The sequence below is a fragment of the Paraburkholderia heleia NBRC 101817 genome (assembly GCF_000739775.1).
Taxonomy (GTDB): domain Bacteria; phylum Pseudomonadota; class Gammaproteobacteria; order Burkholderiales; family Burkholderiaceae; genus Paraburkholderia; species Paraburkholderia heleia.
Window position 1 is genome coordinate 56,388 of the sequence record NZ_BBJH01000002.1, and the last position, 55,646, is coordinate 112,033.

Below are 55,646 nucleotides of genomic sequence, written 5' to 3' on the forward strand. Positions count from 1 at the left end.
GCCCCTCCTCGCCGACTCGCAACTCGACCCGCTCTTTCAGGCAAGCGCCGATTGCGTCGAGCAGGCGATTCTCGACGCCTTGTGGCGTGCAGGCACCGTGCAGGGGCGCGATGGCCACGTGCGTCTCGCGCTGCGCGACGCGGTGCCCGATCTCGCCCATCTGCTTTCAGGCGGAGCACACGCGTGAAGGTCCTCGTTTCGGTCGACATCGAAGGCATCGGCGGCGTCTTCAATGTTCAGCAAACGCGCTCAGGAAACGCCGAGTACGAGCAGGCGCGCCGCTGGATGACGCTCGAAGCAAACGCGGCCGTGACAGGCGCCTTCGCGGGCGGCGCGAGCGAAGTGTGGGTCAACGACTCGCATGGTGGCTTCAACAACCTGCTGCTCGACGAGATTGACGCGCGCGCACGCGTGATACTCGGCAAGCCGCGCACGCTGGGCATGATGGCGGGGCTCGAGCACCGGCCCGCGCTCGTCTTCATGATCGGCTATCACGCCATGGCGCAAAGCCGCGGCATGCTTGCCCACACCATCAACAGCTTTGCGTTCGCGCGCGTGCTTGTGGACGGCGTGGCAATGGGCGAGGCGGGACTCTATGGCGCGCTCGCGCAGGAATACGGCGCACGAGTGGCGCTCCTGAGCGGCGACGATGTGTTCGAAGGCGAAACGCGGCCCGCTTTTCCCGATGCGAAGTTCGTGGTGGTGAAGCGCGCCGGCGGTCACGCGAGCGGCGACCTGCTGACGCCCGCCGCAAGCCGCGAACGGGTACGCGACGCGGCGCGCGAAGCGGTCGGGCAGGTCGCACGCGATGGCGCGTGGTGGGACCGCGCGTGTGCCGCCCCGCGTGTGCGCACGTGCGAACTGCACACGCAGACCCCTGCGCTGGCTGATCTCTTTGCGCAGTGGCCGGATGTCGAGCGCGTGGCCGGCTGCGTGATCCGGTTTGCGGCGCCAACCGCCGAGTCCCTCGTGCGCACGCTCAATAGCTTGTCGGCGATGTCGGCGGTGCTGCGATGATGAGATGGCCGTTGCCCCCTGCATTGTGCAACTAACTGTCAGTCGCACCACACGCCGCGCAACGGATTGGCGGCTTTCCCGCCAATCCGCGAAAAAGCGTGCCGCTCATCCCGTGAGATCTTCCTCCAGGCGATCGAATACCCGCTGCGTCGCGCCGCGTGCGTGCAGTGCGAACAGCAGGAGGGAACGGCCCGTCACCTGGTAGATATCGCCCGCTTCGAATTCGGGCAGTTCGTCGCGCACGGGCATGTTGGTATCGATGAGGCAGCTCCACTGATCGTTGCCCGGCACGGAAGGCAGCGTGAATTCCACCACGTCGTGATAGGCGTTGAGCACGATGAGCATGGTCGCATCCGAGGCGAGGCGCATGATGCCGCTCGTTTGCGAGCGTCCGTCGATCAGCATGCCGAAGCAACGCATGGCCGGATCGTTCCATTGCTCCTGGGCGAGGGGCACGCCGGAGGGCGAGAGCCATTCGACGTCGGTGACGTCGAGCGTGGCGTTGTGCTCGCCGATCAGAAACCGGTTGCGCCGCAGCACCGGCAGCGCATGGCGCAGCGCGGTGAGCTTGCGCACGAAGTCGGCGAGCGCGCGGCCCGTGTCGTCAATGCCCTCCCAGTCTACCCAGCTCACCTCGTTGTCCTGGCAATACGCATTGTTGTTGCCGCGCTGCGTGCGGCCGAACTCGTCGCCCGCGAGCAGCATCGGCGTGCCCTGCGAGAGCAGCAGCGTGGCGAGGAAGTTGCGCTTCTGGCGCTCGCGCCGCGCCCGGATCTCGGGGTCGTCGGTCGGGCCTTCCGCGCCGCAGTTCCACGAGAGATTGTCGCCGTGACCGTCGCGGTTCTCTTCGCCGTTGGCTTCGTTGTGACGCTCGTTGTACGAAACGAGATCGTTCAGCGTGAAGCCGTCGTGCGCGGTGACGAAGTTCACGCTCGACCATGGCCGCCGCCCGCGCCGGTTGAAGCTGTCACCCGAGGCGCACAGGCGCGTGGCGAGCTCGGGTGCCTTGCCCTCGTCGCCTTTCCACCAGGCGCGCGCGGTGTCGCGAAAGCGGTCGTTCCATTCCATCCAGCCGGGCGGGAATCCGCCCACCTGGTAGCCGCCCGGTCCGCAATCCCAGGGCTCGGCAATGAGCTTCACGCTCGCGAGTATCGGGTCCTGGCGGCAGCTGTCGAGAAAGCCGCCGCCTTCGTCGAAGCCGTAGGGCTCGCGTCCGAGGATCGTCGCGAGGTCGAAGCGAAAACCATCGACGCCCATTTCCAGCACCCAGTAGCGCAGGCTGTCCGTGACCATCTGCAGCACGCGCGGGTGAGAGAGATTGAGCGTATTGCCCGTGCCGGTGTCGTTGATGTAATAGCGCTTGTCTTCGGGTAGCCGGTAGTACGAAGCATTGTCGATTCCGCGAAACGAGAGCGTCGGGCCCAGTTCGCTGCCTTCGGCCGTGTGGTTGTAAACCACGTCGAGTATGACTTCGAGACCCGCCTGGTGCAGGCGGTCTACCATGTTCTTGAACTCGTCGATCGAGCCGTGCGCGCCCACCGAGTAGCGCGGGTCCGGCGCGAAGAAGCCGATGGTGTTGTAGCCCCAGTAGTTCGTGAGGCCGCGTTCGAGCAGGTGCGAGTCGTTGAGGAACGTGTGGATCGGCAGTAGCTCCACGGATGTCACGCCAAGTCCGCGGATATATTCGAGCACCGGCGTTTGCGCGAGCCCGGCGAAGGTGCCGCGCTCGTCGGGGGGCACGTCGGGATGGCGGATCGTGAAGCCGCGCACGTGTGTTTCGTAGATGATCGTGCGCTCGCGCGGCACCCGCTCGCGCATCGGGTGGTGCCAGGTAAAGCCCTGATCGACCACGCGGCAGCGCGGCACATAACGCGCGCTGTCTCGCGAGTCGAACGAAAGATCGCCGTCGGGACTGCCGATCGTGTAGCCGAACACGGCGGGATGCCAGCGCAGCGCGCCCACGTGCGCCTTCGCGTAGGGATCGAGCAGCAGCTTGTGCGGATTGAAGCGATGGCCCGCCTGCGGCTCGTACGGTCCATGCACGCGGTACCCATAGATCGCACCCGGCTCGAGGTCGGGCAGATAGACGTGCCAGACCTCGTCGGTGTACTCGGGCAACGCGATGCGCTCGAGTTCGCGCAGGCCGTTCTTGTCGAACAGACACAACTCGACCTTCGTAGCGTTCGCTGAGAAGAGCGCGAAGTTCACGCCGCGGCCGTTCCAGGTGGCGCCGAGCGGGAACGGCTGTCCTTCTACGATGCGGGTAGCGGTTTTCTTCTTCATGGGCTGTGGTCGGTTGGGGACGCGATGGGGCGCGTCTCCAACGGCGTTGCGCGCCAGGGCGGGGGCTTGAATCAAGCAAGGTTTGGGCCTGAAAGGCCCGGCGCAGGGGAAGGACGAGGGGAGAGGGGCCGGATGCGCGGGGCACCGCGGTGGTGCGCGCTGCGGGCGTGTAGCTTTGGCGCAGCGCGTGCACGGATTTACCGATTTACTTCATGACTTCGCGTGCGCCGTCTATTTCACGGTTTGCACGACTTCGAAGCCTTCGAACTCAGGATGGCTCAAGTAGACTGGACGGTTTGCACCGCCCGCATTGCCCGCGTTTCGATGCGCCGCGCGAAATGCGTCGGAGCGCGTCCAGTCTTCGAAGTGCGCGTGGCTCGCCCAGATCGTGTGGCTCGCATAGAGCACGTGGTCTTCGCGCTGCGGGCCTTTGAGCAGATGAAACTCGATGAAGCCGGGCACTTGCCTCAAGTGTGTGTCGCGCGTGGCCCAGACTTCCTCGAATGCGGCCTCGGAGCCCGGCGCGACCTTGAAGCGGTTCATGGCGATATACATGCAGCGTTCCTCTTCGCGTACGGAAAATCGATATGCGGGGCGGCGGGTGACTGCGCCCGCCGCCGCTTCGAATTCCGATTATAAGAGGCCGTGAAAATGCTCGCGCCATGCCAGGCCCTCGGCATCAGTCCGCGCGGAACACCTGCACGGTGGTCTGGAACGGGAGGGCGCTGACGCGTTCCGGCGCGCGTTCTGGCATGACCCGCCGTTCACGCAGTCGCAGCCGCCGGCCGCAGCGCCGCGCTCGGCGGCTGTCCGGTCTGCTGCCGCGAGCGGCCCGAACTCAGATAGTCGGCGATCGAATCCTGCGTGATCTCGCCCACGTAGGCGCCCTCGGCGTCGAGCACCGGCATCCACGAGGCACGGAACTGATACATCTTCGAGAGCACGATGCGCAGGTTGTCATCGACGGAAACCGTCGCGGGGAAGGGCGTGATGCGATCGCCGCACACGCCTTCGGCCCCGCGCGCGGCGCGGCGCGCCACGAAGCCGAGCGCATGCTGTGCGTCGTCGAGCACGGTGAGGTAGCGCGAATCGCTTTCGTCCATCGCGGCGAACGCGTGCGAGAGCGGCGTTTCGGCGCGCGCGGTCTCGGGCTGCGTGGCGGCGTCGCCGGCCTTCACGAGCAAGAGGCGCTTGAGCGTACTGTCCTGGCCCACGAACTGCGCGACGAAGTCGTCATGCGGGCGCGCGAGCAGCGTATCGGGATGGTCGTACTGCACGAGCCTGCCGCGCCGGAACACCGCGATGCGGTCGCCCAGCTTGATCGCCTCGTCGATATCGTGGCTCACCATGATGACGGTCTTCTTCAGTTGCCGCTGCATCTGGAAGAACTCGTTCTGGATCGTCTCGCGATTGATCGGATCGACCGCGCCGAACGGCTCGTCCATGAGCAGCACGGGCGGGTCGGCGGCCAGCGCGCGAATCACGCCGATACGCTGCTGCTGACCGCCCGAAAGCTCGCGCGGATAGCGCTTCAAATACAGCTTCGGGTCGAGCGCGACCATCGACATCAGTTCCGCCGCGCGCTCGGCGCAGCGCTTCTTGTCCCAGCCGAGCAGGCGCGGCACGACCGTGATGTTCTCCTCGATGGTCATGTTCGGAAAGAGACCGATCTGCTGGATCACATAGCCGATGTGGCGGCGCAGATCCACTTCGTTCAGGCCCGTGGTGTCCTCGCCGTTGATGAGCACGCGGCCCGAAGTCGGCTCGATCAGCCGGTTGATCATCTTGAGCGTGGTGGTCTTGCCGCAGCCCGACGGGCCAAGGAAAACGCAGATCTCGCCTTCGGCCACCGAAAGGCTCACCGAGTCGACGGCGCGCACGGTCTGGCCGCCTTTCTGCGTGAAAGTCTTCGTGAGTTGGTCGAGTTCGATCATGTCTTCTGTACTCCTTTCGGTGTCAATGCGCGCTGCAGTATCTGCAACAACAGGTCGGCGACGATCGCGAGCGCGCTCACGAGCACGGCGCCCACGAGCAGTTTCATCATGCTGCTCTGGCCGATGGCGCGAATGATCAGCGTCCCGAGGCCGCCCGCGCCGATCACGGCGGCAATCGTCATCACGCCGATGTTCATCACGACCGCCGTGCGCACGCCCGCGAGAATCACAGGCACAGCGAGCGGTAGCTCGACAAGACGCAGTCGCTGCCACGACGTCATGCCAATACCGGTGCCGGCTTCCTTGATGCCCGCGTCCACGTTGCGCAGCGCGAGGTGGGTGTTGCGCATGATGGGCAGCAGCGAGTAGAGAAACACCGCCGTGATGGCGGGCACGGCGCCGATGCCCTGGCCGAAGCGCGAAAACACCGGAATCATCAGGCCGAACAGCGCGATGGAGGGCAGCGTGAGGATGATGGTCGCCAGTCCCAGCAGCGGCGCCGCGAGCCAGTCGTGGCGGCTGATGAGCACGCCGAGCGGCACGCCCGCAACGATCGCGCAGCCCACGGCGATGCCCACGAGATAGAGATGCTGGAGCGTGAGCTGCAGCAGTTCGGGCCAGCTCGAAGCGAGGTAGTCGAATACGTTCATGGGGCCTCCATCAAGGGAGCGCATGCGTGCGCAGGAACTCCGCCGCCACTTGCCGGGCGGGCTTGCCGTCGAGATCGACGGCCTTGTTCATGTCTTGCATCACGTCGTTGTTGAGGGCGGCGGAAAGCGCGTTGAGCTGCGCGGCCAGTTTGGGATTGCGCTCCAGCACTGCCTTGCGCACCACGGGCGTGGCGTTGTAGGGCGGGAAGAAGTGCTTGTCGTCTTCGAGCGGCACGATGCCGAAGCCTTTCACGCGGCCATCGGTCGTGTAGACGAGGCCGATCTTCAACTGATCGTTATGCAGCGCCGTGTAGACGAGGCCGGGGTCCATCTGCTTCATTTGCGAGCGGTGAAAGCGCATGTCGTAGGTGGCGAGCAGGGGCTTGAGGCCATCCGGACGATTCGCGAACTCGGCATCCATGCCGAACAGGTAGCGCTCCGCGTCGGGGTCCGTCTTCAACCTTTGCGCAAGCTGCGAGACGGTGGTGATGCCGGTTTGCCCGGCGAATTTGCCTGGCAGGCCTAATGCATACGTGTCGTTGAGCGGCGAGGCATTGAGCCAGACGAGGCCGCGCGGCGCATCGAGCGCCTTCACGCGCTCGTACATCGCCTCAGGCGAAAGCTTTTCCGTCAGCTTGTCGTAGACGAGTGCCGCCGTGCCCGTGTAGTCCCAGACGAGGTCGAACTGGCCGTTCTCCAGGGCGCTGCGCATGAGCGTGCTGCCGAGTCCGGAACGCACCTCCACGGTATAGCCGCGCGAACGCAGATATTGCGCGGTGACTTCGGCGAGCACGTATTGCTCGGTGAAGTTCTTCGCGCCCAGTACGAGCTTGGGCTGCGCGAGTGCGGGCATGGCGGCAGCAACGAGCAACGTGCCGATCAGGCAGGCCTTAACGAAGCGGCGCAGGCACTTCAAGGGTGACGCGAGCATCATGCCAGCCCTCCTTGACGCGCGAGCCACTGATGGCTGCCGGCGGCGACCATGCCGTCCAGCACGAGCGCGAGCGCTGCCGTGAACGCAGCGCCGAGCAGCAGCAAGGGCTGATCGTTCAGATAGATACCGGGGAAAATGAGCGAGCCGAGGCTGTCCGCGCCGATCAGATATGCGAGCGGCGCCGTGCCCACGTTGATGGCGAGCGCGGTACGCACGCCGCCCACGATGATGGGCAGCGCATTGGGCAATTCCACGCGCGTGAGCGACTGCCAGCCCGTCATGCCGATGCCGCGCGCGGCTTCGTGCAGCGCACCCGGCACGTTCTTCACGCCCTCATACGTATTGCGCGTGATGGGCAGCAGCGACGCGAGAAAGAGCGCGACGATCGCGGGAACGTCGCCGATGCCGAACACGCCGAGCGCAATGGCGAGCACCGCGAGCGAGGGAACCGTGTTGCCCACGTTGAAGATCTGCATAAAGCGTTCGGCCTGGCGCGCGAAGCGCGGCCGGCTCAGCACCACGCCGGCGGGCACGCCGACCGCGATGGCGAGCGCCATCGAATAGCCGACGAGCAGCAGGTGCCGCCCGGTGTAGTAGGCGAGGTCGTCTGCGTGGCTTTGCCACGTATTGGCGCCGATGGCGCGTGAGAGTGCCCACGCGATGACGGCAAGGGCGATCAGGCTGCCCGCGAGCAGGGCAGAGCGTCGAGTCATGAAGGTACGCCTCCTTGTTCTTGTGCCGCGCGGCGCAACGCTGCGCAGCGGGGGAGCCCATGAGAATGCTCAAGGCGCCGCGAAGGAAGTTCGTGATCCCGGCATGGCCGCGATTGGAACCGATGAAAACTACGGACAAGAATGCGGACGAAAACCAGCCCGCCCGCGCACGCTGGCTAGGTGGCCGCAGTGGTATGAACGCGCTTCCCGCGTTCTTCTGGTAGTCATGTTCAGCTCAACGGCACCGAGCAGATCGATGCGCGCTGGAGCAGGAAACCGCCTGGTGACGGCATGGATGCGGCGGCTTTGAACCGCTGCGCGAGGACCGGAGGCCCGTTTGAACGGCGCTTGCGACACAGCGGCCCTTGGCGTGGACCTTGTATCTCAATGCGCACGAGAACGACTTCGTTGTGATTGAAACGGGATCAGTATAGATCATTCGATTAGGTGCGTCTACCTTGGGGAGCGATCACGACTTGACGTATAACAGGCTGCGTAGCATTCGATATGTCATTTCCGGAAATTAATCAGTTATGCAGATTAAAATGTTCCGGTAGTATTTCCCGTTTTTTAAAAGTGACAGAAAACGATGTACAGGTACGCGTTTTCTGCCGCAGAATATTCCGCGCGTTGAGCTTTCTTAAGATTCGTTTAAGAAAGGCCATTTATTTTGAAGCGCTTCGCATCATCGATGTTCGCCGGTCCAACGATGCGGCCATCGATCTCACTTCCGATTTCTCCTGGAGAAGCGCGGCGCCCGTTCGCGTTTCTCTGCTCAGCAATCCGTCATTCGATTCATGGCTTTTCGTGCAATTGCGGCCTCCCCGGGCCTCGCGGGGAAACTCATCGTTGTGTCAGCAATCGGCTTGACGAGCGCCGCGTGGCTCGCCCATCGTCACGCGGATGTTGCCGCCGACGATCCGCTTGCCGACGCGGCAACGGCGACGCTCGCGGCGCCGGCGCGAGATGCGGCGTCGCAGGCAGCGGCCAGCGCGGCGGCGCCCGCGAGCGAAAGTGTGCCGGCGTTTCGAGTGGAGACCGCGGTGGTCGAGCACAGCTTTTCCGAAGCGGCCCAGCGTCTCGGGCTGGATGCGGCGACGACAGCGAGGCTGACGCGCGCCTTCTCGGGCCGGCTCGATTTTCGGCGCGATCTGCAACGCGGCAGCGAGATCCGCTTCGTGTTCCGCAATGCCGCAAACGGCGCGGGTGGTGCGGATGGTGCGGATGGTGCGGATGCCGCGAGCGAAGCAAAAGAGGCAAACGACGCGAGCGCTGCGAATGCCGCCGCACCACAGAACTCAACATCTTCGGACGACACACCTGTAGCGATCCGCATCTCGAACGGCAACGTCTCGCACGATCTCTTTCTCTACCGGAACCTCGCCGGCAAGGCGTTCTACTATTCCTCCGACGGCCATGCCGCCGCGCCGTCGTTCTTGCGCTACCCCGTGAAGTTCACGCGCGTGTCGTCGCACTTCTCGCTGCGACGGCTCGATCCGGTCACGCATCGCGTGCAGCCGCACGAAGGGGTCGATCTCGCGGCGCCCGTCGGTACGCCCGTTCAGGCCACCGCGCGCGGCACCGTGACGTTCGCCGGCTGGCAGACGGGCTACGGCAAGGTCGTGAAGCTCGACAACTTCGGCCCGTACTCCACGACCTTCGCCCATCTGTCGCGCATTGCGAAGCATTTGAAGGTCGGGCAGACGGTGAGCAAAGGGCAGGTGATCGGATATGTGGGCGCGACGGGCTGGGCGACGGGTCCGCATCTGCACTATGAGGTGCATGTGGATCAGATCGCACAGGACCCGCTTACCGTCGACTTGCCACATCGCGATCCGTTGCAGGGCGAGGACAAGCAGCGCTTCGCGCAGCAGGTCGCGCTCATCGACCCGCTGCTTTAGGCGCAACGCGCGAAAGGCTGCCGCAAGGAAGCCAGCAACGGCATGTGCGGCGACGCCGCCCCGAATTGCCGATTTTCGATAACACGTCGATTATTGACTCAATAGCATGGTTCCACTCAACCGTGGCGGCCAGGGCCGGCCGCCCGGGCCACCCAGAGGGAGAAAACCATGCAAAGCGAGTCGAACGCACGTCCCGCTGCAGTTGGCAACGCAGGCGGCGCAGGCGCGCCGGCGCTCAATCAGACGCTCGGCACGTGGCAGTTGTGGGGCATCGCAGTCGGCCTCGTGATATCTGGCGAGTACTTCGGCTGGAGCTACGGCTGGGCCAGCGCCGGCACGCTCGGTTTCGTCGTCACGGCGCTGTTCGTCGCGGCGATGTACACCACGTTCATCTTCAGCTTTACCGAACTCACCACCTCCATTCCGCATGCGGGCGGGCCTTTCGCCTATGCCCGCCGCGCGTTCGGCCCGACCGGCGGGTATCTGGCGGGTGCGGCCACGCTCGTGGAATTCGTGTTCGCGCCGCCCGCCATCGCGCTCGCCATCGGCGCGTACCTGCACGTGCAGTTCCCCGGGCTCGAACCCAAACACGCGGCCATGGGCGCGTATCTCGTGTTCATGGCGCTCAATATCGTGGGCGTGCAGATTGCCGCGACCTTCGAGCTGATCGTCACGCTGCTCGCCATCTTCGAGTTGCTCGTGTTCATGGGCGTGGTGTCGCCGGGTTTCGCGTGGACGAACTTCATGAAAGGCGGCTGGTCCGGTAGCAATCACTTTTCGATGGGATCGTTTCATGGCATGTTCGCCGCGATTCCGTTCGCCATCTGGTTCTTCCTCGCGATCGAAGGCGTCGCCATGGCCGCCGAAGAAGCGAAGAACCCGCGCCGCTCGATTCCCATCGCCTACGTGGCCGGCATTCTCACGCTGGTGGCACTCGCCGTGGGCGTGATGGTGTTCGCGGGCGGCGCGGGCGACTGGACCGCGCTCGCCAACATCAACGACCCGCTGCCGCAAGCCATGAAGTTCATCGTGGGCGAGCACAGCGGCTGGATGCACATGCTAGTCTGGCTCGGCCTCTTTGGTCTCGTGGCCTCGTTTCACGGCATCATCCTCGGCTATTCACGGCAGATCTTCGCGCTGGCCCGCGAAGGCTATCTACCCGCGTGGCTCGCGAAAATCCATCCGCGCTTCAAGACGCCGTATCGCGCGATTCTCGCGGGCGGTGCGGTGGGCATCGCCGCGATCTATAGCGACGAGCTGATCCAGTTCGGCGGCCAGACGCTCACGGCCAACATCGTCACGATGTCGGTGTTCGGCGCGATCGTGATGTACATTGTCAGCATGGCGGCGCTCTTCAGGCTGCGCCGCGTCCAGCCGGCCATGGACCGGCCGTTCCGCGCGCCGCTGTACCCGTTTTTCCCGGCGTTCGCGCTCGTGGCCGCGCTCGTTTGCCTTGGCACGATGGTGTATTTCAACGCGCTCGTCGCGGGGGTGTTCGTGGTGTTTCTCGGGCTCGGGTACGCGTATTTCCTCGCCACGCGCACGCAGCGCGAGGGTGTGCCCGCCGAGGGGCTGATCGGGGAGTGAGCCCCCAGATTTGCAGGAGTCCAACGCATGAACTATACGGAGACGATCGGCGCGCGCACCTACCGCTTCGCGGACCTCAAGACGCTGCTCGCCAAAGCCAGCCCGCTGCGTTCCGGCGACCAGCTCGCGGGCGTGGCGGCGGCGAGCGAAGAGGAACGCGTGGCCGCGAAAATGGCGCTCGCCGCGGTGCCGCTCAAGGCGTTTCTCGCGCAGGCGCTCGTGCCTTATGAAGACGACGAGGTCACGCGCCTGATCGTCGACGATCACGACGCGGCCGCGTTCGCGGCCGTTGCGCACCTCACCGTGGGCGATTTTCGCGACTGGCTCCTTTCCGGCGCGGCAACGACCGAAGCGCTTGAACGCCTGGCGCCCGGCCTCACGCCCGAGATGGTCGCGGCGGTGTCGAAACTCATGCGCAATCAGGACCTGATCGCCGTGGCGAAAAAGCGCCCCGTGGTTACGCGCTTTCGCAACACCGTGGGGCTGCCGGGCCGCATGTCGGTGCGCCTGCAGCCGAACCATCCCACCGACGACGTGAAGGGCATCGCCGCCTCGATGCTCGACGGCCTGATGTACGGTTGCGGCGACGCGATGATCGGCATCAATCCCGCAACGGACAGCCTGGCGGCCATCGTGAAGCTGCTCGCGATGATCGATGGGTTCCGCGAGCGCTACCGCGTGCCCACGCAGTCCTGCGTACTCACTCACGTCACCAACACGATCGCGGCAATCGAAAAGGGCGCCCCCGTCGATCTCGTGTTCCAGTCGATCGCGGGCACGCAGAAGGCGAACGCGAGCTTCGGCATTTCGCTGGCGCTGTTGCAGGAGGCGCGCGAGGCGGCGCTCTCGCTCAAACGCGGCACGGTCGGCAACAATCTCATGTACTTCGAGACGGGGCAGGGCAGCGCGCTCTCGGCGAACGCGCACTACGGCGTGGACCAGCAAACCTGCGAGGTGCGCGCCTATGCGGTCGCGCGCAGGTTCGAGCCGTTTCTCGTCAATACGGTGGTCGGTTTCATCGGCCCAGAGTATTTGTACGATGGAAAGCAGATTATCCGCGCGGGTCTCGAAGATCACTTCTGCGGCAAGCTGCTGGGCGTGCCCATGGGTTGCGACATCTGCTATACGAACCATGCCGAAGCCGACCAGGACGACATGGACACGCTGCTCACGCTGCTGGGGGCGGCCGGCATCAACTTCATCATGGGCATTCCGGGGGCTGACGACGTGATGCTCAATTACCAGAGCACCTCGTTTCACGACGCGCTCTACGTGCGCGACCTGCTCGGCCTGCGCCGCGCACCGGAGTTCGAGGAGTGGCTGGAGGCGATGGAGATCGTCGACGCGAAAGGCGCGCTCCTGCCAGGCTCCGCGCGCGGGCCGCTGCTCGCGGGCGCGCACGAATGGATGGGGATCGGCGCATGAGCGACGCCGTCGAAAAGAACCCCTGGGGCGGTCTCAAGGCGTTCACGAACGCGCGCATCGCGCTCGGGCGCGCGGGCAACGGCTTGCCCACGGCGCCGCTGCTCGCGTTCAATCTCTCGCATGCGCAGGCGCGCGACGCCGTGCATCACCCGCTCGACGCCGAAGCGTTGCGGCGCACGCTCGAAGCCGAAGGGTTCGCCACGCTCGGCGTGGAAAGCGCGGCGCCGGACCGGCAGCACTATTTGCGCCGGCCGGACCTGGGGCGGCGCTTGTCGGAGGCGAGCCGGGCAGCGTTGGCCGAAGCGGCGGCTTCGGCCGCCGCCGCGCGTGAGGCGCCGCCCGAAGTCGTGTTCGTGATCGGCGACGGCCTTTCGGCGATCGCCGCCGCGAAACAGGCGGCACCGCTGCTCCTCGCGGTGCGCGCGCGCCTCGCGGACTGGCGCATCGGCCCGGTGGTGATCGCGCGCCAGGCACGCGTGGCGCTCGGCGACGAGATCGGCGAGCTGCTGGGCGCGAAACTCGTGGCGATGCTGATCGGCGAGCGGCCCGGGCTCAGTTCCCCGGACAGCCTCGGCGTCTATCTCACCTACGCGCCGAAGGTCGGCTGCCACGACGCGCAGCGCAACTGCATCTCGAACGTGCGTCCCGAAGGACTGCCGTATGAAGCGGCCGCGCACAAGCTCCATTACCTCCTCACGCACGCGCGGCGGCTCGGGCTGACCGGCGTAGGGCTGAAGGACGATAGCGACGCCACGCTGCCTGGGGTTGGGGCCGCAGGGCAGATCACGTCCGGATGAGACAGGGCCCGCGCGCGCGAGCGGGGACGTCCTCCGCTGCACCCGGTGAAGCCGGCGGCGCACCGCGATGGTGCTGCGGCGTGTGCAGGGAATGAGCACCTGCCTCGCCGACGTTGCGTCGCCGTGGAGCAGTGCGGCGCCCGGCATGGCCATTCTGCACACCGTTCTCGCTGGCGCGACTCTTGCGTCAAGCGACGATCGATCGAAGCCAGTGCGTGCTGGGAGGCAACCATGAACGAAACGGCTGAGCGAACCGAAGCGACGGCCGGGCAAGCGCGATGCAACGCGCCTCGCGCGCGCACCGTGGTCAGCGTGGCGCACGACGCCGACGAACAGGCGCGCAACCTCGTGGGTTGGCGGCAGACATACGACCAGCTCGCGGCGGGCCGCTTCGTCGGCACGCTCACGGAGCTGCCGCTCGACACCATGAAGGTATTTCGCGAGACCACGAGCCACACGCTGCGCCAGGCGTGCGAGGTGCGCGGCGACGCCTGGTGGTTCGGCATACCGGTCGCGCGCGAAGGCGAGGCGCGCATCGACGCGCAGCCCTTCGGTCCGCAGGCGTTTGCGCTGCGCCCCGGCAACGTCGAATTCGAGCTGCTCACGCCGGCGCAATTTTCGATCTACGGCGTGGTCGTGCGCGGCGATGTGCTGCGTCACTATGCAGCGGCGGTCGAGCACACGGCGCTCGACGAACGTCTCGCGGGCTCGCCTGTGGTGAAGGCCGGCGCGGCGCGCATCGAGCGCCTTTGCGCGCGGCTCGCGCGCTGTCTCGACGATGGCGGCGAGGCGCATGAGCGCGCGCCGGACGCGCCGCTTTCGGACCTCGAGCGCCATGCATTGCAGGCGCAAGTGCTTGCCGCGCTATTCGACGCCTGCGCGGGCAGCGGGGACGCGGTTGCCGAGCCCGCATCGCGGCGCCGCTGGATCGTTGCGCAGGCGCGCGACTACGTGCTCGCGCATCGCGCGCGGCCGGTGGGCGTGCCTGAGCTTTGCGAGCAGCTGCACGTGAGCCGGCGCACGCTCCAGTACTGCTTTCAGGACGTGCTTGGCATGGCGCCCGCAACCTACCTGCGCGTGCTGCGCCTGAACGGCGCCCGGCGCGACCTGTGTGCCCGCGCGGCCGGTTCGGTGCAGGACGTGGCCGCCGCCTGGGGTTTCTGGCATCTGAGCCAGTTCGCCACCGACTACCGGCGCATGTTCGGCATGCGGCCTTCCGAGGCGTTGCGCGCGGTGGCGACGCCTTGAATCCCCGCATGAGATTGCCTCTGCGGGTTTAGCGGCTTGCCAGTTGCTTGTGATAGAACGTGGTGCCGCAAAATGCGCCGTCCGGCATCAGCGCGTAATTCGGCACGCCGCCCACACGCTCCCATCCCGCGCGCGCATAGAGCCGTTCGGCCGCGCCGCCCGTCACAGTGTCGAGCACGAGCACCGATTTTCCGGCTTGCCTGGCCGCCTCGTCGATCGCGAGCATGAGGCGCAGCCCGACACCTTGCCCGCGCGCGGCGCGATGCACCAGCACCTTGGCGACATCGGCGCGATGCGGCTGGTTTTCCGGTTGCGCCGTCACGAGTTGCGCCGTGCCCACAATACGCTGCTGCGCGTCTTCGGCCGCGAGCAGAATGCGGCCGCCGCGCGCCACGTCTTGCGCCACGCTGCGCCAGAACGCCAGCGCCGTTTCGCGCGCAATCGGCAGCATGAAACTCACCGAGGCGCCGCCCTCCACGCAGTCGATGAGTACGTCCGCAAGCGCGGGCGCGCAGGCTTGAGCCTGTTCGGCGGTGAGGCGGCGTACCTTGATTGAGTCACTCATCTGAATGTGAACCCCATCAGTTAGTGATCCTGCACAACGCGACGACATAGCGCGCCGGCTCGTTGGTGGGATTGCGATAGACGATAGGGCAGTCCAGGCGCATCGCGAGGCAGTCGCCGGTTTCGAGCCGCCACACGCGCTCGCCCACCGTCATCTCCATCTCCCCTTCCATCACCCAAACCTGCTGATGAATTTCCGCGTCGCGCAGGCTCGTGTCGTAGGCCACGCGTTGACCGGGCGGAAAGTGCACCTCCACGAGCTGGATGGGCGACCATGCTGGCGGCGAGAGATTGCGCCGGACATAGCCCGACCCGGGATCGGTCCAGACCGCCTGGTCGCGGGCGGCGGCGTGCGGGGAAGGGGGCTGCCGCGCATCGCCGCCCGGTGCTTCGAAGATCGACGCGAGCGGCACGCCAAGCGCCGTGGCGAGCTTGTCGAGCACGATGGCCGTGGGGCTGCTTTGCCCACGTTCGATGAGCGAGATGTTCGAGCGGCTCACCGAACTGCGCTCGGCCAGCGCTTCGAGCGACCAGCCTTTGGCGTCGCGCAGTTCGCGCAGGCGGCGGGCGATATTGGTATGGATATCCATGCCATCCAGTTTAATGGATATTTTTGTCCGGTAAACTGGATTTTTTAATTCCGCGTATAAAAGTTTATGCGCATCAAGTTTGTCGCAGGCGTGCGACAGAGGATGCCGCCCTGTTATATCGGTTAGCCGGATGCAAACGTTTGCGTGATCAAAACCTTGATTTCTCTCAAATGATGGCCTCCTGCCCGCTGTTAGCTTCGCGCTATCTCAAAAGACATCGCAGTGCGGTTCGGGGCGCAACATGCAACACCACACGCTGGACCTGGAAATCGGGCAGCTACTTTCAGGGCCGCCGCTTGCATGCGGGCCCGACGTGCCGATTCGCGAAGCGGCGCGCATGATGAGCGAACGGCGCTATAGCGCCATCGTCATTACCGAAATGGGGCGGCCCGTCGGCATCTGGACCGAGCACGACGCGCTCGCGCTGGGCGAAGACGCCGCGGCGCTCGCGCTGCCCATCCGCCATGCAATGAGTCAACCGGTGCACGCGCTGCCTGCGAGCACGCGTCTGCGCGACGCCGCCCTGCGCTTCAAGCGCGAGGGCATTCGCCATTGTCTCGTGGTCGATCAGTCGGGCCGCTCGCTCGGCATCGTCACGCAAACCGACCTGGTCATGAATCAGGGCCTCGAGTGCTTCCTGCGGCTGAAGACGGTCGGCTCGGTCCACGCGGCGATGCCGCTCGTGGTCGACGCGCGCACGTCCATGCACGAGGCCATGCAGCGCATGCGTGCGCGGCGTCTGAGCGCGCTCGTCGTGAGCTATCCTGAAGGCGACTTCGGCATCGTGACCGAGCGCGACGTGGTGCGCCTCGCTGCCGACGGCGTGCTCGACGGCACGGTCGGCGCGCGCGCGAGCCGGCCGCTGCGCTCGCTCGCGCATTCGCAAAGCCTCTATGCCGCGCGCCAGTATCTCGTCGAGCACCGTATGCGCCATGTGGGTGTGATCGGCGAAGACGGGAGTCTCGCGGGCTTGCTCGACCTCTCGCATATCCTGCACGACATCGAAGACGGCTTCGTGCGCGAGTTGCAGATGGCGCTGCGCGAGCGCGACGATGCGCTGCTCGCCTCGCGAGCGAACCTGCGTCTTGCCGACCAGGTGGTGGAGTCGACGCTCGACGGCGTGATGATCACCGATCTCGACGGTACGATCGAGCGCGTGAACCCGGCTTTTACGCGGCTCACGGGCTATACGGAGCACGAGGCGCTCGGGCGCAAGGCGAGCCTGCTCAACTCGGGCCGCCAGGGGCCGGCGTTCTATAGCGCGCTCTGGCGCAGCCTGCGGCAAAACGGCCACTGGAAAGGCGAAATCTGGAACCGCCGCAAGGACGGCGCGCTTTACCTGGAATACCTGACGATTTCCAGCATCTGCGACCCGAGCGGCCGCTGCACGCATTACGCCGCGATCTTCGCGGACATCACGCAGCGCCGCGAGACCGAGGAGCGCCTGAGCTATCTCGCCACGCACGACGCCCTGACCGGCCTGCCCAATCGCACGCTCTTCACCGAGCGCCTCACGCTCTCGCTCGCGCGCGCACGCCGTTCGGGCAAGCGCGTCGCCGTGATGTTTCTCGACCTCGATCGCTTCAAGCTCATCAACGACACGATGGGGCACGGCGTGGGCGACGAGGCGCTAACCGTGATCGCCACGCGCCTGCGCGAAGCGGTGCGCGAGACCGATACGGTGGCGCGCCTCGGTGGCGACGAGTTCACCCTGCTGATCGAGGATATCGAAGACATTCGCCACGTCGGGCAGATCGCCCAGGGGCTGCTCGCGCGCGTGGGCGCCGCGATGCATATCGGCGAGCAGTTGCTGTTCGTCACGCCGAGCATCGGCATCAGCATGTTTCCGGACGACGCGCGCGATCCGCGGCAACTGCTCATGCAGGCCGACCGCGCGATGTACGAGGCCAAGGACGCGGGCAAGAACAACTTCCGCTTCTTCGCTGCGCCGATGACGTCTTCGGCCATGGAGCGCATCGTGCTCGAAAGCGAATTGCACCATGCGCTGGAGGCGGGCGAACTCGTGCTCCATTACCAGCCCGAATTCGATGTGGCGAGCGGAGCGCTCGTCAATATCGAGGCGCTCGTGCGCTGGCAGCACCCGCGCCGCGGCCTCGTACCGCCTGACCAGTTCATCCCGATTGCCGAGGAATCCTCATTGATCGTGCCGCTCGGCGCGTGGGTGCTGCGCGAGGCCTGCCGGCAGGCGCGCGAGTGGCTGGACGAGGGCTTCGACTTCGGCCGCATCAGCGTGAATCTTTCGGCGCGGCAATGCCTGCACGACGGCTTTCTGCATCAGCTCACGAACGTGCTCAGCGAAACGGGCCTGCCCGCCGCGCGCCTGCAGCTCGAACTCGTGGAGAGCATGGCGATGATGTCGGGCCGGGGCGGCATCGAAGCGTTGCTGCAGGAACTCGCGGCGCGTGGCATCAGCCTCGCGATCGATGACTTCGGCACGGGCTATTCGTCGTTCAAGTATCTGCAGTCCTTACCGGTCGACACGCTCAAGGTGGACCGTTCATTTCTCGCGGACATGGCCGGGCCGGGACCGGGAATGTCGCCGCGCGTGAAGAAAAGCGCCGCGCGGGACCGCTCGATCGTGCGCGCGATCGTCGCGATGGCGCGCTCGCTCGGCGTCACCGTGGTGGCCGAGGGCGTCGAGACGCCGCGGCAACTCGAGTTTCTGCGCGAGATCGGCTGCGACCGCGCGCAAGGTTTCCTGCTTGCACGCCCCGCGCCCGCCGAGTCGATGCCGCGCGCGCTCGAGGCGTGCGTGGCCGGCTGAAGACCGCCTTTTCTTTCCCTTTTTGCCGCAGTACCTGGAGAATCCCTTGAGCACCAGTGACGAGATGCTGTTGAACTCGATGACCGCGCTAGTGAGCGCGCATGGCAAGGCCATCTCGCGCTTCGGCGCGAGTGTGGTGGTGATGTCGAAGTTCGTCGAGGCGGTGCTGCCGCAACTGTCCGCGGCGCAGATCGAACGCACGATCCTCGCGTTTCATGCACAGCTCGGCGAAGCGATGGCCGTGGCCGACGGCGTGCTGTTGCCGGGCGAATACCGCGCCACGCTGATCGAGCAGGCGAACATGCTGCTGTCCCGGCTGGGCAGCGATGCCGTCCCCACCACATCGAGGCCCTGAAGCGGAAATAAGGCAATGCGTAATCTGACGATTCGAAAAGGGCTGCTGCTCGTGCTCTGCACGTTCGCGGCGATGCTGGTGGTGGGGGCGGTGGTCGGTGTCCTGATGATCGGCCGCGCCGACGACTCGGCGCGTTTCATCCACGAAGTCGCGCGCCAGGACGGGCTCGCGCTCGCCTTGCGCGAGGACGCAGCGCTTGCGCAAACGGCGCTTGCGCGCGCGTATCAAGCTGCGAAGGAAAAAGGCGCAGCCGATGCGCAACAGCGCGCGCAGCAGGAAGCACGCGAACTCATCGATCAGGCCGCGAAGCACGGCACCGCGCTGCGCGCGAGCGCGCCGTTCGACCTCGATGCGGCCCGGCAGCGCGACGCCTTGCTCAGTGCGTGGAGCACGCTCGCCCAGGCGCTGCAGCGCGCGGCCACGGCGCTCGAATCCGGCGACACGGCGACCTATGCCACACTCGCTGCCGGGGATGTCGCCAATGCGGACATGCAGTTTTCGGCGAGCGTGGCCGCACTGCGCGCGAACGCCGATGCCGCCACGCGCGCCACGCTCGACCAGTCCGGGCGCGAGCACAACTGGGTGATGGCGATGGTGGTGGTGGGCCTGGTGGGCGCGCTGGCGCTCGTCGTTGCGACCCATATGGCGCTGCGCCGCCTCGTCACGGCGCCGCTCAAAGAAGCGGTGGAAGTGCTGAACCAGATCGCCGCGAACGATCTCTCGGTTCACATAGAAGGCGGCGGGCGCAACGAAATCGGCCAGTTGCTCGCCGCGATGCGGCGCATGCAGGGCGGCCTGAGCCACACCGTGCGCAGCGTGCGATCGAGCTGCGATGCGATCAACACGGGTGCACGCGAAATCGCGGCGGGCAACCTCGATCTGTCGAGCCGCACGGAACAGCAGTCTGCGTCGCTCGAGCAGACGGCGTCGAGCATGGAGCAGCTCACGTCGAGCGTGCGTCAGAACGCGCAGCATGCGAACGCCGCGAGCGCGCTTGCCACGGGGGCGGCCGATGTCGCGCAGCGCGGCGGACGCGTGGTCGAGCAGGTGATCGAAACGATGGAGGCGATCAGCCGCAGCTCGGGCAAGATCGCGGACATCACGGGCATCATCGACGGCATTGCGTTTCAGACCAATATTCTCGCGCTCAACGCCTCGGTCGAGGCCGCGCGCGCGGGTGAGCAGGGCCGCGGCTTCGCCGTCGTCGCGGGCGAGGTGCGCATGCTCGCGCAGCGCAGCGCCGCTGCGGCGCGCGAGATCAAGTCGCTGATCGACGCCTCGGTGCACGACGTGGGCAACGGCCGCTCGCTCGTCGGCGAGGCGGGCGCGACGATGGCCGAGATCGTCGCTTCAGTGGACAAGGTGTCGGGCCTCATGAAGGAGATTGCCTCGGCCACCGTGGAGCAGAGCGCCGGCATCGAGCAGGTCGAGACGGCGGTGAGCCAGATGGATCAGGTCACGCAGCAGAACGCGGCGCTCGTGGAACAGGCGGCGGCTGCCGCCGAATCGCTCGAGCAGCAGGCGAGCCAGATGGCCGAAGCCGTGGCGACGTTCCGCGTGTGCGAGTCGGCGGATGCGCCGCCGTGGGCGCCGCTGGCGGTTGCGCGCGAGGCAGGCGCGCTGCCTGCGGCGGCATGAGGGGCTAACGCCAGGCCTGCGTGAATTCGCCGATGACGCGTGCGAGATGCGCCTGCATCGCCGCACGCGCGGCGGCTGCGTCGCGCGCCATGATGGCCGAAAAAATGCGCTGATGGTCTTCCTGCGAAGCCGCGCGCAACGCGGGCGTATGGAAGTGCTCCTCGATCTTTCTCCACAACGGGTCGGCGCGCGAGTTGTCCCACATCGCGCTCACCACGTGCCGCAGCATATCGTTGCCGGTTGCGCCCGCGATCGCCAGATGGAACTCGCGGTCCGCGGCCTCGTTCGCGGCCTTGTCGTCCATGTTTTCGCGCATCGCGCGCAACGCGGCAAAGAGGCGGTCGAGGTCCGAGTCCTTGCGCTCGGTCGCGGCGAGCGCCGCGATGCCGCTTTCGATCACTTCCCGCGCGCGCAGCGTCTCGATCGGGCCCGGCCCGCGCGGCAGTTCGAATGCAATGGCGCGCGCGTCCTGCGCGTCGGCCACATAGATGCCCGAGCCCACGCGCACCTCGACCACGCCCTGCACTTCGAGCGCGATGATCGCCTCTCTCACCTGCGTGCGGCTCACGCCGAAACGCTCGGCGAGCGTGCGCTCGGAGGGCAGGCGGGCGCGAGGCGCACCCGGCGCGCGCCCAACGTCGCCTGCCGCGATCAGGTCGTAGATCTGTTTCGCGAGGCCGACATAAGAGCGGTCGGCCGCGTCCGCATCGGCGGCGCGACCGGTTGGCGTGGGCGAAAGATCGGTCATCCAGAACTCTCGAAAGCGTCGCAGCCGCCAGGCGGCGGCTGAAGTTCGCGAGAATGGTACACCAGTTGCCGCGCCGCCAAGCCGTGAGGCGGTGCGGATTTGCGCGCGATTTCCGCCAAATCGGGCCCTGCGTCGGGGCCAGTGGTAAACCACTATCGCGCGTGGATTGGTATGCCAGTACTGTCAGACGGGGAGGCGTTCGCACGTGCCCGTTGTTTTGCTTCGAGGCGGGACGCCTTTGAAGAAGTCATTGCGCCGGCCCGGTGCGTCCGGTCCAGTCCCGCTGCAGCACATCCAGCAAGATTCCCCGCTTTACGCACACCGTCTCGGCCATTCCCGACGAACCCGGTGCGCCGGCAATCAGTAAGTTCTATCCGACAAAAAGGAGACAACATGCTTTCAGGAATCCACGTGCTTCGAGCGGCGGCGACCGCGGCAATGGCGCTGTGCGCTAGCGCGGCTTTCGCGCAGGCATCGATCGTTTCCGGCCCGTCCAGCGACCCGACGTGCATGGTCCCCTGGAAGACCGACACCAAATTCATCAAGTATCCGAAGAAGAGCGGACCGTACCGCATCGCGCTCGTGAACGGCTATATCGCGAACACCTGGCGCATCCAGATGATCAAGACGGCCAAGGCCTATACGGCCCAACCGGCCGTCGCCGCCAAGCTCAAGGAATTCAAGGTCGTCTCGACGGGCGAGGACGTGCCGGCGCAGATCTCGGCCGTCAACAACTTCATCGACGCCGGCTACGACGCGATCATCGTGGACGCGCAGAATCCCGCCTCGTTCGGACCCGCGATCCGCCGCGCGAAGAAGGCCGGCGTCGTGCTGGTGGCGTTCGACAATACGCTCGACAGCGAGGACGCGATCAACGTGGACGTCGACCAGTACGGGCTCGGCGTGCTGTGGGCCAAGTGGCTCGCGAGCCATCTGCCGAGCGGCGGCAAGGTGCTCGAAGTGCGCGGCGTGGCGGGTACCTCGGTCGACACCGACCGGCACAACGGCTTCACGAAGACCCTCGACGAGACCGGCAAGAAGTGGAACGTCGTGCAGGTCTATGGCAAGTGGGACGACGCGGTCGCGCAGAAGGCCACCGCCGACGCGATTGCCGTGCAGGGCCACTTCGACGGCATTTCGGCGCAAGGCGGCGACACGGGCGTCGTGCGCGCGATGATCGATGCGAAACATCCGTTCGTGCCGTTCGGCGGCGAGACGGAAAACGGCTTTCGCAAGTTCTGTGCGCAGTATGGCGCCCAGGGCCTGAAGTGCACGTCGGCGGGCAGCGGTCCTGCGCAGGTGGCGGTGGCGATCAAGACGGCGCTCGCGGCGCTGGACGGCCAGACGATTCCCGTGGCGATCAAGCTGCCGCTCGACGTTACCGACGATTCGAAGCTGAAGGCGGGCACCAACTATTTCCCGAACGAGTCCGACAACTTCTTCGTCGGCAATTCGTTTCCGACTTGCGGCATCAACTTCTCCGCGCAGGAAATCATGAAGCAGAGCCAGGGCAACCAGTGACCGCGTGATTGCCTGTGACCCGACGGGAGGCGAAGCATGCAGCAGGATGCAGGGCAGCCGTTCTTTCAGATGTCTGGCGTGTCGAAAAGCTATGGCGGCGCGGTGGCGCTGGATCATGCGGACCTCGCCGTGCGCAGCGGCCGCATTCACGCGATCCTCGGCGAGAACGGCGCAGGCAAGTCGACGCTGCTGAAGGTGATGTCCGGGGTGGTGCAGCCGGATGAGGGCGTGATGCACTTCGACGGCCGTGAGGTCTCGTTCGCCTCGCCCGCCGAGGCGAACGCGGCCGGCATTGTCTGCGTGTATCAGGAGCTTTCGCTGATCCCCGACCTGAGCGTGGCCGACAACATCTTCGCTTCGAACCCGCCGCGCCGCTTCGGCATGATCGACCGCCGGGCCCAGCGCCGCCAGGCCGAGGAAGCGCTGGCCCGCGCGGGCGCGGCCGACATCGATCCGCTCGCGAAAGTGCGCGACCTGCCGCTGTCGCGCCAGCAGATGGTCGAGCTGGCCAAGGGGCTCGCGCACGAACCGCGCATCCTGATCCTCGACGAGGCGACGTCGGCGTTGACTGCCGCCGACGTGGCGCGCGTGATCGACGTGCTCAAGCGTCTGCGTGAGGAGGGGCTGGCGCTGCTCTTCATTTCGCATCGCATGCACGAGGTGAAGGCGCTCGCCGACGAATGCACGGTGTATCGCAATGGCCGTCACGTGATGAGCTTCGAGGCGGGCACGCGCTCGGATAATGAGGTCGTCGAAATGATGATCGGCCGGACGTACCAGCATGTTTTCCCCGAGAAGCCCGTGGAAAAGGCCGGGCGCAAGCCGGTGCTTGCCTGTCACGATCTCGCGTGGAGCGACACGCTGCGGGGCATCAGCTTCTCGCTCAAGCCCGGTGAAATTCTCGGGCTGGGCGGACTCGACGGGCAGGGGCAACGCGAACTGCTGCTCGCGCTGTTCGGCGTGTTGCGCGGCTGTGCGGGCAGGATCGAGATCGACGGCAAGGCGGTGTCGATCGGCAGCCCGGTTGCCGCACGCGCGAAAGGAATCGGCATGGCGCTGATACCGGAGGACCGCAAGACCGAAGGCCTGATGCTGCCGATGTCGGTGCGCGAGAACCTCTCGTTTGCCGCGCTCGATTGCATGTCGACTGCCGGCGTGATCGATCGCAATCGCCAGCAGTCGTTCGTCGACCGGATGATGGAACTCCTCGCGATCAAGTCGCACGGCGTGGATGCGCCCGTGGGCTCGCTGTCGGGCGGCAACCAGCAGAAGGTGGTCATCGCGAAGTGGCTGATCCGCAAGCCCAGAATCTTGTTGCTCAGCGACCCGACGCGCGGCATCGACGTGGGCACGAAACAGGAGCTTTATCAGTTGCTCAGGCGTCTCGCCGACGAAGGCGCGGCGATCCTGTTCTATTCGACCGACTACGACGAGCTGATCGGCTGCTGCGATCGCGTGCTCGTGCTGTACGAAGGCAGGATCAAGAAGGAACTCGTCGGCCCGGCGATCACCGAGCAGAACCTGATCGCCAGCGCACTGGACCTGCCGGTTGGACAAAGCGGACAGGTCGCGCAGGGTTCGCCTTCCACGGGAGTCGCGCCATGAGCGGGCTGCGTTACTGGTATGCGGAAAATCGCGGGACGGCGTTCGCGTTCGGCCTGTTCGTGCTGATGTTCGCGATTTACCTCTTCAACTACCCGTCGAGTCTATCGGCGAACGTGTTTCAGACAGCCGCGAACAAGGCGGTGTTGCTCGCGCTGGTGTCGATGGGGCAAGCGCTCGTCGTGCTCACGGCCGGCATCGATCTCTCGATCGGCATGATGCTCGTGCTGACGAACTGCATCGGCTCGTGGATCGTCACGGGCGACGCGCTGCACAGCGCGCTCGGCATCGTCGGTGTGCTCGCGGCAGGCGCGTTGTGCGGCGCGCTCAATGGCGTAATCATCATTTTCGGCCGTCTGCAGCCGATCGTGACGACGATCGCAACGGGCGCCGTGTTCTACGGCATTGCGCTGCTGCTGCGCCCCGTTCCCGGCGGCACGATCAACGACGATCTTGCCGACGCCCTGACCGGCAAGGTCGCGGGCATCGTGCCGGCGAGCCTGCTGATTCTGATCGCGGCCGTGGTGATCGTCTGGATTCCTTTCAAACGCTCGGCGGTGGGGCGTGCGGCGTATGCGACCGGCTCGTCCGAGCCCGCGGCGTTCCTCTCCGGCATGCCGATCCGCCGCGCGAAGTTCGCGAGCTACACGCTGGCGGGCCTGCTCGCCGCGATAGGCGGCCTCTTTCTGACCTTCTTTACCGACACCGGCGAAGCGAGCCTCGGCAGCGCGAACTCGTACACGCTCTTTTCGATTGCGGCTGTGGTGATCGGCGGCGTGTCGCTGCTCGGCGGCAAGGGCAGCGCGATCGGCGCGATCTTCGGCGCGTTTGCGTTCCGTTCCATCGGCGACCTGCTGTTCGTGTTCAACGTCGACGCGCTCTGGCAGCCGCTATTCCAGGGCGTGATTCTCCTCCTTGCCGTCGCGATCGGCGCGTGCGGGCTGTTCAGGGTGCGCAACCGTCTGGAGTGGTTCCAATGAGCGGCGTTTCTGCAGGCACCCGGGCCACCTTTGTGTCGAGGCTCACGCGCAGGATCGACAAGCCGATTCTGATCTCGTTCGGGTGCATCGTTGCGCTGCTGCTCGTCGGCGGGATGTTTTCGCGCAATTTCACATCGCCCGAGTACATCCTGCTGCAACTGAAGGTCGGCGCGTTTCTCGGCATTATCGCGACCGGGCTGATGATGGTGATCCTGCTCGGCCACATCGACCTGTCGCTGCCGTGGACGATCACGGTCGGCGCCATGATGGCGTGCGCCGTGGCGGGGCACGGCGAACTCGGGCAGATTCTCGCGATTCCGGTCGGCATCGGCTGCGGCGTGCTGATCGGCATCGTCAACGGCATTCTCGTCGCACTCCTGCGCATTCCTTCGATGATCGCGACGCTCGCGACCAACGCGGTCGCGCAAGGCATCATGATCGTCTATACGGGCGGCTCGTCGCCGCAGGATTCCGCGCCGCACGTCATGCGCTGGCTTGCCGCGGGCTGGCTCGTGCCGGGCGTGCCGAATGCCGTGGCGCTGTGGGTGGTGGTCGGGGCCGCGACGATGTTCCTGCTCTCGCGCACGACCTTCGGGCGCACGCTGTACGCGATCGGCAACACCGAGCGCGCGGCGTATCTTTCCGGCATCGACACGCGGCTCGTGACCGTGGCCGCGTTCGCCGTGTGCAGCGCTTTCGCCGCGTTCGGCGGCGTGCTGCTCGCGGGGTATGCGTCGAAGGCGGCGCAGTCGATGGGCGACGCTTACCTGCTGCCCGCGATCGCCGCGGTGGTGCTGGGCGGCACGTCCATTCTGGGCGGCCGCGGCTCGTACCTCGGCACCGTTGCCGGCGCGATTCTCATCACGCTGCTGCAGTCCATTCTCTCGGTCGCGCAGATGCCGGAGGCGGGGCGCCAGATCATCTACGGCGTGGTGATCGCCGCGATGCTGCTGCTGTACGGGCGCAGCAAGCGGGAAGTGTAGGGCGCGGGGGCGAGCCCCCGCTTCACACTCAATCCATCCGATCGAACCGGAACGTCACTGCGCGATGCGATAGCGCGGCGCCGGCGTGTTGCTGGACAGCTGCGCGGACATCGCGCGGCGAGCCGTCTCGAACGCGTTCCATTGCTCCACGTCGTGCAGCGAAGGAATCGTCACGATTTCGCCGCGCTCGAAGCCGGTGAGGGCGGCGCTCACCATGTCCGCGGCGGACATCACGATCGCGCTGTCGAGATGTTCGAGCGGCAGGCCGCCCGTCTCCCAGAATTCCGTCGCCGTGGCGCCGGGCAGTACCGCCTGCACCTGGATGCCCTTGTCGGCGAGTTCGTGATGCAGCGACTGGCTGAACGCGAGCACGAAGGCCTTGGTGCCCCCATACACGCCGTTGAGGATCTCGGGCGCGATGCTCACGATGGAGGCGATGTTGATGATCGCGCCGTGGCCGCGTGCGACGAAACCGGGCACGGCCGCATACGTGAGCCGCGTGAGCGCAGTGACGTTCAGCTCGATCATGCGCGTCATGTAGTCGACATTGCTCTCCACGAGCGGCGTGTGCGTGCCGATGCCCGCGTTGTTGACGAGCAGCGTGAGGCTGGCGTCGTCGCGCACGCGCGCTTCGACGGCGGCGAGATCGTTGCGGTCGTTGAGATCGGCGGCGAGCACTTCCACGTCGCGCCGGGTGTCGCTCGTGATGCGCCCGGCGAGCGCGGCAAGCCGCTCGCGATTGCGCGCGACGAGCACGAGGTCGTAGCCCCGGCGCGCGAGTTCCGCCGCGTATACGGCGCCGATACCCGACGATGCGCCGGTGACGAGGGCGGTGCCGCGATGAGTGTGCTGGTTCATGATCAAGCTCCTTTGCGTAGCGGCGCGCGTGGTTAGGTAACGTGCAGGTGGCGCTGCTGTGAGTGCATTCTGGCCGCGATTGACCGTGTCGCAAATGACGTATAAGGTCGTGTTTCAGGACATGCAGCGACAGGAGCAGGACATGCACCGCATCGGCTATCTGCTGAGCGACGGGTTCCAGGTGATGGCGCTCGCGACCCAAAGCGTTTTCGAATACGCGAATACGGTGGCGGGCTCGCCGTTCTACGCGATCGGGAACTATTCGGTGGAGGGCGGCGCGATTCGTTCGTCGCTCGGCATGAGCGTGGACACGCAGCGCGCACCCGCGCCCGCGCGCAGCCGCGTGGACACCTGGGTCGTGGCGGGCGTGAACGACCCGCTTGCGGTGTCGGCAGCGCCCGCGCTGCTGGCGTTCCTGCGCCGCGCGAGCGGCCGCGCGCGCCGGGTGGCGGGCATCTGCACGGGCGGCTTCGTGCTGGCCGAGGCGGGTCTGCTCGACGGCCGCCGCGCCACGATGCACTGGTACTACGCGCGCGATCTACAGCAGCGCTTTCCCGACGTTCGCGTGGAAGACGACCGCATCTATATCGTCGACGGGCCGGTCTGGACTTCGGCGGGCATGACGGCGGGGCTCGATCTCGCGCTCGCCATGGTCGAGCGCGACCTCGGCGCGGAAGTGGCGCGCTCGGTTGCGCACAAGCTCGTCATGCATCAGCGGCGCTCGGGCGGCCAGTCGCAGCATTCCGAAATGCTCGCGCTCGCGCCGAAATCGGACCGCATCCAGAACGCCCTCGACTATGCGCGCCGCAACCTGAGCCGCGCGCTCACGGTCGAACAACTCGCTGAGGCTGTGCACCTGAGCCCGCGCCAGTTCAGCCGTGTGTTCACGGCGGAAACGGGGCAGTCGCCCGCGCGCGCCGTGGAGGCCCTGCGCCTGGAGGCGGCGCGGCTCATGATCGAGCAGAGCACGCACCCGCTCGATGTCATCGCACGTGAGACCGGCTTTCGTGACCGGCGGCATATGCGCGAGGCGTTCGTGCGCGGCTTTGGCGTGCCGCCGCAGGCGGTGCGGCGCGAAGTGCGCGAGGGAGCATAGGCGCAGCGGCGCGGCTACGTATCGGCTTTTGCAGTGCGTTTTGCCCTGGCCGTGACAGCGCTGAAGTGCGCGCGATATTGCTGCGGCGTGGTGCCCAGCTTGCGCTTGAAGGCAACGCGCAAATGGTCGGCGTCACGCATGCCACATCGAAAGGCTACGGTTTTCAACGGCGCCGTGCTGTTTTCCAGCATTACGCGCGCCGCGTCGATGCGTGCGCTTTCGACGAATTCGGCGGGCGTCACGTGGGTGTCGCGCACGAAGATTCGGGCGAAGTTGCGCTTGCTCATCTTCGCAATGCCGGCGAGCACCTCCACGCCCAGATCTTCATTCAGATGCCCGAGCACGTGCTGTTGCACCTGGGCAATGGGCGACGTCGCCTCCGCGTAGGGCGTGAGATACGGGCTGAACTGCGACTGGCCGCCCGCGCGCTGCACGAACACCACGAGCCGTCGCGCCACTTTCAGCGCGATTTCGGGACCGTGATCCTGAGCCAGCAGGTACAACGAGAGGTCAATTCCCGCCGTCACGCCCGCCGAGGTATAGAGACTGCCGTCCTGTATGAAGATGCGGTCGAATTCGACCTTCGCCGTTGGGCACATCGCGGCGAGCGCGGCCGCGTCGTTCCAGTGCGTCGTTACGGTGCGTCCGTCGAGCAAGCCCGCGCGGCCCAGCGTAAGCGCACCGTTGCAGATGGAACCGAAGCGCCGGGCGCGCGCGCTGGCTTCGCGCAGCCATGCATGCGCCGCGTCGGCAAGCGGCTGCTCCACGAGCGAGGGGCCGCCCGCGACGAGCAGCAAATCGTAACAGCCGCCTGCCTCGCCGAAGTAGCGGTCCGCGCCGATGCGCACGCCGCTCGAGCAGCGCACGGTGTCGCGTTCCGTTGCGATCAGTTCGAGCTGGTATTGCGCCTCGGGCGGCAGCAGGCGATTGGCCTCCGAGAAGACGTCGGTGGGCCCGAACACGTCGAGTGCCTGGACGCCGGGGAAGACGAGAAGCGCAACGGTCAGCATCGTGTTGAAGGAAGAACGAAGTCAGGGATTGGAGGCGCGCTGGCGTCGCGCGAGAATATGCGCGCCCGCGCTGCGCGGCAGCAGCAGGCTGTCGGCCACGCCCAGCGCCGCTAGCGCCGTGATGAACCAGAACGCGAGATGGAAGTCGGCCGCGCCCGCCGTCCCCGCATGGGTGCCGCGCAGCGCCTCGGCAACCGAAAGCGCCAGCGCGCCCACGGCGATCCCCATGCCGGCGTTCATCTGCTGCAGGACGGAGAAGAGTGTCGTCGCGTCGCGCATCTGCGCCTGGGGCACGTCTGCGAAACCGATTGTGTTCAGCGCGGTGAACTGCATCGAGCGCACGAGGCCGCTGAAAAATAGCAAGGCGGCCACGACGACGCGCGGTGTATCCGCTCCGAGCAGCGTGAAGCCCGCGAAGCCGAGCGCAACCAGCGCGCCGTTGCCGATCAGCACGGCGCGAAAGCCGAAGCGGTTCATGACCCACGTGGTGCCCGGCTTCATGCACAGATTGCCGGCGAACAGCCATAGCAGCAGCGCGCCGGATGCTACGGCGCTCCACCCGAAGGCCACCTGGAACATGAGCGGCAGCAGAAACGGCGCGGTGCCGATGGCCGTGCGAAAAAGCGAACCGCCGAACACGGTCACGCGAAACGTGTTGATCTTCACAGGCGCGAGATCGAACAGCGGATGCGCCACGCGCCGCAAATGCACGACGGCCGCCGCCAATAGCGCGATGCCCGCCACGCACGTTCCGATCGACACGGGCGCGGTGACGTCGGAGCGGCTCGCCATCTCGATGCCGCTCATGACGAACGCAAAGCCGAGGCCGCTCAGCACGAAGCCGAAGGTATCGAAGCGGCGCGGTTGCGTGTGCTCGTCGCGCAGGAGCAGCAGGGCGGCCGCGAGCGCAGCCACCCCGAGCGGCAGGTTGAGCAGGAAGATCCAGTGCCAGCTCCAATGCGTGCTGATCCAGCCGCCGAGCGGCGGCCCGAGAATCGGCGCGACCAGCGCGGGCCAGGTGAGGATCGCAATGGCGCGCACGATCTCGTGCTTCGGCGTGTCGCGCAGCACGACGAGCCGGCCCACCGGCACCATCATCGCGCCGCCCAGCCCCTGCAGTACGCGCGCGGCGGTGAAGGCGAACAGGCCCGTACTCGACGCGCACAGCAGCGAGGCCGCGCTGAACACGGCGATGGCCGTGGCGAACACGCGCCGCGCGCCGAAGCGCTCGGCGAACCAGCCGCTCACGGGGATGAACATCGTCAGCGCGACGAGATAGGCGGAGACGCCGATCGAGAGATACGCGGGCGCCGTGTGAAAGTCGCGCGCGATGATGGGCAGCGAGGTCGTGATGACCGTGGCGTCGAGGTTCTCCATGAAGAACGTTGCGGCCACAAGGAATGCGACGGCGGTGCGGCGATCGAGGGCGTGCGGCATCAGGCGTGTTCCAGGAATTTCCGGGCGTGATTCTTCGTCGGCCGCCGGATTCGGCGCGGAGTGTCCCTCATTCTACTGAAGTTGGCCCATCTTCCGCTGGCACGTTCCCTGCATGATCTGGCATGGACCATGCGAGATTCATCGCGAAGGGAGGTCAATACGATGAGCAACCAGTCCGACGAGTCCGTTCATCCCGACGACGCACCGGAACCGCGCGGCACGGATCTGCCCAAGCCAGTTGGGGACGCTGTGCCTGCCCCCACCGAGCCGGGTCTCGATCAGCCGTTGCCACCAAAGACTTTGCCAACGGAGGAGGCGTGCGAGGACCCAGGCGAGGCAGAGCGGGCGCCGCACAACGATATTTCCAGGCCGCTGGGCGACGCGGTGCCCACGCCGGTCGAACCGGGCCTCGACCAGCCGCTGTCGCCTAAAAAGCATTAGGTGTGTTCACGTTCATAACGAGCCCTGGAATGAAATTTTTAGTTTGGGGAAACGTAACTTGCCGGCCGCATTGCGGTTTCGCTATGCCTTGAGCGCATTGCGCGACTCCGGCGCGAGCAGCGGCAACTCGCGGATTCTCACGCCGGTCGCGTCGGCAATCGCGTTGGCGAGCGCCGCCGCGGCCGGTCCTTGCGCCGCTTCGCCCACGCCGAGGAACGGCAGGCCGGGGCGGTCGATCAGCAGAACCTCCACGCGCCTCGGGACCGACGCGAAGCGCATGATCGGGTAAGTGCTCCAGTCGAAGCTCGTAATACGTTCACGGTCAAAATGCGTTTGTTCATAGAGCGTCCAGCTGGTCGACTGCAATATGCCGCCTTCGACCTGGTTGCGCACGCCATCCGGATTCACGATCTGGCCGCAGTCGATGGCCGCAACGACGCGCTCGATACGCACCTCGCCGGTATCGCGCATGACGGTCACGTCCATGGCAATGGCAAGGTAGGCCATCAGGTTCTTGTATTGGGCGAAGGCAAAGCCGGATCCGGGAGCGCGTACGTCGGGGTGCGTCGCGCGCGCGGCATGCGCACGCCAGCCGAATCGACCGGCCACGGCCTGGATGACGGCTTGCGCGCGCGGATCGTCGAGATGCTTGAGACGGAACGCGACAGGGTCCGCTTGCGCGGCACCCGCAAGCTCGTCGATAAAGCTTTCGATGGCGAACACGTTCATATGCGCGCCGAGCGAGCGCATCGCCGAAACGCGTATCGGCATGGCGGGAAGGAAATGATGCTGGACGTGCAGCCTCGGCACGCGGTAAAGCGGAATGCTGTTGCGGTCGCCGCCGCCTTCCGGCATGGGAATCGGCTTGGGCGGCGCGGGCATGAAGGGTGGTGCGAGCAGCTGCGCAGGCAAGAGCCGGCCCGCGTTCTCGATGCGGTTGTTATGGGTATTGCTCCATAGTTCGTATTGCCAGGCGACGATCGAGCCGCCGGCATCGAGCGACGCGCGCGCATCCACGGTCATCGCGGGACCGAACGGCTCCCACATGTGTTCCTGCTCGCGCATGAACTGCACGCGCACCGGGTGGCCGGGCAGCTCGTGTGCGATGAGCGCGGCGTCACCGGCGGCGTCGTCCGCACCATTGTGTCCGTAGCAGCCCGAACCTTCTACGTGCACGCAGCGCACCTTCTCGCGCGGCATGCCGAGCATTTCGGCAATGCCCGCGCGCAGCGGATAGACGCCTTGCGTGTGCGTCCAGACCGTCATGACGCCGTTGTCGAGTTGCGCGAGCGCGCACGAAGGCCCAATCGATCCGTGCGTCAAATAGGGCTTCGAATAGCGGGCTTGCAACGTCGCCGCCGGCTGTCCGGCGGGCGCACCCTGGTCCGCCACTACGATTTCCTGTGCGGGCAGGTTCATGAGAAACGCGTGAATGCTGGCCGGATCGGGCAGCGGAGGGCCCGGCTGCCACTGCGCCGCAAGCGCGAGTTCTCGCATGGCGACGATGGCGCGCCATTCGTCGTCGGCGACCACGGCCAGGTAATCGCCGTTGCGCACGACCTTGACGACGCCAGGCAGCGCCGTCACGCGCGCGGTATCGACGCTAACGAGCCGCGCGCCATAGGAGGGCGGCCTCACGACGCGCGCATGCAGCATGCCGGCGAACCGCAGGTCCTGCACATAGCTCGCGCCGCCCGTTACCTTGCCCGGAATGTCCACGCGCGGCAGCGTGCGCCCGATCACGGCGTAATGCGCGGGCGGCTTTTTCGCGGCGTTGGGCTGCGCGTCCTGATGCAGGTTGGCGTGCTGCACCGCTTCGCCATAGGTCACGCGCCTGCCGTCGGCGGCGAGGATCGCGCCGTCGCGCGTGGAGAGCGCCGCAGCATCGACGCCCAACTGCGCCGCCGCGCTTTCGACGAGCAGCGTGCGCACCTGGGCTGCCGCGTTGAGGATGGCCGTGCCGCTGTCCGCCATCGTGTGGCTGCCTGCCGTGTAGCCTTCGTTTGGCGTGGCGGCCGTATCGGCCGTGATCAGTTCGACTGCATGGGGCGCGAGGTCGAGTTCTTCGGCGGCGAGTTGCAGGAGCGCCGTGCGAATGCCGGTGCCCAGTTCCACCTTGCCCGTGAACACGCTCACGTGGCCGTCGGGTCCGACCTTGATCCACGCGTCGAGCGATGGCGTGGTCTTGAGGCTGCCCGACAGCTTCGGGGCGCTCGCGTGGAAGGTGCCCGCTTCGGTGGCGGTTTGCGCGAGTGCGGCCATGCCGGGCACGATGGCGAAGCTCACCATCAGCGAGCCGCCCACGAGGAAGCGGCGGCGCGCGGCATCGTCGGGGCCACAAGGGTCGAACGAAGGAGAGGGGCGGGTGCGGCTCATGACTGCGTGCCCGCCGCCACTTGCCGGATTGCCGCGAGGATGCGCATATGCGTGCCGCAGCGGCACAAATTCGGCTGCATGTAGCGGCGAATTTCGTCGTCGGTAGCGCGCGGCGTGCGCTCCAGAAGTGTTTGCGCACGCATGATCATGCCCGCGATGCAGTACCCGCATTGTGCGGCCTGCTGATCGATAAAGGCCTGCTGCAGCGGCCCCGGATGATCCGCGCTGCCGAGTCCTTCGACGGTGCGCACCGGCCGCTCGCCCACGGCCGCGACCGGCAGCAGGCACGAGAACACCGGTTCGCCGCCCACGCTCACCGTGCATGCGCCGCATTGGCCGAGCCCGCAGCCGAACTTCGCGCCATTGAGCCGCAACTGGTTGCGCAGCACATAGAGCAGCGGCGTGGACGGATCGGCATCGACGGTATGGCTGACGCCGTTGACGTTGAGCGTAATCATCGTGATGGGCTTTCCTTGCGAAGACGCGCCACCGCCTTCGCGTCGAGCGAGGACCATGGGCCGAGCGCGCTGAAGCGCGCACGCGTGTAGTTGGCAAGCTCCGCGATCTGCGTGTCCGTGAAGGTGCCGGCGAAGGGAGGCATGAACGACCCAGCCTCGCTCTCGTGCCAGGCGATGCCGTCGAGCATGATGCGCACCATGTTGCGCGGGCTTTCGGCGTTGACGGCGGTCGAGAGCGACAGTGACGGACGATGGCCGTCGATCGACATCGCCGCGCCTTCGCCATGGCACGACGCACACGCCGCGGCAAACAGCGTAGCGCCGTTGGCGGGCGCGGTCGAGACATGGACGCCGGTGGCGGCGGGCGGTGCGGCGGCATTCGGGGTGGACTGCAGTGTCAGCAGGTACGCGGCGATGGCCTCGACATCTTCGGCAGACGCGTCGCCGAGCGAGCGTGTCACGGCGCGCATCGGGCCGGCCGCCGCGCCGTGCTCGCTGGCGTAGCCGGTGCGCAGATAGGCCGTTAGCTGTGCTTGCGTCCAGGGCCTTGGGCGTGCCGTGAGGTCGTTCAGCGCAGGCGCGTCCCAGCCCTCGAGGGTGCCGCCCTGCAACGCACGGTCGCGGCGCTCGGCGCCGAGACGATTGAGCGGCGTGTGGCACGCGCCGCAATGACCGAGGCTCTCGACGAGATAGCGGCCGCGCGCGACCTCTGGTGCCTGTGCGTCCTTCGACGCGTGAGACGTAGCAGAAGCAGCAGACTCAGGCGGCAGATAGAGCCGGTTCCACACTGCCATGAGCGGGCGCAATCCCAATGGAAAAATCAGCGTATTGTGCGGCGTAGGCGCGTCGACGCTCGCGCGGCTCATCAGCCACGCATAGAGCGCGGCGATATCGGCGTCGCTCATTTGCGCGAAGTGCGGATACGGAAATGCGGGATAGAGCAGATGCCCGTCGCGCGAAACACCGCGCCGCATCGCGCGCGTGAACGCCTCGAGCGACCAGCCGCCGATGCCACTGCCCTCGTCCGGGGTGATATTGGTCGAGTAGATCACGCCAAAGGGCGTTTGCAGCGGCAGACCGCCCGCGAGCGGTTGGCCGGGCGCCGCGGTATGGCACGTCATGCAGTTGCCGATGGCCGCGAGCTTCGCGCCGCGCGCGATGGCCTCGGCGTCGCCCGCAGGCGGCGAGGGCGCGGCAACGGGTGCAAGTCCTCGCTCCCAGGCACGCGCAACGCGGCCGCCATAGGCAACTGCGAGAGCAAGAAGGACAACGGTCACTCCGGTAATCCGTACCCGCCTGCCTTTCATCGAGCCTCCAGAGCCGTGAGGACCATCGCTCAACATGGCGATCGGCATGCGCCGTTCGATCGCGAGCAAATGACGTGCCTGGTCCGCGGGTTCTTCACTGTATTACGATGCTGGACCCCGAATGGCCAAAGCGGTGATTTTCTTCTGATTCCCGCGCGCTGATATTCCCGGTGAATAGAACGGAGGTCAGGCTTTTCCCTGGCCTCTATTTCATTTCCGGCGGCCAGATATTCGAATGACCGCCAATGCCGCTTTCGACTTCACAACCGAACCTTACGTGCGTGTGTCGTTCGCACGGATCAAACCCGCGCTGCGTCGAACTCCACATATCGATGTGCCCGCGCAGCAAACCGCAATGGCGAACTGAAGCTCGCGCTCCGGGGTCCTCGCGGCATTGCAGTGCAGGAAATGGCGCGGCGCAGCACGGTGAACCCATTTCCCTGATCTGATCAATTCTGAGTTTCATTCCAGCTATGAAAGAGTGAATCGAAACTTACTGAGCGCGCGGGTTCCATTCGTCGAGAAGTTTCTACAGCCATACATTCATACGCTGTACTAAATGGAAACGATCAATTTCTTTTGCTGTGCATGGTTACCGTTCCTTGCGCATCCTTACGTCCATATCGAAGCCTGCCGTTCGGCCGCTTCAAGGACATGGATGACGCGAGCCGCAGTGCGATGAGGATTCGTCGAGCCGCTCCCGCAGATTCCAGGAGGTATTCGCGTGTTGATCCACCTGTTCTGCTGCTCAAAGGAGCCGACTGATGAATAAACCCTTACTGGCCTTTCTACTTGTGGCGACGGTGGCCGTTGCCGGTTGCGGAGGCTCGGACTCTTCGAGTTCCAACCCGGCGTCGGCTGCGGCTACACCGTCCGCGCCGAAACTGCTCTCGAACATTACCGTGCCCAATACGACGAGCCCGGCGTTCAGTTTCGACATCAGCTATGTAGAAGCGGGCAGGTACTATCTGGCCGATCGCAACAACAAGTCCGTCGACGTCGTCGATACCAGAACGAAAGCGCTGCTCGCGCAGATTCCGGGCAACTTCACCGGCGCGGGCGCGAGCACCGATGCGTCCGGACCTGACGGCATCGTGGGCGTGACGGGAACGAATACGCTGTATGTAGGGGACGTCGATAGCGTGAAGATCGTCGACACGTCCGCGATGCAAACGGTCAAGACGATTCCCATCAGCACCTCGGGCTCGCGCGTCGATGAAGGTTGCTACGATCCCGACGACCATCTCATCATGTTTGCGAGCCCCGGCGACACGCCGCCCTACGTGACCTTCATTTCGACCACGACGCAGGCCGTCGTGAACAGACTGGTATTCAACGGTTCTTCAGGCCTCGAAGCCTGCGTGTACGATCCGGCCTCGAAGAACTTTCTCATCAACAACGACGGAACCGCCGCCAACCCCGACGGCGAGCTCGACGTGATCACCGCCAGTTCGGTCACGTCGGGCGCGCCTGCGGTGAGCAAGTCGTTTCCGCTCGGCAAATGCGGCCCTGCCGGCATTGCGCTCGGTCCCAACAGCGACGTGCTGATTGGCTGCGATCCTTCTGCGGGCGATCCGCTCATTACGCTGATCCTCGATCGCAATACAGGCGCGCAACTCGCGTCCGTGCCGTTCGGCGGCGTAGACCAGGTGGCTTATGATCCAGCATCGAACCGCTACTTCCTGCCTGCGCGCCACTACGTTACGAGCGGCACTGCGGCGTCTTCGGGCTTTACGCCGACCATGGGTGTGATCGACGGCGCGACGCGCAAGCTCATCTATACCGTGGCGGTGGGTACAGGCGCGCACTCGGTCGGTATCGACGGCGGCCTCGGGGAGGTTTTCGTGCCGTACCAGCCCGGGTCAGCGGCGTTCCCGAATGGCGGGATATCGGTGTTCTCGACGCAGTAGCCGTAAAGGCGGGCGATGGGGAGGCCGTGTTGCGCATACGGGCTTAACCAGACGCAACGCGAGGCGTTGCGTACGCCAGAAATGCAACCGGCCCACCATCGCAACACACTGCAATGGCGGGCCTCAAAGCAACAAGCGGGCGACTACGGGGCAACAACGACAAAGCGTGGGCTATTCAGCCTGGCAGGTTACTGCGCTGCTTGACCTGCTTGCGACGAACCGCTGTTCACGCCGCCCACTGCGCTGTTTTGCGCAGCGACGCGAGCTTCAGCGGCTTGAATGTTCGCCGGATATTCATTGGGATTCGAACGAGCGGGATTGAAGCCGGCCTTTTCGACCTGAATCATGTCGGCACGGACTTGCGCGCGCGTCACAGGCTGGTTCGACTGGGCGAACACGGCAACGGGAGCGGCGAGAGCGGCAGCGATAACGACGGCTTGGACGAGCGATTTCATGGCAATGACCTCCAGATTGACTTTCTTCTTTAGCTGCCTACAGGGTCATAAGCAACGATGGAACCAGTTTAGGAGGGTCGTTGATCAGGGTAAATACCTAATAGACGAATTCACTGTTTCGACCAGGAGAACAATGCGGACGTGCCCGCAGCGCAAAGTGCCACTTTTCTGAACGTGGCGGGAATGGTTGGGGTCAGACCGCGCCGGGCGTCACGCCGGCCGTATCGACGAACTCCGTCTTCCCCATGCCGCGCGCCTTGGCCCGGTACATGGCGCTGTCCACGGCGCGCATCAAGGTGCGCGCGTCGAGCGAGCGGCTGCCGGTGCCTTCCGTGAGCAGGCACACGCCGATGCTGCACGACACGGTCACCGGATAGCCGCCGACGGTGCGCATGTCGGCGAGAATTGCGTGAATGCTGTTGGCGACGGTCAGAGCATCGTTCTTGTCGTAGACGTGCCGGGCCAGCACCACGAACTCGTCGCCGCCCAGGCGTGCGAGCGTATCGCCGCGCCGCATGCGGCTCACGAGTGCCTCGGCGAAGCTGCGCAGCAGTTCGTCGCCCACCGCGTGCCCAAAGGAGTCGTTCACTTCCTTGAAGCCGTCGAGATCGACGAGCAGCATGGCGGTGCGATCGACTTCGACGCCGCGCGTAAAGAGCGTACGCCCAATGGCCTGCTCGAGCCGCACGCGATTGTAGAGCCCGGTGAGCGGATCGGTCGACGCCTGACGTTCCAGCCGGTAGACGAGCACCGCCAGATAGACGGACGTCGCCGCAATGCTGAGCGCAATGCCGAGCGCGGCTGTGAGGTTGGCGCGCCACCACGGCTGCCAGTGCATCAGGCCCATGATGCCGACGAGCGCCACGGCACAGGAAAGGCCCAGCATGCGCTGGCCATAGCGGCAGCCCGCGCCGACCAGAAACCAGAAGGCCACCCATAGAAGCGGCAGCGCAGCGGTGCCGCCCACGGCCAGCGCGCCGGTGACGATTGCCTGATCGGCGAACGTGAAGAGCGTGAGGCGCACGCGCGAGCGCGCTGGCGCAACGGTCACCGCGACATACGTGACGACGCCGAACGCCACATAAGCGGTGACCGCAAGAAGCGTCGCGTAGAGATGCGTCGAGCGGTAGATCGGGCAGGCAAGGAGGTAGGCGAGAAGCACGACGGAACCGAGCGTAATGCGCAGTACGGCCTGCTCTTTTTCAGGGTCCTTCGGAAATGCGCGAAACAACGCTTTCCCGGGCCAGGAATATGTTTGCGTTTCGCCCATCGCTGCTACCCCCGCTGTCATTCTGTATTTTGTCGCCCGGTAGTGTACCCCACACATATTGCATATCGAGGCGCCAAAAAAACGAAATTCAACTGCGTATTGGGCCGATGCGCATTGCATGCCCGGTGCGTGTCAAATATGTGGCGTCGTGATCGACAACGCCGCACAATGCGACGCGACGCAACTTTGCCCCGAATGGCGGATACTGTTGCGCGCATCGCGTGCAATTCACCGGTTCCGAATACGCTCGGTCAATCCGCTAAAGGAGGCGTCATGAGTAGGGAAGGTCAGGTAACGCAGGGCATGTCGTGCGAGCGGCTCGCACGGATCGAACGTTTTCTCGACGAGAACTACGTTGCCCCCGGCACGCTCGCGGGCGCCGTCACGCAGGTGTGGCGGCGTGGCGAACTCGCGCTGAACTCGGTGCTGGGTCTCGCGGACCGCGAACGGCACACGCCGATGGCCGAAGACTCGATCTTCCGCATCTACTCGATGACCAAGCCCATTACGTCGGTGGCGATCATGATGCTGGTCGAGGCGTGCAAGATCGCGCTCGACGATCCCGTCAGCAAGTACATCCCGTCGTGGGAAAAGCCGGGTGTCTACGCGGGCGGTTTCATGGAGAGCTTCCAGACGCGCGCGCGCGCGCGCCCGATGCGCGTCGTCGATCTGTTGCGGCATACCTCCGGCCTGACCTACGGGTTTCAGCAGAACACCAACGTCGATGCGGCCTATCGCAAGCTGAAAGTGGGCGAGCTTGCGACCGCGGGCACGCTCGACGAAATGATCGAGAAGCTGGCCACGCTGCCGCTGGAATTTTCGCCGGGCGATGCCTGGAACTATTCGGTTTCCACGGACGTGCTCGGCTATCTCGTCGGCAAGGTCAGCGGCATGGCCTTCGAGGACTTTCTGAAAACGCGGATCTTCGACCCGCTCGGCATGGTCGACACGGCTTTTTACGTGCCGCAGGAGAAGGTGTCCCGCTTCTGCGCGTGCTATGCCATCGGCGCGCTCGGCTCGAAGGTCGTCTCCGAAAAGGGTCCCGAGTTGCAGGACGATCCGCACACGAGCCCTTATCGCGAGCCGCCTTCGTTTGTGTCGGGCGGCGGCGGCCTGGTTTCCACGGCGGCGGACTATATGCGGTTTTCGCGCATGCTGTTGCAGGGCGGCGAACTCGACGGCGTGCGGCTGTTGGGGCCGAAGACGATCGAGCTGATGACGGCCAACCATCTGCCGGGCGGTGTGGACCTGCCGCGCCTCTCGCGCTCGATGTTCACCGAAGCGGCTTACGAAGGCGTGGGTTTCGGGCTCGGCTTCGCCACGACGATCGCGCCTGCTTCCACGCTGATTCCGGGCAGTGCGGGCGACTTTTTCTGGGGCGGCGCGGCCAGCACCTTCTTCTGGGTCGACCCTCGCGAGGACATGATCGTGCTGTTTCTGACCCAGCTATTGCCCTCGACCGCGTACCCGATTCGCCGACAGTTGCGCACGCTCGTGTACAGCGCGATCACGGAGTGCGGACGCCAGGCAGCGGGCTGAGTATCCGCGAGTGGGGGCATCACCCATGTCGATGCAACCGGGGCAATTGCGCGCGAAAGCCCGCTCTCGAGCCGCCCGCGCGCATTTACTTGATGAGTCCCTTCTGTCTCCGGTAGACGTCGGTAGGCAGTCCGCCCCATCCCCAGTTTTCCGTCGGCACCTCTTCGATGACGACGAAGGTCGCTTCGAGCGGTTTGTTCAACACGTCGAGCAATAGCTGGCTCACGCCCTTGATCAACTGGGCCTTTTCGTCCGGCGTGACGGAATCCGTGCCGGGCTTGGAGCCCTCGCGTGTAACCTGAATGGTGACGATCGGCATGTCGCTTTCCTTGATGATGATCGAAGGAGCGCCGGCAGCCGGCGCTCCTGTTTGGCATCGATGGTGTGCCGTGCAGCTTAGTGGCCGGCGACCTGGCCGCCGTCTACGTGAAGGATTTCACCGGTCACGAAGGGGGCCGAGTCGAGATAGAGGATGGCGTTCACAATGTCGCTCATTTCGCCCATATGACCCATCGGGTGCAGCGCGCCAAGTGCTGCGTGCGTTTCGGGCGCGTGCATCGGCGACTTGATGATGCCGGGCGACACCGCGTTCGCGCGAATGCCGCGCTTTGCATACTCGATCGCCAGCGAACGCGTTGCGGCGGCGAGACCGCCCTTGGTCAGCGAGGCCAGTACCGACGGCACGCCGTCGATCGCGTGGTCGACGAGCGTCGTCGTGATACTGAGGACGTGGCCGCTCTCCTGCTTTTCCATCTGCGCAACAGCGAGCTGCGTGATATGGAAGAAACCGCCGAGGTTGATGCCCGTGATCGTGGCGTAGTCTTCTGCGGTGTATTGCGTGAACGGCTTCGCCACGAAAATGCCCGCGTTGTTGATGAGCGTATCGACGCGGCCAAAGCGCGAGACGGCCGTTTCGATCACGCGGCGAGCCGTGGCCGGGTCGGCGATATCGCCCGCCACGGCGATGAGATTGCTATCGTCAGTCTGTTTGATGTTGCGCGACGTCGCGACCACCTTGTAGCCGAGCGCGCGGAACGCCCTGGCCGTTTCGGCGCCGATGCCTTGCGACGCACCCGTGACCACGACGACTTTTGGGGATTGACTCATATAAACCTCGAAGTAAGTTGGACGCTGTTTCTGATCGGGCTTGCTGCGCCGATGTCGACCAATTTACACACCGGTGCTCCTGTTTTAAATACAGGGCACGGACAAACAGTTGTGAGTCGCAGGAACAAATGCGAGCAAACAGGCTGCGGTGAAAGGACATGGGAATGATGCATCGCTTAGTTCGGAAAACTGATTAAATAGAACCGGACTAAGCGCGAATGCTCACGCACGGGTCAATCTGGACAGGGGGAGAAAGCCGGGTGCGCGCGGCGGCCGTATGGCCGCCGGCGAATCGAAGCGGGGTTCAGGAACCCTGTGTGTGCGATCGTGATCGAATTCGAACCGGATCCCGCCCGGTTCGTACACCGTGGTGTGGCGTTTCGGCGCCGGCCCGAGGTTTTCCGGCGCAAATTCAACTTTCACGCCGGGCCACCCGGACACGCGCACGAAGATATCGGTGAGCGCTTCTTCATTGCCCACGCGCAATGCAAGATGATGCAGGCCCACGTGAGTCTCTGTCGAAACAATATAGCGGGGAGGAGCGGCGTCGATAATCGCTTGCCGTTCACATCACTTTTTACCTGGTGTATCGCGTCGCAGTTTGCCGCGCGCCGCCACCGCGACTCGCTTGCACACATCTGCAATGTCAGATATATTCTGAATCAGATATCAAGGAGGGAAATCGATGGACGATCCCGTCAATGAAGATTTCGAGCGGACGCAGAATCTGGTGTTTGTGCCGGGCCAGGCGCATCACCGGATGGCCACCGAACTCAGGACCGGGCTCAAGGACGCCGGGTTGAACCTGCAGGAGCGCGGCATTCTGCTGACGCTCGCCTGCGGCAGCGCGAAAACGCCAGCGGCATTGGCGAAGCGGCTCGGCGTCCACCCCGCCCGCATGACCCGCGTGCTGGACAAGCTCGAAACCAGTGGACTCGTGGAGCGCTCGCGCAATGGCGCAGACCGGCGCCTCGTGGACGTCTCGTTGACGCGGGAGGGCCGCTCGGTCGCGTCCCGCAACGCCGACGTTGCCCCGGGCGCCTGGCGCGAGCGGCTCTCGCACTTCTCGAAGTCCGACTTCGACGCCTTGAGCACGCTGCTTTCCAGACTGCTCCACGGCTAAGACGGCATTTTTTTATCCAATTATCAGACATGTCAGATAATGGCCCGTGCTTGACGGGGCATTCGCATCCAGGCGGGAGAACGCACATGAATCCTCCGAACAACCCAGGCGCGCCGGCCCAGCTGACCGGAGCGAAGTTCGCGCTCGGCACCTTCGCCGTGGCGCTCGCCACCTTTATGAACGTGCTGGATTCGTCGATTGCAAACGTCGCGATTCCTACGCTCTCCGGCAACCTCGGCGTGTCGATCGACGAAGGCACGTGGGTCATCACGCTCTTTGCCGCGGCTAATGCGGTATCTATTCCATTGACCGGATGGCTTACTCAGCGCGTGGGCCAGGTCAAGCTGTTCGTCTGGGCGATCCTGCTGTTCGTGCTCTCGTCGGCTGCGTGCGGCATGGCGCCGAACCTGCTGACACTGCTCGTCGCCCGCATCGTTCAGGGCGCCGTGGCGGGCCCGCTGGTACCGTTGTCGCAAGCTTTGCTGCTCGCTTCCTTTCCCAGGGAAAAGAGCTCGAACGCGCTGGCGCTGTGGGCGATGACTGCAACCGTCGGACCGATCGCGGGCCCCGCGCTCGGCGGCTGGATCACCGACAGCTACAGCTGGTCATGGATCTTCTACATCAACGTGCCCGTCGGCCTCTTCGCGGCCGGCGTGATCTGGGCGATCTACCGCGACCGCGAATCGCCGGCGCGCAAGCTGCCGATCGACAGGGTCGGGCTGATCGCGCTCATCGCCTGGGTCGCGCCGTTGCAGATCATGCTCGACAAGGGCAGGGATCTCGACTGGTTCAGCTCGCCGGTCATCTGGACGCTGACCATCGTCGCCGCGGTCAGCTTCGTGTTTTTCCTCATCTGGGAATTGACTGAGGAAAAGCCGATCGTCAACTTGCGGCTCTTCGCCAAACGCAACTTCCTCGGCGGCACGATTGCGATTTCGGTCGCGTATGCGATCTTCTTTGCCAACCTCGTGATCCTGCCGCAGTGGATCCAGGGCTTTCTCGGCTACCGCGCGGTGGATGCGGGGCTCGTCACCGCGCCGCTGGGGATTTTCGCCGTAATACTCGCTCCCGTGATGGGCAAGGTCATGCCGCGCTCCGACTTGCGCGTACTCGCCACCCTCGCGTTCGTCGGCTTCGCTGCCGTGTTCTTCATGCGCTCGAACTACATTACGGGCGTCGACGCATGGACACTCATTTTGCCGACGTTGCTGCAAGGCATTCCAACGGCGCTGTTCTTTACGCCGCTCACCGGCATCATCCTCTCGGGTCTGCGGGCAGACGAGATTCCCGCGGCCGCGGGGCTGTCCAACTTCGCGCGCATTTTCGCGGGCGCCGTGGGCACCTCGCTCATGAGCAACGCCTGGAACGACCGCACGATCCTTCATCACGCCCGGCTCGCCGAGCAAACGAGTGTGGAGAATCCCGCATTCGCCAGCGCGATCGCACATTTGCAGGCCACGCTGGGCGGCGGCGTTCCGAGGGCCACGGCCTTTTACGAAAGTTCGCTCAATGCGCAGGCCGTCATGCTGGGGTTGAACGACATATTCTGGATCTCTGCGGTGATCTTCATCGTCATCATCCCGCTGATCTGGATGACGAGGCCGCTCAAGGGCGGCGGCGCGGGCGCGGCAGCGGCCGGCGGACACTAAATATTGCAGTTGAATCCGGTTCAGAGGGCAAACCTGCCTCGTGTGTTTTTCTTGACAGTATCTGATAATGCAGATACTGTGACGGCTAACACGGAGGGCGCCGCAATGGACCACTACACCACGAAAAATTTCATGCTCACGGAAAGTGTCGGCTTCAGGATCGTCAAGGCGCGCAATCTGGTCGTCGCGGAAATGGACGCGGCGCTCAAGGACCTCGACATCACGGGCCAGCAAATGGGCATTTTGCTATCGCTGAAGCAGGGTGTGGCGACCACGCCGTTCGAGTTGTCCAAGCTGCTGGGGATCGATACGGGGCTCATGACGCGAATGCTGGACAAGCTGGAAGTCAAAGGTCTGCTGGAGCGTTCCCGGGACGCAGACGACCGCCGCGTGGTCAATCTTCACCTCACGGCAAAGGGGCTGGAAACGGCGGCGCAGATTCCGGAAATTGCACCGCATGTGTTGAACGCGCGCCTGCGCAAATTCACCAAGGCTGAGTTTGCGGAACTGAACCGCCTGCTTCGCAAGTTCACAGACGACTGAACGGTGCGGCCGTGCGGCCGCGTTTTTTTCGACCATTAATCTGATTTGTCAGAAAATGAAACCGCAGACTTCTGAATCACGCATCGGTGCCCGTACGCTGAAGCTGGGCGTATCGGCGATCGCCATGGCCGCGCTGGCGGCGTGCGCAAACTATGCGGGCATCCACAGCGACGCGAAGATGGCCCGGCCGCAACAGTTCGAGACGGCGCAGAGCCTGCCGCAAGAGCAGGGCCGCTGGCCGTCCGCCGATTGGGTCGACCAGTTCGGCGACGCGCAACTCAAGGCGCTGATCGCCGAAGCGCTGCAGGGTAGCCCGAGCGTCGAGCAGGCCAGGGCGCGCGTGGCGCAGGCCGAGGCCTATAGCGAAACCGCGAAGGCGGGCACGCTGCCGCGCGTCGACGCCAGCTACACGCTGACGCGCCAGCAGTTCAGTAGCACGGCGCTGATTCCGCCGCCGTACGCCGGCTCGTGGCAGACCGAAAACAAGGGCCTGCTCACCGCTTCCTACGATCTCGACCTGTGGGGCAAGAACCGCGAGGCGCTGCGTGCCGCCGTTTCGGAGACGGCCGCGAGCGAGGCCGACGAGGAAATGGTCAAGCTCACGCTGGATACCTCGATCGCGCGCACCTACAACCAGCTGGCGCGGCTCTACGCGTTGCGCGACATCGCGCAGGAAGAGGTCACGCGCCGCGAGCAGATCGATCGCATCACGGCGGGCCGCATAGCCACGGGCCTCGACACGCAGGTAGAACGCAAGACCGCACAAGCGAACCTGGCGACGAGCCGCTCGCGAGTGAGCGCGCTCGACGGCAGCATTCTGACCACGCGTTACCAGTTGGCCGCGCTGATGGGCAAGGGCCCCGACCGCGGACTCGCGATTGCGCGGCCGACGCTCGGCGTGGGCGACGAGGTGCGTTTGCCGGACAACCTGCCTGCCGATCTCGTGAGCCGTCGCCCCGATATCGTCGCGGCGCGCTGGCGCGTGGACGCGATCACGCATGAAGTGAAGGAGGCGAAGGCGGAGTTCTACCCGGACATCAACCTGAGCGCCGCATTGGGTCTCGACGCGTTCGGATTCGGCCGCTTCCTGACCGCCGCAAGCCGCACGGCTTCGGTGGGCCCCGCGATCCATCTGCCGATCTTCGACGGCGGCGAGTTGCGTGCGCAGTTGAAGGGCCGCTACGCCGAGTTCGACTACGCGGTGGCCGCCTACGACCAGACGCTCATTGCTGCGCTCAGCGGCGTGGCTACGCAGCTCGCGCAGATCCGTTCGAGCGACGCGCAGCTCGTCGATGCCCAAACCGCGCAGCAGGCGGCGCGCGATGCCGACCAGCTCGCGATCACGCAATACAGGGGCGGACTGACCAATCAGCTCACGGTGCTCAATGCCGACGTCACCGCGCTGAACGCCGACGAAGCCATCGCCAACCTGAAGATGGATCGCCGCGACCAGCAGATTGCGCTGGCTTCGGATCTGGGTGGCGGCTATGTCGACACCTCAGCCGATACTGCCCCCCACGCGGACGCTGCCGCCCAACCTAACCCTCAAGCCAATTCCGTCATTGCCGCCGCACGTTGAACGGCATGTTTGCAGACCCGTCAGGAGAACTGAAATGAGCGAAACGATCACGACCGACCGCGAGCCGGTGGATCAAGTCGACGAGCAAGAAGGCGGCGCGCAAGCGGCCCCGGCCGGCAACGACCAGCAGCCCACGCCCCCGGGCCGCCGCAAGCGCCTGATCGCGTTGCTCGGCGCCGTCACCTTGATTGCGGGCGCAGTGTATGGCGCGTACTACTTTACGGAAGGCCGCTTTCACGAATCGACCGACGACGCCTATGTGAGCGGCAATCTCGTGCAGCTCACGCCGCAGGTCACGGGCACGGTGGTGGCCGTCAATGCCGATGACACGCAGGTCGTGAAGGCGGGCGACCCGGTCGTGACGCTCGATCCGGCCGACGCAAGAATCGCGCTGGCCGATGCCGAAGCGTCGCTCGGCCAGACCGTGCGCCGTGTGAGCGGACTGTATGTGAACAACGACTTCTATGCGGCGAACGTGGCGCAGCGCGAATCGGACCTTGCGCGCGCCAACGACGATCTGCGCCGGCGTCTCGCCGTCGCGGACTCGGGCGCCGTTTCCGCCGAGGATATCGCCCACGCGCGCGATGCCGTGCAGGCCGCGCAGGCCGCGCTCGACGCAGCACGCCAGCAGGGCGCGGCGAATCATGCACTGACCGATCGCACGTCAGTCGAACAGCATCCGGACGTGCAGGCGGCCGCCTCGAAAGTGCGCGCGGCATGGCTCGCGTATGCGCGCGATACCTTGCCGGCGCCGGTGACGGGCTATGTGGCGCAGCGTCAGGTGCAGGTCGGTCAGCGTGTCTCGCCCGGCACGCCGCTCATGGCGATCGTGCCGCTCGACGGCGTGTGGGTGGACGCGAACTTCAAGGAAGTGCAGCTCAAGCACATGCGCATTGGCCAGCCGGTGACGCTCACCGCCGATGTGTATGGCTCGGGTGTGAAGTATCACGGCCGTATCGAAGGTTTTTCGGCGGGCACGGGTAGTGCATTCGCGACGCTGCCGGCGCAGAACGCGACGGGCAACTGGATCAAGATCGTCCAGCGCCTGCCGGTGCGCATCGCGCTCGATCCCCGCGAACTTGCGGCGCGTCCGTTGCGCATCGGCCTCTCGATGACAGTCGATGCCGATACGCGCGACGATTCCGGGTCGAGGCTTGGAGCGGCGCAGAATACGCGCTATCGTACCGATGTGTTCGCGCAGTACGACGCGCAGGCCAACGGCGAGATCGAGAAGGTCATCAAGCAGAACGAAATGGCTGCGTCGACGCCAGCGACCGCGGCACAGCCATCGGCGCAACGTGTGCCGGCGCGCGATCGCAAGGGCAACGCGGGCTAGGGTTGGCTGGCGGCGCGGTGCAGCTCAGCGGTCTCATTCGACAATGCAGCGTTACACGATTTTCTGAACCCATTGGCTGCGCCAATCCGGCGCTTCGAAGGATTGCGAAAAATACCGGGTCTCGTGACCGACCTTGCCGTCACGGAACTCCATAATGCTTACGGTGAAAGCGGGCCGTCCCTGGTAAGCGATGGTGTATTCGGTCACCCTGGTACCCGTCGGGTTGCGATGCGTGACCGGCCGTTCGTCCGCACACCTCGGGATGAACGAGCAGTTCACCGAGCGTGCGGATCGCCTCATCGATGCGCTGCGACCATGGATGGCCGTAATTGAGCCGAATGCAATTTTCAAATGCATGTGACGCGGAAAAGAGCGGGCCGGGCGCGACGCTGATGCCGCGTTCAATAGCAAGCCGATGCAGCGCCATCGCGTCGATGCGCTCACGAAAGGTGAGCCACAGAAAATACCCGCCTTCGGGCCGCGTGTATTGCGTGCCTTCGGGCAGCCACCGGCGGATCGCCTCGATCATTGCATCGCGCTGCGTTTGCATCGCGAGCCGGATCTTCTTCAAGTGACGCTCGTAGCCCCCGTGCTCCAGATAATCGGCAATGCCGGCCTGCGCGGGGATGCTCGCCGAGATCGTCGTCATCAGTTTGAGGCGCTGCACGCGCTCGGCGAAGCGCCCGGCGCTCGCCCAACCCACGCGATAGCCCGGTGCCAGGTTCTTCGAAAACGAGCCGCAATGCATGACGAGGCCGCGCCGGTCGAACGCGATAGCCGGTGGCGGATAGTTTGGCGCGTAGTGCAGCTCGCCGTACACATCGTCTTCGATGAGCGGGACTTCGTGTTTCGCGAGCAGCTCGACTAACGCTTCTTTCTTTGAAGCCGACAACGTGACGCCCGTGGGGTTCTGGAAATTCGTCATGAACCAGCATGCGCGAATGGGGTGCTTCTCCAGCGCTTGCGTCAGCGCGTCGAGGTCGAGCCCCGTCGCGGTATCGACCGGAATTTCTACGGCGCGCAGGCCAAGCCGTTCGATCGCCTGAAGCGCGGCATAAAACCCTGGCGACTCCACCGCGACGATATCGCCGGGCTGCGTGACCGCCATCAGGCAAAGATTGAGCGCTTCCAGCGCGCCGTTGGTGATGATGATGTCCTCGGCCGGCTGCGAGATGCCAACGCGCATGTAGCGCAGCGCGATTTGCCGGCGCAGGTTCTCGTTGCCCGGCGGCAGATCGACCACCGTGCTCCACGGGCTCACGCTGCGCGCGGCCTGGCCGAGCGATTTCGCCAGGCGCGAGAGCGGAAAAAGCAGCGGCGAGGGGAACGCGGAGCCGAGCGGCACGATGCCGGGGCGCTTGGCGGCATCGAGTACGGAAAACACCAGTTCGCTGATATCGACGGTGGCCGTTTCGCCCGTCGTTGAGCGCGAATCCGCCTTGGCAGGCTTCGAGGCCGGCATGACGTAGTAGCCCGAACGTTCTTCAGCACGCACGAGGCCCCACTGTTCGAGCACGTAGTAAGCGCGCGCCGCCGTGGACTGGCTTACGCCGTGCTGCGCAATGATCTGCCGCAGCGACGGCATGCGCGAACCCGGCTTCAGGTTGCCCGAGCGAATCTCGGCGGCCATGCTCTGTGCGAGGCGTTCGTAGCGTGTCATGCGTTCTGGCTCTTCCAGTGCTGTCATGGGTGGACTCATGCGTTTCGTGTGGCGTGCGGGATCGGGATACCGATCTGCTGCGCTCAATTATGCGTCGACTGCTTCTATACGGCCCTCCGGCGAGGACGCATCATTGCGGACAGTGCGCATCGCAGGCCGGGTCTGTTCTCCCGGGATGCGCCGGGATTACTGCGCGAGTGCCTGGATCATCACCTAAACCCGCAGTGCTTGCGGCTCTTTTTGCCTGTAGCGTGGCAAGCCTTTCGCCCCGGTGCGCGAGTACCGGGGCGTTTCTTTATGTGGCTGCGGCACGTGCCCGCTGCATCGCTCAGATTGTGCGCAACTGCTACTTTTTTTGCCTCCGGCGAAGATCGAACATAGGCCCATCGAATCGAGCCCGATGGAGAACATGATGGAACTCGTACGCATGGTGCGCATGGTCCTGTGGAGCTTCTTTGGCGTGCGCAAGAGCGCGTCACACGAAGCCGATCTGGCGAATATCAACTTCAGCTGGCTGCCGTTCGTGGCTGTTGGGCTGGCGGTGCTGATTGGCGCCTGCATATTGGGCGTGGTGCTGCTGGTCGCGCATTCTACGGGAACCGCGCAAGGGTTCTGAGCGTTCCTCGCAGAGATGTGAAGGTTATCTTTGCAGTTTACCTTCGTATCTCCTACAATGCGGGGATGATCGAAAGCGCCCATAAACCCGCTCCCGACCTCGCCGCGTCGCTTGCCGGCGACCTCCGCGCCCTGGTTGGCCAACTGCGCCGCCGCTTTCGCGAGCAGGCGATGCTCGGCGACTTCACGCCGTCCCAGATGGCCGTGCTGCAGCGGCTCGAACGCGAGGGGCCGTCCACGGTATCGAACCTCGCGCGCGCGGAGGGCATGCGCCCGCAGTCGATGGGCACGCTCATCGCGCCGCTCGAGGCGGCGGGCCATATCAGCGGCAAACCGGACCCCAATGACGGACGCCAGACGCTCTGGTCGCTCACCGACACCTTTCGCGAGTGGCTCAAGGAAGGGCGCGCAGCCCGCCAGGACTGGCTCTCGCGCAGGATAGAGGCGCGCCTCTCCGGCGCCGAGCAGCAACAGCTAGCCGCCGCAGTCGAGCTGCTCAAGCGGCTCGTGGCCGACTAAGGCGAGGCGGCCACATGGGCGCGCCCGCATCGGGGTTCTTTCGTTCGCTCAGAAGTTACAACTACCGCGTGTGGGCGTCGGGCGCGCTTGTCTCGAACGTCGGTACGTGGATGCAGCGCACGGCGCAAGACTGGCTCGTCCTCACCGGGCTCACGCATCACAGCGCGGCGGCCGTGGGCATCGTGATGGGCTTGCAGTTCGGCCCGCAAATGCTGTTCATGCCCTGGTCTGGCTTCGCCGCCGACCACTTCGACCAGCGCAAGCTGCTCATGGTCACGCAGGCGCTGCTCGGCACGCTTGCCATTGCACTGGGCGTGCTCACGGCATCAGGGCTCGTGCAGCTTTGGCACGTGTACGTGTTCGCGTTCCTGTTCGGCTGCACGACGGCATTCGATTCGCCGGTGCGGCAAACTTTCGTCTCGGAGCTGGTGGGCGACGCCGACCTCTCCAATGCCGTCGCGCTCAATTCCACCTCGTTCAATGCGGCGCGCATGATCGGCCCGGCCGTGGCGGGGCTCGTGATCGCATCGGTGGGCGTGGGCTGGGCCTTCCTGCTCAATGGGCTTTCGTTCGTCGCCGTGCTGATCTCGCTCACGCATCTGCGCGTCGACGAGCTGCGTTCAGCGAAGCTCAAGCAGCCCGCGAAGGGCGGGATTGCCGCGGGATTCCGCTACGTGTGGGCGCGCCCCGACCTGCGGTCCATCCTCGTCATGCTGTTCCTGATCGGCACCTTCGGGCTGAACTTTCCGATCTTCATCTCGACGATGGCCGTGAACGTCTTTCACGCCGATGCGGGACGCTACGGACTCCTTTCTTCCATGATGGCGGTGGGCACCATGAGTGGCGCCTTCTTCGGCGCGGGGCGCAGCCATCCGCGTTTCATCTCGCTGCTGTTCGCGGCCACGGCGTTCGGGGTGGGGTGCCTGCTGGCTTCTGTTGCGCCGGGCTACTGGTGGTTCGGCGGCGCGCTCGTGATGATCGGCATCGCGGCGCTCACGTTCACCACCGAAACCAACAGCCTCATGCAGCTTTCCACCGAGCCTGGCATGCGTGGCCGCGTGCTGGCGATCCGCCTCGCCGTGGCACTGGGCGGCACGCCCATCGGCGCGCCGATCGTGGGATGGGTCGCCGACCATTGGGGGCCGCGCTGGGCCTTGCTGGTGGGCGCGGCGTCTGGCTTCGCGGCGGCGATCGTCGCGGCCCGCACGCTCGCGCGGCGGGCCCACGAGAAGTCATAGGGCGCCGAAGCTTGCCAACGCGCTGGCCGATGCCACGCTCGACGACGTGGCATAACACGATGGTACGGGCAAAAGGAAAACACCCGTGCGGGGCGTCTGTTCGTGTCGCTTATGATCTCGTTCGACAGTGCCGCCATAGCTTCATGATTGCCACATAGGCGAGCACTGCCGAGATCAGTTCGATAGTCATCCACACCCCGATATACAAATCCTCGGGATCGCGGACACCAAGCCAATCCGAAGCCCGCCACCAGGCATTCGCTTCGCCTTCGGTCCACGTATGGTATGGCCGGACATAACGAAATGAAAGAAGAGACAGCCCGACAAACAGTGCGATCTTGAATAGCCTATGGACACGTGTTGCCATATGTGATGACCTGGATTGTTCCGTATGCACTAAGCCCCGAATTGCCAGCCGGGATTGTCTTGGTAGTCAATAGTGCCGTTCGGATTCTCAGGAAATCAACACGGCTCGGCAACGTAATGCAGCCGAGAGAAATGCCCCGGCCACCTGCCGGATGCAACCGGAACTGTCCACGCTTGACGCCATTAACCCACGTCTCGTCGTCAATCATCCCGTCATCCCGATACAGTGCGAACCACTCACTATGATCGGTTGGATTTCCATCATAGGCATTCCACGCATCTTTTATCCACGCTAATGCCTTGGAGCCTGCACCGCCACCAGGGCGAGTAACGATCCAGTATTTACCAGCGGGAATCGGCCCTTTGCCAACTACGGCTGTGCATCCACCCCGATTGCGATATATCTGATCACCCGAGTACGCATCGAATGTACCCAAGCCATCAATGGTAAGGGGCGACAGGTGTTTATTATTCACCAGAAATTTACCGGTATAAGTCATCGTAATTCCAACCTAACCACGTTCATTCCACGAATCGGTGTATTTGATATTGCCGTCAAGGTAATGCCACGTGATCCGGTCATACATCATGGAGACGGCCTCAACATGATTGAGCACGGAAGCCTCCGACAATCTGGTATTCGTCATTCCGGGATTAATGCCGCAGACCTTTACGCCTTCGAGTAGCATGACGAAATACACCTCTTCCTTGCCCGCATCGTTAATGCGATACCACTTGATTTCAGCCGATTGAAGCGTTTGGCCCTTTGCCACAGCTTTGTAAAGATAGGGCGTCGCTACGTCGAATTCCTTTTCGAATGCAACCGGCGAGTGCGCACGCGCGCCGGTGACCTTGCCGTTAGCAGCATCAACTGGAAGATTTACCCCGTGTCCAAAGCTTATGATTTCAATGCTTCCTTCGCGATCCTGAACGGTTGATGAGCCTTTGATGTTTGCACCGCCATCGTCTTTAAGCCACATATGTGCAGGAATTGGCATATCGAATACATTCCTTTGAAAAGGTATAATTGGAATTACCGCTTATACGCGATTCAATTTGAGTCCGTAATTGTTAGACGATGAAATTTTGATGAGAAACCTTGTATTTGACAAAAATTGACAAAAAAGTAGATCCAGCGCAAGAAAACGCCCCTATGCAGTAAAGCCGTTCAGTTCAGCCTGGACGGTATTTTTTTGTGCCGTAAGAGGTGGTTGTAAACAGCGTGCCAAGCTGCTAACCTGGCGGCGCGATGCTCGCCAGCCACTCGATGGCAGCGACGCGCTGAAGGGTGCGACGCTGTGGAGCCGCGATGTGACGCTGGGTCAAAGCCCGACACTGAAGGTATCTGAACCGATCGACAGCGCGGCAACCTGGGTGGACGTGGCGGAAGCGCTCGCCTTACTCCGCCTCGATACGATCCGCATCACGCGTCTCTTTACGCACCGGCGCACGCATTGCCGATTCGCCGCGCGACGCATCGACATCGCGAACGGCACGACTACCCGCAAGGCACACCGCGAGCGTCGCGAGCACCAGCACGCCGAGCGCCAGTCGCAGGCCCACTAGCCCCGCGCCAAAGCCGATGACCGGCGGCCCCACGAGAAAGCCCGCATAACCCGCAGTGGCCGCCATCGACACGCCGGTCACGGGCGGGTCGGTCGTGCGCCCGGCCGCGCTGAAGATCACCGGCACCACATTGGCGAGCCCGACACCGACGCAGACAAAGCCCACCATGGCCGTGGCGAGCGCCGGCGCGGCGAGCACGGCGGCGATGCCCGCAGCCGAAAGCAACCCGCCCAGCGCGACCACGCGCACCGCGCCGAGGCGCCGCACGAACGCATCGCCCACCACGCGGCACGCCGCCATGGCGAACGCGAACGCCGTATAGCCAACGCCCGCACTATCGGCATGAGCGGGCAGGGCGGTTCGCAGGTACACGGCGCTCCAGTCGGCAATGGCGCCCTCGGTCATCATGCAGAGGAACGCGAGCGCGGCGAGCTTCGCGACGCCCGCCTGCGGCAACGCAAATCCGCCGCCCGACGCAGCCTCCGGGCGTGTGCCCACGTCGCGCAGCGAGAATAGTGCCGCACCGACGATTAGCGCGGCGACGGGAACGGCGGGCAACGTGAGACCGCTTGATACACCGAATCCTGCTTTCTGCAGTACGGTGCCAACGGCTGCGCCCGCCAGACCGCCCGCGCTCCATGCCGCGTGGAACGACGACATGATCGGCGCGTGCCACACTTTTTCGATCGCGCTGGCATGGCCATTCATGGAAACGTCGAGCGCGCCGTTGAGCGCGCCGAGCAGCAGCAACGCGCCGCACAGCAGCGGCGCGCTGGGCGCGAGCGCAGGCAAAGGAAACGCGGCGACGAACAGCACGCCGAGCAAGGCGGTCGCGCGGCCACTGCCGACCTTCGGTGCGAGACGCCCTGCAAGCGGCATGGCGACGATGGCGCCCAGTGCGAAGGCAAAGAGCGCGACGCCGAGCAGGGAGTCGCCCAGCAGCAGCTTGTCTTTCACGCGCGGCACCTCGACGGCCCACGCGCCAATGCCGAAGCCGTTCGCCAGAAAGACCGCCGTGGTGGCGTAGCGTTCGCGCAGGGGCCTCATCGCGCCACCGTCACGTCGCCGCATGCGGCTTTCAAATGCTTCAGGTGGCGTTTCGGCACGTCGGCATCGACGACCAGATAGTCGAGCGAAGCGCACGGCGCAATGACGAAGGGCGCGGACGTCATGAGCTTTTCGGTGGTGACCGCGGCGGCGATCTGGCCGCTTGCCGCGACCATTGCGCGCTTCATTTCGGCATCCTCTGCATCGAAGGCGGCGATGCCCTCGGCAGGATCGAGTGCGCATGCGCCGAGAAAGCAGAGATCGGCCTTGATCTGCTGAATCTGCACGAGCGCCGTCGCGCCCAGCGTGCCCGCGGCCTGCGCACTCACGCGGCCGCCGATCAGAATGACTTCGATGCCCGGGCGCTCGAGCAGGCGCACACAGGCCTGTGGCGAAGTGGTGACCACCGTGAGGCCGGCGTTCTCGGGCAGCGCCGCCGCGATCCCGACGTTCGTGGAACCCGCGTCGAGCAGAATCACCTGGTTGGGCTTGACGAGCGCAGCGGCGGCGCGCGCAAGGCGCGCCTTGGCCGGCAGTTGCTCGCGCATGCGCACGGAGGCGGGCTTGTTGGCGGGCGACGTGAGCAGCGCTCCGCCATACACGCGCTTGCAGTGGCCCGCCTCGGCCAGGTCGCGCAAATGGCGCCGGATAGTGTGCTCCGAGGTGTCGAGCTGCGCGGCGAGTTCGGCAGCCAGCACGCGGCCCTCGGCGCGCAGTTTTTCGACGATCAGGCGCTCGCGCTCGTCGGGAAACAGGCCTTCACTGGCCGCCTGGCGTGTTCGTTGCATGAGTTCGGCCCCCGCTTGCTCGTTGGCTTGCCCGTCGAATCGAGCAAAAACGAGCATAAAGTATCGTAAACGGGCGGCGCACGCAACAGGTGATGCAG

Annotated in this window: 51 protein-coding genes and 3 pseudogenes (1 of these 54 only partly in view); 27 read left to right on the plus strand and 27 right to left on the minus strand. The window is 65.1% G+C overall.

The window, feature by feature from the left end; all coding sequences use genetic code 11:
• Together BHE01S_RS00940 and BHE01S_RS00945 are read left to right on the plus strand one after the other, a co-directional pair.
• On the plus strand, window positions 1–187 hold the final stretch of the coding sequence (locus BHE01S_RS00940; protein ID WP_042259538.1) for a DmpA family aminopeptidase. The gene continues 890 nt to the left of window position 1, outside the view; 187 of the gene's 1,077 nt are visible here — the last part of the coding sequence; its start codon lies beyond the left edge, outside the window; it ends in the stop codon at window positions 185–187.
• Window positions 184–1,017 (plus strand): M55 family metallopeptidase, encoded by an 834-nt coding sequence (locus BHE01S_RS00945; protein WP_042259539.1) that lies wholly within the window; start codon window positions 184–186, stop codon window positions 1,015–1,017. Before BHE01S_RS00940 ends, BHE01S_RS00945 begins: the two co-directional genes overlap by 4 nt.
• Before the next feature lie 105 nt (window positions 1,018–1,122).
• Here the strand turns inward: BHE01S_RS00945 and glgX are convergent, their stop codons facing one another.
• The 6 genes from glgX to BHE01S_RS00975 form a co-directional block, all read right to left on the minus strand.
• Window positions 1,123–3,300 carry a glycogen debranching protein GlgX gene (gene glgX, locus BHE01S_RS00950; protein WP_042259540.1) on the minus strand — a complete coding sequence of 726 codons (2,178 nt, stop codon included), beginning with the start codon at window positions 3,298–3,300 and terminating at the stop codon, window positions 1,123–1,125.
• A gap of 231 nt (window positions 3,301–3,531) precedes the next feature.
• Window positions 3,532–3,855 carry an antibiotic biosynthesis monooxygenase family protein gene (locus BHE01S_RS00955; protein WP_042259546.1) on the minus strand — a complete coding sequence of 108 codons (324 nt, stop codon included), beginning with the start codon at window positions 3,853–3,855 and terminating at the stop codon, window positions 3,532–3,534.
• A 209-nt stretch (window positions 3,856–4,064) separates the two neighbouring features.
• Entirely contained in the window at window positions 4,065–5,234 is a 1,170-nt protein-coding gene (locus BHE01S_RS00960) for an osmoprotectant ABC transporter ATP-binding protein OsmV (protein ID WP_042259547.1), read from the minus strand.
• Window positions 5,231–5,884: an ABC transporter permease gene (locus BHE01S_RS00965; RefSeq protein WP_042259549.1), complete on the minus strand. Its 654-nt coding sequence runs from the start codon at window positions 5,882–5,884 to the stop codon at window positions 5,231–5,233. Before BHE01S_RS00965 ends, BHE01S_RS00960 begins: the two co-directional genes overlap by 4 nt.
• Before the next feature lie 10 nt (window positions 5,885–5,894).
• Entirely contained in the window at window positions 5,895–6,815 is a 921-nt protein-coding gene (locus tag BHE01S_RS00970; protein WP_042259918.1) for a glycine betaine ABC transporter substrate-binding protein, read from the minus strand.
• Complete coding sequence (locus BHE01S_RS00975) at window positions 6,815–7,531, minus strand: ABC transporter permease (RefSeq protein WP_042259552.1); 717 nt, start codon at window positions 7,529–7,531, stop codon at window positions 6,815–6,817. Before BHE01S_RS00975 ends, BHE01S_RS00970 begins: the two co-directional genes overlap by 1 nt.
• Here BHE01S_RS00975 and BHE01S_RS37565 point away from each other — a divergent pair.
• The 6 genes from BHE01S_RS37565 (at window position 7,530) to BHE01S_RS01000 (ending at window position 14,489) form a co-directional block, all read left to right on the plus strand.
• Window positions 7,530–7,841 carry a hypothetical protein gene (locus BHE01S_RS37565; protein WP_157025064.1) on the plus strand — a complete coding sequence of 104 codons (312 nt, stop codon included), beginning with the start codon at window positions 7,530–7,532 and terminating at the stop codon, window positions 7,839–7,841. The genes BHE01S_RS00975 and BHE01S_RS37565 overlap by 2 nt on opposite strands.
• A gap of 541 nt (window positions 7,842–8,382) precedes the next feature.
• Complete coding sequence (locus tag BHE01S_RS35910; protein WP_245639601.1) at window positions 8,383–9,432, plus strand: M23 family metallopeptidase; 1,050 nt, start codon at window positions 8,383–8,385, stop codon at window positions 9,430–9,432.
• A gap of 168 nt (window positions 9,433–9,600) precedes the next feature.
• Window positions 9,601–11,019 (plus strand): ethanolamine permease, encoded by a 1,419-nt coding sequence (gene eat / locus BHE01S_RS00985; RefSeq protein ID WP_042259554.1) that lies wholly within the window; start codon window positions 9,601–9,603, stop codon window positions 11,017–11,019.
• 27 nt (window positions 11,020–11,046) lie between these two features.
• Window positions 11,047–12,444: an ethanolamine ammonia-lyase subunit EutB gene (locus BHE01S_RS00990; RefSeq protein WP_042259558.1), complete on the plus strand. Its 1,398-nt coding sequence runs from the start codon at window positions 11,047–11,049 to the stop codon at window positions 12,442–12,444.
• Entirely contained in the window at window positions 12,441–13,241 is an 801-nt protein-coding gene (gene eutC, locus BHE01S_RS00995) for an ethanolamine ammonia-lyase subunit EutC (protein ID WP_042259560.1), read from the plus strand. Before BHE01S_RS00990 ends, eutC begins: the two co-directional genes overlap by 4 nt.
• Before the next feature lie 231 nt (window positions 13,242–13,472).
• Window positions 13,473–14,489 carry a helix-turn-helix domain-containing protein gene (locus tag BHE01S_RS01000; protein ID WP_042259563.1) on the plus strand — a complete coding sequence of 339 codons (1,017 nt, stop codon included), beginning with the start codon at window positions 13,473–13,475 and terminating at the stop codon, window positions 14,487–14,489.
• 28 nt (window positions 14,490–14,517) lie between these two features.
• Here BHE01S_RS01000 and BHE01S_RS01005 read toward each other — a convergent pair whose 3' ends face one another.
• Together BHE01S_RS01005 and BHE01S_RS01010 are read right to left on the minus strand one after the other, a co-directional pair.
• Window positions 14,518–15,054, minus strand: coding sequence for a GNAT family N-acetyltransferase (locus BHE01S_RS01005; RefSeq protein ID WP_042259565.1), 537 nt, complete (start codon window positions 15,052–15,054; stop codon window positions 14,518–14,520).
• Between the two features lie 16 nt (window positions 15,055–15,070).
• Window positions 15,071–15,643, minus strand: a complete 573-nt coding sequence (locus BHE01S_RS01010; RefSeq protein ID WP_042259567.1) for a helix-turn-helix domain-containing protein — start codon at window positions 15,641–15,643, stop codon at window positions 15,071–15,073.
• 241 nt (window positions 15,644–15,884) lie between these two features.
• On the opposite strand from BHE01S_RS01010, the gene BHE01S_RS01015 reads away from it, so the two are divergent.
• Genes BHE01S_RS01015 through BHE01S_RS01025 form a run of 3 tightly spaced genes read left to right on the plus strand, consistent with a single transcriptional unit; the run spans window position 15,885 to window position 20,421 of the window.
• Window positions 15,885–18,428 carry an EAL domain-containing protein gene (locus BHE01S_RS01015; protein WP_042259569.1) on the plus strand — a complete coding sequence of 848 codons (2,544 nt, stop codon included), beginning with the start codon at window positions 15,885–15,887 and terminating at the stop codon, window positions 18,426–18,428.
• A 46-nt stretch (window positions 18,429–18,474) separates the two neighbouring features.
• A complete protein-coding gene (locus tag BHE01S_RS01020) occupies window positions 18,475–18,783 on the plus strand; it encodes a hypothetical protein (RefSeq protein WP_063769066.1) in 309 nt (102 codons plus the stop codon).
• Between the two features lie 15 nt (window positions 18,784–18,798).
• On the plus strand, window positions 18,799–20,421 hold the full coding sequence (locus tag BHE01S_RS01025; RefSeq protein ID WP_063769067.1) for a methyl-accepting chemotaxis protein: 1,623 nt from the start codon (window positions 18,799–18,801) through the stop codon (window positions 20,419–20,421).
• A 4-nt stretch (window positions 20,422–20,425) separates the two neighbouring features.
• Here BHE01S_RS01025 and BHE01S_RS01030 read toward each other — a convergent pair whose 3' ends face one another.
• The gene (locus BHE01S_RS01030; protein ID WP_042259573.1) at window positions 20,426–21,169 is read right to left on the minus strand and encodes a FadR/GntR family transcriptional regulator; all 744 of its coding nucleotides are present in this window, start codon (window positions 21,167–21,169) and stop codon (window positions 20,426–20,428) included.
• A gap of 393 nt (window positions 21,170–21,562) precedes the next feature.
• Between BHE01S_RS01030 and BHE01S_RS01035 the strand changes: the two genes are divergently transcribed.
• From BHE01S_RS01035 to BHE01S_RS01050, 4 genes are read left to right on the plus strand one after another with little or no spacing between them, the layout of a single operon-like run.
• On the plus strand, window positions 21,563–22,690 hold the full coding sequence (locus BHE01S_RS01035) for a sugar ABC transporter substrate-binding protein (RefSeq protein ID WP_042259576.1): 1,128 nt from the start codon (window positions 21,563–21,565) through the stop codon (window positions 22,688–22,690).
• Between the two features lie 36 nt (window positions 22,691–22,726).
• Window positions 22,727–24,295, plus strand: coding sequence for a sugar ABC transporter ATP-binding protein (locus BHE01S_RS01040; RefSeq protein WP_042259578.1), 1,569 nt, complete (start codon window positions 22,727–22,729; stop codon window positions 24,293–24,295).
• Window positions 24,292–25,272 carry an ABC transporter permease gene (locus tag BHE01S_RS01045; protein WP_042259579.1) on the plus strand — a complete coding sequence of 327 codons (981 nt, stop codon included), beginning with the start codon at window positions 24,292–24,294 and terminating at the stop codon, window positions 25,270–25,272. Before BHE01S_RS01040 ends, BHE01S_RS01045 begins: the two co-directional genes overlap by 4 nt.
• A complete protein-coding gene (locus BHE01S_RS01050; protein ID WP_042259581.1) occupies window positions 25,269–26,255 on the plus strand; it encodes an ABC transporter permease in 987 nt (328 codons plus the stop codon). Before BHE01S_RS01045 ends, BHE01S_RS01050 begins: the two co-directional genes overlap by 4 nt.
• Before the next feature lie 54 nt (window positions 26,256–26,309).
• Here the strand turns inward: BHE01S_RS01050 and BHE01S_RS01055 are convergent, their stop codons facing one another.
• Window positions 26,310–27,113 (minus strand): SDR family NAD(P)-dependent oxidoreductase, encoded by an 804-nt coding sequence (locus BHE01S_RS01055; protein WP_042259584.1) that lies wholly within the window; start codon window positions 27,111–27,113, stop codon window positions 26,310–26,312.
• Window positions 27,114–27,255: 142 nt separating this feature from the next.
• On the opposite strand from BHE01S_RS01055, the gene BHE01S_RS01060 reads away from it, so the two are divergent.
• Window positions 27,256–28,209 carry a GlxA family transcriptional regulator gene (locus tag BHE01S_RS01060; RefSeq protein WP_042259924.1) on the plus strand — a complete coding sequence of 318 codons (954 nt, stop codon included), beginning with the start codon at window positions 27,256–27,258 and terminating at the stop codon, window positions 28,207–28,209.
• A gap of 14 nt (window positions 28,210–28,223) precedes the next feature.
• Here the strand turns inward: BHE01S_RS01060 and BHE01S_RS01065 are convergent, their stop codons facing one another.
• Window positions 28,224–29,219: a GlxA family transcriptional regulator gene (locus tag BHE01S_RS01065; protein WP_042259586.1), complete on the minus strand. Its 996-nt coding sequence runs from the start codon at window positions 29,217–29,219 to the stop codon at window positions 28,224–28,226.
• Between the two features lie 21 nt (window positions 29,220–29,240).
• Window positions 29,241–30,656 (minus strand): MFS transporter, encoded by a 1,416-nt coding sequence (locus BHE01S_RS01070; RefSeq protein ID WP_042259588.1) that lies wholly within the window; start codon window positions 30,654–30,656, stop codon window positions 29,241–29,243.
• 162 nt (window positions 30,657–30,818) lie between these two features.
• Here BHE01S_RS01070 and BHE01S_RS01075 point away from each other — a divergent pair, with 162 nt between their 5' ends.
• Entirely contained in the window at window positions 30,819–31,097 is a 279-nt protein-coding gene (locus BHE01S_RS01075) for a hypothetical protein (protein ID WP_042259590.1), read from the plus strand.
• An 81-nt stretch (window positions 31,098–31,178) separates the two neighbouring features.
• On the opposite strand, the gene BHE01S_RS01080 is transcribed toward BHE01S_RS01075, so the two are convergent.
• The 3 genes from BHE01S_RS01080 to BHE01S_RS01090 are packed head-to-tail and all read right to left on the minus strand — an operon-like array spanning window position 31,179 to window position 35,238.
• Entirely contained in the window at window positions 31,179–33,473 is a 2,295-nt protein-coding gene (locus BHE01S_RS01080; protein ID WP_042259592.1) for a xanthine dehydrogenase family protein molybdopterin-binding subunit, read from the minus strand.
• Complete coding sequence (locus tag BHE01S_RS01085) at window positions 33,470–33,931, minus strand: (2Fe-2S)-binding protein (protein WP_042259594.1); 462 nt, start codon at window positions 33,929–33,931, stop codon at window positions 33,470–33,472. The genes BHE01S_RS01080 and BHE01S_RS01085 overlap by 4 nt, the downstream gene beginning before the upstream one ends.
• Window positions 33,928–35,238 (minus strand): cytochrome c, encoded by a 1,311-nt coding sequence (locus BHE01S_RS01090; RefSeq protein WP_042259926.1) that lies wholly within the window; start codon window positions 35,236–35,238, stop codon window positions 33,928–33,930. The genes BHE01S_RS01085 and BHE01S_RS01090 overlap by 4 nt, the downstream gene beginning before the upstream one ends.
• Window positions 35,239–36,002: 764 nt before the next feature.
• Here BHE01S_RS01090 and BHE01S_RS01095 point away from each other — a divergent pair.
• Window positions 36,003–37,148, plus strand: a complete 1,146-nt coding sequence (locus tag BHE01S_RS01095; RefSeq protein ID WP_042259597.1) for a YncE family protein — start codon at window positions 36,003–36,005, stop codon at window positions 37,146–37,148.
• Window positions 37,149–37,336: 188 nt separating this feature from the next.
• Here BHE01S_RS01095 and BHE01S_RS01100 read toward each other — a convergent pair whose 3' ends face one another.
• Both BHE01S_RS01100 and BHE01S_RS01105 read right to left on the minus strand, forming a co-directional pair.
• The gene (locus BHE01S_RS01100) at window positions 37,337–37,603 is read right to left on the minus strand and encodes a DUF4148 domain-containing protein (RefSeq protein ID WP_042259599.1); all 267 of its coding nucleotides are present in this window, start codon (window positions 37,601–37,603) and stop codon (window positions 37,337–37,339) included.
• Window positions 37,604–37,796: 193 nt separating this feature from the next.
• Window positions 37,797–38,834 (minus strand): GGDEF domain-containing protein, encoded by a 1,038-nt coding sequence (locus tag BHE01S_RS01105; RefSeq protein WP_245639602.1) that lies wholly within the window; start codon window positions 38,832–38,834, stop codon window positions 37,797–37,799.
• A 312-nt stretch (window positions 38,835–39,146) separates the two neighbouring features.
• On the opposite strand from BHE01S_RS01105, the gene BHE01S_RS01110 reads away from it, so the two are divergent.
• On the plus strand, window positions 39,147–40,412 hold the full coding sequence (locus BHE01S_RS01110; RefSeq protein ID WP_042259607.1) for a serine hydrolase domain-containing protein: 1,266 nt from the start codon (window positions 39,147–39,149) through the stop codon (window positions 40,410–40,412).
• An 85-nt stretch (window positions 40,413–40,497) separates the two neighbouring features.
• On the opposite strand, the gene BHE01S_RS01115 is transcribed toward BHE01S_RS01110, so the two are convergent.
• The 3 genes and pseudogenes from BHE01S_RS01115 to BHE01S_RS01125 all read right to left on the minus strand — a co-directional run.
• Window positions 40,498–40,731, minus strand: coding sequence for a tautomerase family protein (locus tag BHE01S_RS01115; protein WP_042259608.1), 234 nt, complete (start codon window positions 40,729–40,731; stop codon window positions 40,498–40,500).
• A gap of 77 nt (window positions 40,732–40,808) precedes the next feature.
• Window positions 40,809–41,519 (minus strand): SDR family NAD(P)-dependent oxidoreductase, encoded by a 711-nt coding sequence (locus tag BHE01S_RS01120; RefSeq protein WP_042259612.1) that lies wholly within the window; start codon window positions 41,517–41,519, stop codon window positions 40,809–40,811.
• A 324-nt stretch (window positions 41,520–41,843) separates the two neighbouring features.
• Window positions 41,844–42,035 (minus strand): annotated as a pseudogene (locus BHE01S_RS01125) (VOC family protein); the annotation flags it as partial.
• A gap of 169 nt (window positions 42,036–42,204) precedes the next feature.
• On the opposite strand from BHE01S_RS01125, the gene BHE01S_RS01130 reads away from it, so the two are divergent.
• From BHE01S_RS01130 to BHE01S_RS01150, 5 genes are all read left to right on the plus strand, one after another.
• A complete protein-coding gene (locus BHE01S_RS01130) occupies window positions 42,205–42,642 on the plus strand; it encodes a MarR family winged helix-turn-helix transcriptional regulator (protein ID WP_042259614.1) in 438 nt (145 codons plus the stop codon).
• An 86-nt stretch (window positions 42,643–42,728) separates the two neighbouring features.
• The gene (locus BHE01S_RS01135; protein ID WP_042259616.1) at window positions 42,729–44,291 is read left to right on the plus strand and encodes a DHA2 family efflux MFS transporter permease subunit; all 1,563 of its coding nucleotides are present in this window, start codon (window positions 42,729–42,731) and stop codon (window positions 44,289–44,291) included.
• A 105-nt stretch (window positions 44,292–44,396) separates the two neighbouring features.
• Window positions 44,397–44,834: a MarR family winged helix-turn-helix transcriptional regulator gene (locus BHE01S_RS01140; protein ID WP_042259618.1), complete on the plus strand. Its 438-nt coding sequence runs from the start codon at window positions 44,397–44,399 to the stop codon at window positions 44,832–44,834.
• 55 nt (window positions 44,835–44,889) lie between these two features.
• The gene (locus tag BHE01S_RS01145) at window positions 44,890–46,413 is read left to right on the plus strand and encodes an efflux transporter outer membrane subunit (RefSeq protein ID WP_042259620.1); all 1,524 of its coding nucleotides are present in this window, start codon (window positions 44,890–44,892) and stop codon (window positions 46,411–46,413) included.
• A gap of 34 nt (window positions 46,414–46,447) precedes the next feature.
• Window positions 46,448–47,749, plus strand: coding sequence for an HlyD family efflux transporter periplasmic adaptor subunit (locus tag BHE01S_RS01150; protein WP_042259622.1), 1,302 nt, complete (start codon window positions 46,448–46,450; stop codon window positions 47,747–47,749).
• A gap of 51 nt (window positions 47,750–47,800) precedes the next feature.
• On the opposite strand, the pseudogene BHE01S_RS38860 reads toward BHE01S_RS01150, so the two are convergent.
• Window positions 47,801–47,956, minus strand: a pseudogene (locus BHE01S_RS38860) (nuclear transport factor 2 family protein); the annotation flags it as partial.
• 34 nt (window positions 47,957–47,990) lie between these two features.
• A pseudogene (locus BHE01S_RS01155) lies at window positions 47,991–49,409 on the minus strand (aminotransferase-like domain-containing protein); the annotation flags it as partial.
• A gap of 412 nt (window positions 49,410–49,821) precedes the next feature.
• Between BHE01S_RS01155 and BHE01S_RS01160 the strand changes: the two are divergent.
• From BHE01S_RS01160 to BHE01S_RS01170, 3 genes are all read left to right on the plus strand, one after another.
• Window positions 49,822–50,025: a DUF2970 domain-containing protein gene (locus tag BHE01S_RS01160; protein ID WP_042259933.1), complete on the plus strand. Its 204-nt coding sequence runs from the start codon at window positions 49,822–49,824 to the stop codon at window positions 50,023–50,025.
• A gap of 65 nt (window positions 50,026–50,090) precedes the next feature.
• The gene (locus BHE01S_RS01165) at window positions 50,091–50,543 is read left to right on the plus strand and encodes a MarR family winged helix-turn-helix transcriptional regulator (protein ID WP_042259624.1); all 453 of its coding nucleotides are present in this window, start codon (window positions 50,091–50,093) and stop codon (window positions 50,541–50,543) included.
• Window positions 50,544–50,557: 14 nt separating this feature from the next.
• Complete coding sequence (locus BHE01S_RS01170; protein WP_042259626.1) at window positions 50,558–51,781, plus strand: MFS transporter; 1,224 nt, start codon at window positions 50,558–50,560, stop codon at window positions 51,779–51,781.
• A 109-nt stretch (window positions 51,782–51,890) separates the two neighbouring features.
• On the opposite strand, the gene BHE01S_RS38865 is transcribed toward BHE01S_RS01170, so the two are convergent.
• From BHE01S_RS38865 to BHE01S_RS01185, 5 genes are all read right to left on the minus strand, one after another.
• A complete protein-coding gene (locus BHE01S_RS38865) occupies window positions 51,891–52,148 on the minus strand; it encodes a hypothetical protein (protein WP_084068450.1) in 258 nt (85 codons plus the stop codon).
• Window positions 52,129–52,647, minus strand: a complete 519-nt coding sequence (locus tag BHE01S_RS36360; RefSeq protein WP_084068452.1) for a DUF2778 domain-containing protein — start codon at window positions 52,645–52,647, stop codon at window positions 52,129–52,131. Before BHE01S_RS36360 ends, BHE01S_RS38865 begins: the two co-directional genes overlap by 20 nt.
• 12 nt (window positions 52,648–52,659) lie before the next feature.
• Window positions 52,660–53,145, minus strand: coding sequence for an Hcp family type VI secretion system effector (locus BHE01S_RS01175; protein ID WP_042259628.1), 486 nt, complete (start codon window positions 53,143–53,145; stop codon window positions 52,660–52,662).
• 400 nt (window positions 53,146–53,545) lie between these two features.
• Window positions 53,546–54,760 (minus strand): MFS transporter, encoded by a 1,215-nt coding sequence (locus BHE01S_RS01180; RefSeq protein ID WP_063769068.1) that lies wholly within the window; start codon window positions 54,758–54,760, stop codon window positions 53,546–53,548.
• Window positions 54,757–55,548: a DeoR/GlpR family DNA-binding transcription regulator gene (locus BHE01S_RS01185; protein WP_042259939.1), complete on the minus strand. Its 792-nt coding sequence runs from the start codon at window positions 55,546–55,548 to the stop codon at window positions 54,757–54,759. The genes BHE01S_RS01180 and BHE01S_RS01185 overlap by 4 nt, the downstream gene beginning before the upstream one ends.
• Window positions 55,549–55,646 lie beyond the last annotated feature (98 nt).

Excerpts from the sequence above, each read along its gene's own strand:
- glgX (WP_042259540.1), bottom strand. The coding sequence starts at position 3,300 with ATGAAGAAGAAAACCGCTACCCGCATCGTAGAAGGACAGCCGTTCCCG.
- BHE01S_RS00955 (WP_042259546.1), bottom strand. The coding sequence starts at position 3,855 with ATGTATATCGCCATGAACCGCTTCAAGGTCGCGCCGGGCTCCGAGGCC.
- BHE01S_RS00960 (WP_042259547.1), bottom strand. The coding sequence starts at position 5,234 with ATGATCGAACTCGACCAACTCACGAAGACTTTCACGCAGAAAGGCGGC.
- BHE01S_RS00965 (WP_042259549.1), bottom strand. The coding sequence starts at position 5,884 with ATGAACGTATTCGACTACCTCGCTTCGAGCTGGCCCGAACTGCTGCAG.
- BHE01S_RS00970 (WP_042259918.1), bottom strand. The coding sequence starts at position 6,815 with ATGCTCGCGTCACCCTTGAAGTGCCTGCGCCGCTTCGTTAAGGCCTGC.
- BHE01S_RS37565 (WP_157025064.1), top strand. The coding sequence starts at position 7,530 with ATGAAGGTACGCCTCCTTGTTCTTGTGCCGCGCGGCGCAACGCTGCGC.
- BHE01S_RS00975 (WP_042259552.1), bottom strand. The coding sequence starts at position 7,531 with ATGACTCGACGCTCTGCCCTGCTCGCGGGCAGCCTGATCGCCCTTGCC.
- eat (WP_042259554.1), top strand. The coding sequence starts at position 9,601 with ATGCAAAGCGAGTCGAACGCACGTCCCGCTGCAGTTGGCAACGCAGGC.
- BHE01S_RS00990 (WP_042259558.1), top strand. The coding sequence starts at position 11,047 with ATGAACTATACGGAGACGATCGGCGCGCGCACCTACCGCTTCGCGGAC.
- eutC (WP_042259560.1), top strand. The coding sequence starts at position 12,441 with ATGAGCGACGCCGTCGAAAAGAACCCCTGGGGCGGTCTCAAGGCGTTC.
- BHE01S_RS01000 (WP_042259563.1), top strand. The coding sequence starts at position 13,473 with ATGAACGAAACGGCTGAGCGAACCGAAGCGACGGCCGGGCAAGCGCGA.
- BHE01S_RS01005 (WP_042259565.1), bottom strand. The coding sequence starts at position 15,054 with ATGAGTGACTCAATCAAGGTACGCCGCCTCACCGCCGAACAGGCTCAA.
- BHE01S_RS01010 (WP_042259567.1), bottom strand. The coding sequence starts at position 15,643 with ATGGATATCCATACCAATATCGCCCGCCGCCTGCGCGAACTGCGCGAC.
- BHE01S_RS01015 (WP_042259569.1), top strand. The coding sequence starts at position 15,885 with ATGCAACACCACACGCTGGACCTGGAAATCGGGCAGCTACTTTCAGGG.
- BHE01S_RS01025 (WP_063769067.1), top strand. The coding sequence starts at position 18,799 with ATGCGTAATCTGACGATTCGAAAAGGGCTGCTGCTCGTGCTCTGCACG.
- BHE01S_RS01030 (WP_042259573.1), bottom strand. The coding sequence starts at position 21,169 with ATGACCGATCTTTCGCCCACGCCAACCGGTCGCGCCGCCGATGCGGAC.
- BHE01S_RS01035 (WP_042259576.1), top strand. The coding sequence starts at position 21,563 with ATGCTTTCAGGAATCCACGTGCTTCGAGCGGCGGCGACCGCGGCAATG.
- BHE01S_RS01040 (WP_042259578.1), top strand. The coding sequence starts at position 22,727 with ATGCAGCAGGATGCAGGGCAGCCGTTCTTTCAGATGTCTGGCGTGTCG.
- BHE01S_RS01045 (WP_042259579.1), top strand. The coding sequence starts at position 24,292 with ATGAGCGGGCTGCGTTACTGGTATGCGGAAAATCGCGGGACGGCGTTC.
- BHE01S_RS01050 (WP_042259581.1), top strand. The coding sequence starts at position 25,269 with ATGAGCGGCGTTTCTGCAGGCACCCGGGCCACCTTTGTGTCGAGGCTC.
- BHE01S_RS01055 (WP_042259584.1), bottom strand. The coding sequence starts at position 27,113 with ATGAACCAGCACACTCATCGCGGCACCGCCCTCGTCACCGGCGCATCG.
- BHE01S_RS01060 (WP_042259924.1), top strand. The coding sequence starts at position 27,256 with ATGCACCGCATCGGCTATCTGCTGAGCGACGGGTTCCAGGTGATGGCG.
- BHE01S_RS01065 (WP_042259586.1), bottom strand. The coding sequence starts at position 29,219 with ATGCTGACCGTTGCGCTTCTCGTCTTCCCCGGCGTCCAGGCACTCGAC.
- BHE01S_RS01070 (WP_042259588.1), bottom strand. The coding sequence starts at position 30,656 with ATGCCGCACGCCCTCGATCGCCGCACCGCCGTCGCATTCCTTGTGGCC.
- BHE01S_RS01075 (WP_042259590.1), top strand. The coding sequence starts at position 30,819 with ATGAGCAACCAGTCCGACGAGTCCGTTCATCCCGACGACGCACCGGAA.
- BHE01S_RS01080 (WP_042259592.1), bottom strand. The coding sequence starts at position 33,473 with ATGAGCCGCACCCGCCCCTCTCCTTCGTTCGACCCTTGTGGCCCCGAC.
- BHE01S_RS01085 (WP_042259594.1), bottom strand. The coding sequence starts at position 33,931 with ATGATTACGCTCAACGTCAACGGCGTCAGCCATACCGTCGATGCCGAT.
- BHE01S_RS01090 (WP_042259926.1), bottom strand. The coding sequence starts at position 35,238 with ATGAAAGGCAGGCGGGTACGGATTACCGGAGTGACCGTTGTCCTTCTT.
- BHE01S_RS01095 (WP_042259597.1), top strand. The coding sequence starts at position 36,003 with ATGAATAAACCCTTACTGGCCTTTCTACTTGTGGCGACGGTGGCCGTT.
- BHE01S_RS01100 (WP_042259599.1), bottom strand. The coding sequence starts at position 37,603 with ATGAAATCGCTCGTCCAAGCCGTCGTTATCGCTGCCGCTCTCGCCGCT.
- BHE01S_RS01110 (WP_042259607.1), top strand. The coding sequence starts at position 39,147 with ATGAGTAGGGAAGGTCAGGTAACGCAGGGCATGTCGTGCGAGCGGCTC.
- BHE01S_RS01115 (WP_042259608.1), bottom strand. The coding sequence starts at position 40,731 with ATGCCGATCGTCACCATTCAGGTTACACGCGAGGGCTCCAAGCCCGGC.
- BHE01S_RS01120 (WP_042259612.1), bottom strand. The coding sequence starts at position 41,519 with ATGAGTCAATCCCCAAAAGTCGTCGTGGTCACGGGTGCGTCGCAAGGC.
- BHE01S_RS01130 (WP_042259614.1), top strand. The coding sequence starts at position 42,205 with ATGGACGATCCCGTCAATGAAGATTTCGAGCGGACGCAGAATCTGGTG.
- BHE01S_RS01135 (WP_042259616.1), top strand. The coding sequence starts at position 42,729 with ATGAATCCTCCGAACAACCCAGGCGCGCCGGCCCAGCTGACCGGAGCG.
- BHE01S_RS01140 (WP_042259618.1), top strand. The coding sequence starts at position 44,397 with ATGGACCACTACACCACGAAAAATTTCATGCTCACGGAAAGTGTCGGC.
- BHE01S_RS01145 (WP_042259620.1), top strand. The coding sequence starts at position 44,890 with ATGAAACCGCAGACTTCTGAATCACGCATCGGTGCCCGTACGCTGAAG.
- BHE01S_RS01150 (WP_042259622.1), top strand. The coding sequence starts at position 46,448 with ATGAGCGAAACGATCACGACCGACCGCGAGCCGGTGGATCAAGTCGAC.
- BHE01S_RS01160 (WP_042259933.1), top strand. The coding sequence starts at position 49,822 with ATGGAACTCGTACGCATGGTGCGCATGGTCCTGTGGAGCTTCTTTGGC.
- BHE01S_RS01165 (WP_042259624.1), top strand. The coding sequence starts at position 50,091 with ATGATCGAAAGCGCCCATAAACCCGCTCCCGACCTCGCCGCGTCGCTT.
- BHE01S_RS01170 (WP_042259626.1), top strand. The coding sequence starts at position 50,558 with ATGGGCGCGCCCGCATCGGGGTTCTTTCGTTCGCTCAGAAGTTACAAC.
- BHE01S_RS38865 (WP_084068450.1), bottom strand. The coding sequence starts at position 52,148 with ATGGCAACACGTGTCCATAGGCTATTCAAGATCGCACTGTTTGTCGGG.
- BHE01S_RS36360 (WP_084068452.1), bottom strand. The coding sequence starts at position 52,647 with ATGACTTATACCGGTAAATTTCTGGTGAATAATAAACACCTGTCGCCC.
- BHE01S_RS01175 (WP_042259628.1), bottom strand. The coding sequence starts at position 53,145 with ATGCCAATTCCTGCACATATGTGGCTTAAAGACGATGGCGGTGCAAAC.
- BHE01S_RS01180 (WP_063769068.1), bottom strand. The coding sequence starts at position 54,760 with ATGAGGCCCCTGCGCGAACGCTACGCCACCACGGCGGTCTTTCTGGCG.
- BHE01S_RS01185 (WP_042259939.1), bottom strand. The coding sequence starts at position 55,548 with ATGCAACGAACACGCCAGGCGGCCAGTGAAGGCCTGTTTCCCGACGAG.